The 57043-nt window shown below is 73.1% G+C and carries 55 protein-coding genes and 3 pseudogenes (1 of these 58 cut by a window edge); 37 read left to right on the forward strand and 21 right to left on the reverse strand.

The features are described from left to right. The first annotated feature begins 120 nt into the window (after positions 1-120). From AB0K60_RS18070 to AB0K60_RS18150, 17 genes are all read left to right on the forward strand, one after another. Entirely contained in the window at positions 121-1380 is a 1260-nt protein-coding gene (locus AB0K60_RS18070; RefSeq protein WP_364055542.1) for a hypothetical protein, read from the forward strand. Positions 1381-1382: 2 nt separating this feature from the next. Beyond that, entirely contained in the window at positions 1383-1742 is a 360-nt protein-coding gene (locus AB0K60_RS18075; protein WP_364055545.1) for a hypothetical protein, read from the forward strand. Between the two features lie 301 nt (positions 1743-2043). After that, positions 2044-2721 (forward strand): NifU family protein, encoded by a 678-nt coding sequence (locus tag AB0K60_RS18080; protein WP_364055548.1) that lies wholly within the window; start codon positions 2044-2046, stop codon positions 2719-2721. After that, entirely contained in the window at positions 2718-4058 is a 1341-nt protein-coding gene (locus AB0K60_RS18085; protein WP_364055551.1) for a hypothetical protein, read from the forward strand. Before AB0K60_RS18080 ends, AB0K60_RS18085 begins: the two co-directional genes overlap by 4 nt. A gap of 89 nt (positions 4059-4147) precedes the next feature. Further along, the gene (locus AB0K60_RS18090) at positions 4148-4399 is read left to right on the forward strand and encodes a hypothetical protein (protein ID WP_364055554.1); all 252 of its coding nucleotides are present in this window, start codon (positions 4148-4150) and stop codon (positions 4397-4399) included. A 29-nt stretch (positions 4400-4428) separates the two neighbouring features. After that, the gene (gene hypF, locus AB0K60_RS18095; RefSeq protein WP_364055557.1) at positions 4429-6960 is read left to right on the forward strand and encodes a carbamoyltransferase HypF; all 2532 of its coding nucleotides are present in this window, start codon (positions 4429-4431) and stop codon (positions 6958-6960) included. A gap of 2 nt (positions 6961-6962) precedes the next feature. Beyond that, positions 6963-7229 (forward strand): HypC/HybG/HupF family hydrogenase formation chaperone, encoded by a 267-nt coding sequence (locus AB0K60_RS18100; protein ID WP_364055560.1) that lies wholly within the window; start codon positions 6963-6965, stop codon positions 7227-7229. Positions 7230-7564: 335 nt separating this feature from the next. Then, positions 7565-8446, forward strand: coding sequence for a HypC/HybG/HupF family hydrogenase formation chaperone (locus tag AB0K60_RS18105; RefSeq protein ID WP_364055563.1), 882 nt, complete (start codon positions 7565-7567; stop codon positions 8444-8446). After that, the gene (locus tag AB0K60_RS18110) at positions 8443-9102 is read left to right on the forward strand and encodes an SIS domain-containing protein (protein WP_364055566.1); all 660 of its coding nucleotides are present in this window, start codon (positions 8443-8445) and stop codon (positions 9100-9102) included. The genes AB0K60_RS18105 and AB0K60_RS18110 overlap by 4 nt, the downstream gene beginning before the upstream one ends. Positions 9103-9610: 508 nt before the next feature. After that, a complete protein-coding gene (gene hypE, locus AB0K60_RS18115; protein ID WP_364055569.1) occupies positions 9611-10780 on the forward strand; it encodes a hydrogenase expression/formation protein HypE in 1170 nt (389 codons plus the stop codon). 47 nt (positions 10781-10827) lie between these two features. After that, the gene (locus AB0K60_RS18120; protein ID WP_364055572.1) at positions 10828-11100 is read left to right on the forward strand and encodes a HypC/HybG/HupF family hydrogenase formation chaperone; all 273 of its coding nucleotides are present in this window, start codon (positions 10828-10830) and stop codon (positions 11098-11100) included. Between the two features lie 116 nt (positions 11101-11216). After that, positions 11217-12350: a hydrogenase formation protein HypD gene (gene hypD, locus AB0K60_RS18125; RefSeq protein ID WP_364055575.1), complete on the forward strand. Its 1134-nt coding sequence runs from the start codon at positions 11217-11219 to the stop codon at positions 12348-12350. After that, a complete protein-coding gene (locus AB0K60_RS18130; protein WP_364055578.1) occupies positions 12347-13132 on the forward strand; it encodes a DUF6390 family protein in 786 nt (261 codons plus the stop codon). The genes hypD and AB0K60_RS18130 overlap by 4 nt, the downstream gene beginning before the upstream one ends. A gap of 498 nt (positions 13133-13630) precedes the next feature. Then, complete coding sequence (locus tag AB0K60_RS18135; protein WP_364055581.1) at positions 13631-14833, forward strand: ATP-binding protein; 1203 nt, start codon at positions 13631-13633, stop codon at positions 14831-14833. Between the two features lie 218 nt (positions 14834-15051). Next, positions 15052-16464: a hypothetical protein gene (locus AB0K60_RS18140; protein WP_364055584.1), complete on the forward strand. Its 1413-nt coding sequence runs from the start codon at positions 15052-15054 to the stop codon at positions 16462-16464. Continuing rightward, entirely contained in the window at positions 16434-17159 is a 726-nt protein-coding gene (locus tag AB0K60_RS18145; protein WP_364055587.1) for a response regulator transcription factor, read from the forward strand. Before AB0K60_RS18140 ends, AB0K60_RS18145 begins: the two co-directional genes overlap by 31 nt. 70 nt (positions 17160-17229) lie before the next feature. Then, positions 17230-17634: a hypothetical protein gene (locus AB0K60_RS18150; protein WP_364055590.1), complete on the forward strand. Its 405-nt coding sequence runs from the start codon at positions 17230-17232 to the stop codon at positions 17632-17634. A 46-nt stretch (positions 17635-17680) separates the two neighbouring features. Here AB0K60_RS18150 and rraA read toward each other — a convergent pair whose 3' ends face one another. Continuing rightward, a complete protein-coding gene (gene rraA / locus AB0K60_RS18155; RefSeq protein WP_364055593.1) occupies positions 17681-18151 on the reverse strand; it encodes a ribonuclease E activity regulator RraA in 471 nt (156 codons plus the stop codon). Between the two features lie 201 nt (positions 18152-18352). Here rraA and AB0K60_RS18160 point away from each other — a divergent pair, with 201 nt between their 5' ends. Then, positions 18353-19216: a PaaX family transcriptional regulator C-terminal domain-containing protein gene (locus AB0K60_RS18160; protein WP_364055596.1), complete on the forward strand. Its 864-nt coding sequence runs from the start codon at positions 18353-18355 to the stop codon at positions 19214-19216. A 222-nt stretch (positions 19217-19438) separates the two neighbouring features. Here AB0K60_RS18160 and AB0K60_RS18165 read toward each other — a convergent pair whose 3' ends face one another. From AB0K60_RS18165 to AB0K60_RS18180, 4 genes are all read right to left on the reverse strand, one after another. Continuing rightward, the gene (locus AB0K60_RS18165; RefSeq protein ID WP_364055599.1) at positions 19439-19897 is read right to left on the reverse strand and encodes a MaoC family dehydratase; all 459 of its coding nucleotides are present in this window, start codon (positions 19895-19897) and stop codon (positions 19439-19441) included. Positions 19898-20008: 111 nt separating this feature from the next. Continuing rightward, a complete protein-coding gene (locus AB0K60_RS18170; protein WP_364055602.1) occupies positions 20009-21673 on the reverse strand; it encodes an AMP-binding protein in 1665 nt (554 codons plus the stop codon). 4 nt (positions 21674-21677) lie between these two features. Next, entirely contained in the window at positions 21678-22613 is a 936-nt protein-coding gene (locus AB0K60_RS18175; protein ID WP_364055605.1) for an amidohydrolase family protein, read from the reverse strand. Between the two features lie 14 nt (positions 22614-22627). After that, the gene (locus tag AB0K60_RS18180) at positions 22628-23530 is read right to left on the reverse strand and encodes an SDR family oxidoreductase (RefSeq protein WP_364055608.1); all 903 of its coding nucleotides are present in this window, start codon (positions 23528-23530) and stop codon (positions 22628-22630) included. A gap of 859 nt (positions 23531-24389) precedes the next feature. Between AB0K60_RS18180 and AB0K60_RS18185 the strand changes: the two genes are divergently transcribed. After that, entirely contained in the window at positions 24390-24539 is a 150-nt protein-coding gene (locus AB0K60_RS18185; protein ID WP_364055611.1) for a hypothetical protein, read from the forward strand. A gap of 90 nt (positions 24540-24629) precedes the next feature. Here the strand turns inward: AB0K60_RS18185 and AB0K60_RS18190 are convergent, their stop codons facing one another. From AB0K60_RS18190 to AB0K60_RS18200, 3 genes are all read right to left on the reverse strand, one after another. After that, entirely contained in the window at positions 24630-25223 is a 594-nt protein-coding gene (locus AB0K60_RS18190; RefSeq protein WP_364055614.1) for a hypothetical protein, read from the reverse strand. 3 nt (positions 25224-25226) lie between these two features. Next, on the reverse strand, positions 25227-25502 hold the full coding sequence (locus tag AB0K60_RS18195) for a hypothetical protein (RefSeq protein WP_364055617.1): 276 nt from the start codon (positions 25500-25502) through the stop codon (positions 25227-25229). Positions 25503-25628: 126 nt separating this feature from the next. Continuing rightward, a complete protein-coding gene (locus tag AB0K60_RS18200; RefSeq protein WP_364055620.1) occupies positions 25629-25925 on the reverse strand; it encodes a hypothetical protein in 297 nt (98 codons plus the stop codon). A gap of 24 nt (positions 25926-25949) precedes the next feature. Between AB0K60_RS18200 and AB0K60_RS18205 the strand changes: the two genes are divergently transcribed. From AB0K60_RS18205 to AB0K60_RS18225, 5 genes are all read left to right on the forward strand, one after another. Beyond that, a complete protein-coding gene (locus tag AB0K60_RS18205) occupies positions 25950-26444 on the forward strand; it encodes an Lrp/AsnC family transcriptional regulator (protein WP_364055623.1) in 495 nt (164 codons plus the stop codon). 60 nt (positions 26445-26504) lie between these two features. Continuing rightward, a complete protein-coding gene (locus AB0K60_RS18210; RefSeq protein WP_364055626.1) occupies positions 26505-29006 on the forward strand; it encodes an ATP-binding domain-containing protein in 2502 nt (833 codons plus the stop codon). 825 nt (positions 29007-29831) lie between these two features. Further along, positions 29832-31844 carry an apolipoprotein N-acyltransferase gene (gene lnt, locus AB0K60_RS18215; RefSeq protein WP_364055629.1) on the forward strand — a complete coding sequence of 671 codons (2013 nt, stop codon included), beginning with the start codon at positions 29832-29834 and terminating at the stop codon, positions 31842-31844. Further along, complete coding sequence (locus AB0K60_RS18220; RefSeq protein ID WP_364055871.1) at positions 31844-32590, forward strand: polyprenol monophosphomannose synthase; 747 nt, start codon at positions 31844-31846, stop codon at positions 32588-32590. Before lnt ends, AB0K60_RS18220 begins: the two co-directional genes overlap by 1 nt. A 190-nt stretch (positions 32591-32780) precedes the next feature. Next, complete coding sequence (locus AB0K60_RS18225; protein ID WP_364055632.1) at positions 32781-33323, forward strand: FxsA family protein; 543 nt, start codon at positions 32781-32783, stop codon at positions 33321-33323. Positions 33324-33602: 279 nt separating this feature from the next. Here the strand turns inward: AB0K60_RS18225 and AB0K60_RS18230 are convergent, their stop codons facing one another. From AB0K60_RS18230 to AB0K60_RS18260, 7 genes are all read right to left on the reverse strand, one after another. Next, positions 33603-33947 (reverse strand): RNA polymerase-binding protein RbpA, encoded by a 345-nt coding sequence (locus tag AB0K60_RS18230; protein WP_364055635.1) that lies wholly within the window; start codon positions 33945-33947, stop codon positions 33603-33605. 131 nt (positions 33948-34078) lie between these two features. Beyond that, on the reverse strand, positions 34079-35494 hold the full coding sequence (locus AB0K60_RS18235; protein ID WP_364055638.1) for an MFS transporter: 1416 nt from the start codon (positions 35492-35494) through the stop codon (positions 34079-34081). Further along, positions 35467-36264 (reverse strand): glycerophosphodiester phosphodiesterase, encoded by a 798-nt coding sequence (locus tag AB0K60_RS18240; RefSeq protein ID WP_364055641.1) that lies wholly within the window; start codon positions 36262-36264, stop codon positions 35467-35469. Before AB0K60_RS18240 ends, AB0K60_RS18235 begins: the two co-directional genes overlap by 28 nt. 171 nt (positions 36265-36435) lie before the next feature. Beyond that, entirely contained in the window at positions 36436-37032 is a 597-nt protein-coding gene (locus AB0K60_RS18245) for a methyltransferase (RefSeq protein WP_364055645.1), read from the reverse strand. 81 nt (positions 37033-37113) lie between these two features. Next, positions 37114-38061 carry a VWA domain-containing protein gene (locus AB0K60_RS18250; protein WP_364055648.1) on the reverse strand — a complete coding sequence of 316 codons (948 nt, stop codon included), beginning with the start codon at positions 38059-38061 and terminating at the stop codon, positions 37114-37116. Further along, the gene (locus AB0K60_RS18255) at positions 38058-39020 is read right to left on the reverse strand and encodes a DUF58 domain-containing protein (RefSeq protein ID WP_364055651.1); all 963 of its coding nucleotides are present in this window, start codon (positions 39018-39020) and stop codon (positions 38058-38060) included. The genes AB0K60_RS18250 and AB0K60_RS18255 overlap by 4 nt, the downstream gene beginning before the upstream one ends. A gap of 7 nt (positions 39021-39027) precedes the next feature. Continuing rightward, complete coding sequence (locus AB0K60_RS18260; RefSeq protein WP_364055874.1) at positions 39028-40047, reverse strand: AAA family ATPase; 1020 nt, start codon at positions 40045-40047, stop codon at positions 39028-39030. A 228-nt stretch (positions 40048-40275) separates the two neighbouring features. Here AB0K60_RS18260 and AB0K60_RS18265 point away from each other — a divergent pair, with 228 nt between their 5' ends. Both AB0K60_RS18265 and AB0K60_RS18270 read left to right on the forward strand, forming a co-directional pair. After that, complete coding sequence (locus tag AB0K60_RS18265; protein WP_364055654.1) at positions 40276-41022, forward strand: hypothetical protein; 747 nt, start codon at positions 40276-40278, stop codon at positions 41020-41022. Positions 41023-41273: 251 nt separating this feature from the next. Further along, positions 41274-41432, forward strand: a complete 159-nt coding sequence (locus AB0K60_RS18270; RefSeq protein WP_364055877.1) for an ATP-binding protein — start codon at positions 41274-41276, stop codon at positions 41430-41432. Positions 41433-41453: 21 nt separating this feature from the next. Here AB0K60_RS18270 and AB0K60_RS18275 read toward each other — a convergent pair whose 3' ends face one another. Next, a complete protein-coding gene (locus AB0K60_RS18275) occupies positions 41454-41687 on the reverse strand; it encodes a hypothetical protein (protein WP_364055657.1) in 234 nt (77 codons plus the stop codon). A 312-nt stretch (positions 41688-41999) separates the two neighbouring features. On the opposite strand from AB0K60_RS18275, the gene AB0K60_RS18280 reads away from it, so the two are divergent. The 6 genes from AB0K60_RS18280 (at position 42000) to mnhG (ending at position 48826) form a co-directional block, all read left to right on the forward strand. Beyond that, a complete protein-coding gene (locus AB0K60_RS18280; RefSeq protein ID WP_364055659.1) occupies positions 42000-44921 on the forward strand; it encodes a Na+/H+ antiporter subunit A in 2922 nt (973 codons plus the stop codon). Next, positions 44918-45574 (forward strand): Na(+)/H(+) antiporter subunit C, encoded by a 657-nt coding sequence (locus AB0K60_RS18285; RefSeq protein WP_364055662.1) that lies wholly within the window; start codon positions 44918-44920, stop codon positions 45572-45574. Before AB0K60_RS18280 ends, AB0K60_RS18285 begins: the two co-directional genes overlap by 4 nt. Beyond that, positions 45571-47295 (forward strand): Na+/H+ antiporter subunit D, encoded by a 1725-nt coding sequence (locus AB0K60_RS18290; RefSeq protein ID WP_364055665.1) that lies wholly within the window; start codon positions 45571-45573, stop codon positions 47293-47295. The genes AB0K60_RS18285 and AB0K60_RS18290 overlap by 4 nt, the downstream gene beginning before the upstream one ends. A 44-nt stretch (positions 47296-47339) precedes the next feature. Continuing rightward, complete coding sequence (locus tag AB0K60_RS18295) at positions 47340-47921, forward strand: Na+/H+ antiporter subunit E (RefSeq protein WP_364055668.1); 582 nt, start codon at positions 47340-47342, stop codon at positions 47919-47921. A 190-nt stretch (positions 47922-48111) separates the two neighbouring features. After that, positions 48112-48417: a monovalent cation/H+ antiporter complex subunit F gene (locus tag AB0K60_RS18300; RefSeq protein ID WP_364055671.1), complete on the forward strand. Its 306-nt coding sequence runs from the start codon at positions 48112-48114 to the stop codon at positions 48415-48417. Beyond that, positions 48407-48826, forward strand: coding sequence for a monovalent cation/H(+) antiporter subunit G (gene mnhG, locus AB0K60_RS18305; RefSeq protein WP_364055674.1), 420 nt, complete (start codon positions 48407-48409; stop codon positions 48824-48826). The genes AB0K60_RS18300 and mnhG overlap by 11 nt, the downstream gene beginning before the upstream one ends. A gap of 221 nt (positions 48827-49047) precedes the next feature. Here mnhG and AB0K60_RS18310 read toward each other — a convergent pair whose 3' ends face one another. From AB0K60_RS18310 to AB0K60_RS18320, 3 genes are all read right to left on the reverse strand, one after another. Continuing rightward, complete coding sequence (locus AB0K60_RS18310) at positions 49048-49935, reverse strand: DUF2268 domain-containing putative Zn-dependent protease (protein WP_364055677.1); 888 nt, start codon at positions 49933-49935, stop codon at positions 49048-49050. A 96-nt stretch (positions 49936-50031) separates the two neighbouring features. Next, positions 50032-51276, reverse strand: a complete 1245-nt coding sequence (locus AB0K60_RS18315; protein WP_364055680.1) for an MFS transporter — start codon at positions 51274-51276, stop codon at positions 50032-50034. A 670-nt stretch (positions 51277-51946) separates the two neighbouring features. Further along, positions 51947-52696, reverse strand: coding sequence for a DeoR/GlpR family DNA-binding transcription regulator (locus tag AB0K60_RS18320; RefSeq protein WP_364055683.1), 750 nt, complete (start codon positions 52694-52696; stop codon positions 51947-51949). A gap of 70 nt (positions 52697-52766) precedes the next feature. Between AB0K60_RS18320 and AB0K60_RS18325 the strand changes: the two are divergent. Further along, positions 52767-53324: pseudogene (locus AB0K60_RS18325) on the forward strand (HTH domain-containing protein); the annotation flags it as partial. A 390-nt stretch (positions 53325-53714) separates the two neighbouring features. Then, positions 53715-54110 (forward strand): annotated as a pseudogene (locus AB0K60_RS18330) (WYL domain-containing protein); the annotation flags it as partial. Between the two features lie 272 nt (positions 54111-54382). On the opposite strand, the pseudogene AB0K60_RS18335 reads toward AB0K60_RS18330, so the two are convergent. Further along, positions 54383-54618, reverse strand: a pseudogene (locus tag AB0K60_RS18335) (DUF4031 domain-containing protein); the annotation flags it as partial. A 174-nt stretch (positions 54619-54792) separates the two neighbouring features. Here AB0K60_RS18335 and AB0K60_RS18340 point away from each other — a divergent pair. The 3 genes from AB0K60_RS18340 (at position 54793) to AB0K60_RS18350 (ending at position 56821) form a co-directional block, all read left to right on the forward strand. Next, entirely contained in the window at positions 54793-55368 is a 576-nt protein-coding gene (locus AB0K60_RS18340) for an Orn/Lys/Arg decarboxylase N-terminal domain-containing protein (RefSeq protein ID WP_364055686.1), read from the forward strand. A 95-nt stretch (positions 55369-55463) separates the two neighbouring features. Continuing rightward, positions 55464-56075 carry a LysE family translocator gene (locus AB0K60_RS18345; RefSeq protein ID WP_364055689.1) on the forward strand — a complete coding sequence of 204 codons (612 nt, stop codon included), beginning with the start codon at positions 55464-55466 and terminating at the stop codon, positions 56073-56075. Next, positions 56072-56821: an alpha/beta hydrolase gene (locus tag AB0K60_RS18350; RefSeq protein ID WP_364055692.1), complete on the forward strand. Its 750-nt coding sequence runs from the start codon at positions 56072-56074 to the stop codon at positions 56819-56821. Before AB0K60_RS18345 ends, AB0K60_RS18350 begins: the two co-directional genes overlap by 4 nt. A 219-nt stretch (positions 56822-57040) precedes the next feature. Here the strand turns inward: AB0K60_RS18350 and AB0K60_RS18355 are convergent, their stop codons facing one another. Further along, positions 57041-57043 carry the 3' portion of an SDR family oxidoreductase gene (locus tag AB0K60_RS18355; RefSeq protein ID WP_364055880.1) on the reverse strand. Its footprint extends 840 nt past the window's final position, so the window shows 3 of its 843 coding nt (coding positions 841-843); its start codon lies off the right edge, out of view — the gene reads right to left on this strand; the stop codon is at positions 57041-57043.

A 57043-nucleotide genomic window follows, 5' to 3' on the forward strand; every position in this document is an offset into this window, starting at 1 on the left:
GCCGAACGCGATGGGAGAGGGCGGGACAACGGCCGGGCCCGGCAGCAGAACACCTCCGGCGGACCGGGACCGCGGCCCGGCGTCGGTGGATTGCGGAACGTGATGTGAAAGGGACCTGCGATGGCTGAGCGAACCACCCCCGCGACCAACGGGAGCGGGTCGCCGCCGCCCGCCCGGCCGCAGCCGCTCGGGGCCTTTCCCCTCCCGGCGGGCTACCTGCTCGTCCCGGGCGGTGAGGACACCGAAGAGGCCCGGCGCGACCTGGTGGCCGGACGGCTGCCCGGCCGCTGGCCCGAGGCGCTGCGCGCCCACGAACTCGCGCTCGCCGGGGACGTCGCCGGCGCGCTCGCCCACCTCACCGGGGACGACCCGGTGACCAGGTACAACCGCTTCGTCATGGACCCCGAGGCGGAGGATCCGGCCCTGCTGCGGCGCGACCTCGGCGAGCCGTACGGGGTTCTGGCGGACGTGGTGGCGTTCACGGTCGGACGCGCGGCCGAGCCGCCCGAGCCAGGGGCGGCCGACGGCGAGATCGCCGCGCTGGCGCTGGCGGCGCGGGCCGGCCACGCGATGGACCAGGGCGACCCGGCACGGGCGGTCCGGCTGCTGGAGGAGGCCGTCGGGAAGGCCCCCGAGGAGGCCGCCCCGCTCGCCGGGGTGCTGCTCGCCGCCGCGGCCGGCATCCGCAAGGACGCCGAGGGACCGGGGCCCGAGGTGATCGCCATGCTGGAACGGGCGCTGCGGCTGCTCGACGGCACCGATCTGCGCGTCGGCCGGGCGGAGGCGCACCTCACCCTGGCGCTCACCCTGCACGAGTCGGCGGGAGACCGTCCCGACCTGCTGAGCCGGGCCGTGCCGCACTATCAGGCGGCGCTGCGGCTGGTCACCTCCGACGAGGCACCCGAGGTGTGGGCGGCCGCGCACGTCAACCTCGCCACCGCGTACCTGACCATGCCGATGCGCGAGGCGTCCGACCGGCTGAGGGTCGCGATCGCGGTGCGGTCGCTGCGGTCGGCGCTGAAGATCTACACCCGTGAAACCCACCCCGTCGAGTGGGCCGGCGCGCAGCTCAACCTCGCCAACGCCCTGGTCTACGCCCCCTCCGGCCACCAGGCCGACAACCTCGTCGAGGCCGTCGAACTGTACGAGGCCGTGCTGGAGGCCCGACCCCGCGAGCAGGATCCCCTTGGCCGCGCACGCGTCCTGGCCAACCAGGGCAACGCCCTGGCCCACCTCGGCATGTTCGACCACGCCAGGGCCAAGCTCGCCGAGGCGCGCTATCTGTTCGAGGAGGGCGGCGACGTGGACGCGGTGCGCACCGTACGCGACGTGCTCGACGGCATCGCCCGGCAGACCGCCCTGATCAAGGCGAGAGGCTGACCGTGGACACCTATCAGCGCCAGCAGTTCGACGCGCTGCTGCTCACCGCCGCCGACCGCCTCGCCGAGCGCGCCGTCCAGCGCTGCGGCGGCCACGCCGAGGCCCTGCAGAGGCTGCGGGAGAATCCGCACGGCGAGGGGGTCTGGCTGGGCGACTACGTGGACGCGCTGTTCGCCGAGTTCTGCCTCGACGATGTGGACGGCGCCGCCTTCGTGCTTCGCGCCCTGCGCAAACGCCAAGTGACCGTCGAGGACACGGGCAGCGTCTCCGACGTCCTGGTACGGCTCGCCAAGACGGCCTTCGCCGACCTGCTGACCGCCAAGGTCACCGAGGCGCTTGACCGGGCCGAGCGATACGGATGAGGACAACCCCATGACCACTGCAGCCCACCGACCGCTTCCGACCGTTCCACTGACCGGCGGCTCCCCATCGGACGATGCCGATTCCGTGGCCGCGGTCCAGGACGCCTCCACGTCCTCCTCGGCCGCGCCGCCCCGGGGCAGCGGTACGGTGCCTTCTTCCGGCGAAACGGCGTCTTCGGGGGTGCAAGCCGGTCAGATGGGGGGTGGGGGTGCCGCGCGTGGTCTTCCCACGTCCTCCTCGGCCGTGCCCGCCGGGGGCAGTGGCACGGTGCCTTCTTCCGGCGAAACGGCGTCTTCGCGGGTGCAAGCCGGACAGACGGGGAGCGAGGGTGCCGCGCGTGGCCTTCCCACGTCGTCCTCGGCCCCGCCCGCCGGGGAGAGCGGCGAGCGGTCCGCGCCGGGCGAGACGGACGCGTTGCGGGAGCTTGCCGGGAAGGTCGACGAGGCGGTGCGGCGCGTCGCGGAGCTGGACGGTCCCGCCCGGGAGGCCGCCGAGGAGCTCAGGCGGGCGGTGGAGGCTGTGCACCGGGCCGGGCTCGTCACGATCGTACGCCGGATGCGCGCCGACGACCGGGCCCGTGAGCTGCTGTTCGAACTGGTGGACGAGCCCGAGGTTCGCATGCTGCTGATGCTGCACGGCATCATCCGCCCCGACCCGGTCACCGAGGCCACCCGGGTCCTCGCCGGGATTCGCCCCTGGATGCGGTCGCAGAACAGCGACGCCGAGCTTGTCCGTATCGAGGACGGCGTGGCGTACATCCGGGTCGAAGGCGCGTCCCGGGGGTGCTCCAGTGCCGCGCCGGATCTGGCGGAGCGGGTGGCGACGGTCCTGACCGAACGCGTCGGCGCGATCAGCCGTGTGGAGGTGCTGCCCGCCGAGCCGACGCCGACTTTCATCCCCCTGACCGCCATCGGGCGCGGCCCAGGTGCGGATACATCCGGTGTTTCCGACAATGGAACGGGCGGGGCCACCCGATGAGCGTCGTACGGGTCTCCGTCCAGACCCCCGGACGGCCCGTCCGCGACACGGACCCGGCCGCGGCACCGGCCGACCTCACGGGCGGCTGGCGGGCGAGCACCTGGCTCGGCGCGCCCGCGCCCGGCGGGCTCGCCCTTCCCGCCGCCCACCCGACCATGTCCTGGCTGTACTCCCCGCGGGGCGTCTTCCTCGACGACCGGCATCTGGTGGTGGCCGACTCGGGCAACCACCGCGTGCTGATCTGGCATGGCGTGCCCGACCGCGACGAGCAGGCGGCCGACGTGGTCCTCGGCCAGCCCGACGGCGAGAGCGAAGGGCCGGCGGCGGGCGGGCGCGGACCCGAGCACGGCGTGCACCTGCCGACCGGCGTCCTGATCCACGACGGGCGGCTGGTGGTCGCCGACGCCTGGCACCACCGGATCCTCGTGTGGGATCAGGTGCCGTCCCGCCCCGGGCAGCCGCCGGACCTCGTGCTCGGCCAGCGCGATCTCACCGAGACGAGGCCCAACAGGGGCGGGGAGTGCTCGGCCGCCACGATGTACTGGCCCTACGGGGTGGGCGTCGTGGACGGCCGCTTCTACGTGGCCGACACCGGCAACCGGCGGGTGCTCGGCTGGGCGGACGGCATCCCCGAATCTCCCGACCGCCCCGCCGACCTGGTGCTCGGACAGCCGGGGCCGGGGCAGCGGGAGGAGAACCGCGGCGACGGCGTCGGCCCGAGCAGCTTCCGCTGGCCGCACGACATCACCGGTACGGCGGACACGCTGCTCGTCGCCGACGCGGGCGACCACCGCCTGCTCGGCTGGCGCCCCCACCCCGGCGAGGACCGCCCCGCCGACCTGGTGCTCGGCCAACCGGACTTCCACAGCGCCACCGAATTCCCGTACGCGCCGCAGCGCGCCGACCGCCTGCGCTTCCCGTACGCGGCCTCGGTCGGCCAGGCCCCGGCGGCCGGTACGGGCGACGCCCCGACACCGACCGCCGCCCCCGACGCGCCTCCCAGTGCGGCCTCCGGTGCCGCCGCCCGGGACGCCGACGCCGGGCCGGGGGCGGAGGCCGCCGCCCGCGCCCACCGGGACGGTTCGCCCGCCCCCGTACGGCTGGCCGTCGCCGACACCGCCAACAACCGGGTCCTGCTGTGGGAGAATCCGTCCGTCAACGGAGGACCGGCCGACGCGGTACTCGGCCAGCCCTCCTTCACGGCCAACGGCGAGAACCGGTGGGCCATGGTCGAACGCGACAGCCTGTGCTGGCCGTACGGGCTGTGCCTGCACGGCGACACACTCGCGGTGGCCGACTCGGGCAACAACCGCGTGGTGCTTTGGCGGCGCGGATGAATCGGACACCTGAGCGCCCGAGGGTCGCGCGTCGATGCGCTGACCAGCCACTTCGCCGGGTTAGGGTCAACAGTGCCGCGATTAGGGCAATGGCCGGGGCCAGGACCGAGACCAGGACCGAGACCGAGACCGGGACCAGGGCCGGGATCAGGGCCGAGGCCGGGATCAGGACCGGGGCCGAGGTCAGGACCAGGGCCGGGGCCAGGACCGGGATCAGGGCCAGGGCCGAGGCGGGGATTACGGACGGGCGCGAGGCCACGGCGGCGGGGTCGGCGCACGGCACGGCGATGCCGGTGATTTCCGGACATCGTGGCGATCGCGAACTGGTCGGGGGACGGTGATGAACGGGACGCGCACGTCTTCGGCGTTCATGAACAGGTCCGCCGCGCTGTGTCGGCGGCGGGTCACGGTCGAGGGCATCGTGCAGGGGGTCGGATTCCGGCCTTTCGTCTACCGGCTGGCGACCGAGTTCGGCATCGCCGGATTCGTCGGCAACGACGCTCGGGCGGTGTTCATCGAGATCCAGGGCTCGGAACGGGACGTCGAGGCGTTCCTGTGGCGACTGCGGGCGGACGCGCCGCCCCTGGCCAGGATCACCGCCGTACACGCCGAAGAGATCCCGCCGCTCCCCGGTGACCAGGGCTTCCGCATCGCCGCCAGCCGCGACGCCGAGGGCGCGCGGACGCTCGTCCCGCCGGACGTCGCCCCCTGCGACGACTGCGTCCGCGAGCTGTTCGACCCGCGCGACCGGCGCTACCGGCACCCGTTCATCACCTGCACCAACTGCGGGCCGCGCTTCTCCATCATCCGCGAGCTGCCCTACGACCGGGCCGCCACGACCATGGCCGGCTTCCCGATGTGCGATGCGTGCGCGGTCGAATACCACGACCCCGCCGACCGGCGCTTCCACGCCCAGCCGGTGTGCTGTCCCGACTGCGGCCCCCGCCTGTCGTTCATCCGCCTGCCGTACCGGCGGGACGGGAAAGCCCTCACCGACATCGGCACCGAAGTCGACACCGACGCCGCGCTGGCCGCCGCGCATCGGGCGCTGGCGGACGGGCTGGTCGTGGCGGTCAAGGGGATCGGCGGCTATCACCTGGCGTGCCTGGCCGACGACGAGCGTGCGGTCGGGGTGCTGCGCGAGCGGAAGGCGCGGGCGGGCAAGGCGTTCGCGGTGATGGCGCGGGATCTGGACGCGGCGCGGCGGCTGGCCGAGATCGGCCCGGCCGAGGAGGCCGCGCTGACCGGGCCCGCCCGGCCCATCGTCCTGCTGCGCCGTCTTGCCGACGCGCCGGTCGCCGAGCAGGTCGCGCCGGGCAACCCCCTGATCGGCGTGATGCTGCCCAACTCGCCGCTGCACCACCTGCTGTTCGCCCTGGTGCCGGGCGCCCCCGGTCCGGTGCCGGACGCCCTGGTGCTCACCAGCGCGAACATCTCCGACGAGCCGATCTGCTTCGACGACGCCGACGCCCGCACCCGCCTGCCCCGGCTCGCCGACGCGCTGCTCACCCACGACCGTCCGATCCACGTGCCGTGCGACGACTCGGTGGTACGCGTGGTGGACGACCACGAGCTGCCGATCCGCCGCTCCCGCGGCTACGCCCCGACGCCGGTACGCCTCCCCGACGCGGCCGAGCCGATCCTCGCCGTCGGCGGCGAGCTGAAGAACACCTTCTGCGTCGTCGCCGGCGAGCACGCCTTCGCCTCCGCGCACGTCGGCGACATGGGCAGCCTGGAGACCCTGACCGCCTTCGAACGCGCCACCGCCCAGCTCACCACCCTGTACGGCGTGCGCCCGGCCCACCTGGCCGCCGACACCCACCCCGGCTACCTCACCCGCGACTGGGCCGAACGCAACGCCAGGGGCCGCCCGCTCCACCTGGTCCAGCACCATCACGCGCACGCGGTGTCCCTGCTCGCCGAGCACGGCCGCCTCGGCGAGCCGTTCATCGCCGTCACCTTCGACGGCACCGGCCACGGCCTCGACGGCGCGGTCTGGGGCGGCGAGGTGCTGCTGCTGGGCCGCGACGGCCACCGCTTCACCCGGGCCGCCCACCTGCGGGCCGTACCGCTGCCGGGAGGGGACGCCGGAGTCCGCAACCCCTGCCGCATGGCGCTGTCCCACCTGCGCGCTGCGGGCATCGAGTGGACGCCCGACCTGCCACCGGTCGCCGCCTGCGAACCGGTCGAGCTGCGCGTGCTCCACGCCCAGCTCACCGGCGGTTTCGGCTGCGCCGAATGCACCAGCATGGGCCGCCTGTTCGACGCGGTCTCCTCTTTGCTGGGCGTCCGCCACCGCATCACGTACGAGGGCCAGGCGGCGATCGAACTGGAGGCGCTGGCCGCCACCGCGGGCGGCGCGGCCGTCGGCGCGTCGCAGGACAGGGCGTCCGGTGCCGCCGGTGATCCGGTCGCCGCGACGCGGACCGGCCCTGGGACCGGAACGTCGCCGCACGCGGCTGTGGCGTACGGACCGGGGGAGGAAGAGGGGCAGACCGGAGCACCAGGCGCGGCGCATCGGCCGGGCATGGTGGCGAGCCGGACGCTGCGCATCGAGGTCGGGGCGGACGGCGTGCTCGATCCCGCCCCCTTGTTCACCGGGCTGGTCGCCGGGCTGCGCGCCGGTGTGCCCGTCGCGGACCTGGCGGCGGACTTCCACCACGCGGTCGCCGACGCGGTCGCGGAGGCGGTGACGGCGATCGGCGCGGCGCGGGGCATCCGGCTCGCCGGGCTGACCGGGGGAGTGTTCCAGAACGTGCTGCTGCTGCGGGCCTGCCGGGATCGGCTGGCGGCGGAGGGCTTCGAGGTGCTGACCCACCGGGTCGTGCCCCCGAACGACGGCGGCCTCGCCCTCGGCCAGGCGGCCGTGGCGGCGCTGCGGGTGAACGCGAAGGAGGAATGACGATGTGTCTGGGAATCCCAGGAAAAATCGTCGAAGTCTGGGACGAGAGCGGGACCGTCATGGCCCACGCCGACTTCGCCGGTGAGGTGAGGAAGGTGTGCCTGGCGTACCTGCCCGACCTGAAGGTCGGCGACTACACCCTCGTCCACGCGGGCTTCGCCCTCACCCGCCTGGACGAGAAAGAGGCCCTCACCACCCTTGAGGTCATGCGCGAGTACGCCATCCTGGCGACTCCCCCCGAGCGCCAGGCCGAACGGGCGGCCTCATGAGCGCCGCAGCCCGGCGGACGCCCGCCGCGCCCCCTCTTGAAGAATCGGGCACCCATGACGGTACGGACGGCACCCTGAACGCGGCGACGGGGAGAGCACGAGGCGGCACCGCCATGAGCGCGTCAACGAACGGCAGGGAAGGTGGCGAAACCGTGGACCTACAGGTGAACGGGCCACTGAACGTGACCGGCCACGCCTCCGCCGATCACAGGACGGGCGACCCGCTGAGTGAAGGCGGTCGGGGTGATGGTGCCCTGGTCGGCGATCGGGTGGGCGACCCGCCGCGTGAAGGCGGTTGGGCTAATCGTGCCTTGGTCGGCGATCAGGCGGGAGGCGTGCCGAGTGAAGGCGGCCGGGCCGACCGTGCCCCCGCCGACGATCGGGTGGGTGACCCGCCGAGTGGAGGCGGTCGGGGTGATGGTGCCCTGGTCGGCGATCGGGTGGGCGGCCCGCTGAGTGAAGGCGGCCGGGCCGGCCGTGCCCCCGCCGACGACCGGGCGGAGGTCCTGCTGGACGAAAGCCTCGCCAAGGATCTCGCCGCCGCCGCGCTGACGCTGGCCCGCCGGTTCGCGGCGGGGGCCACGCTCTGGTGCGTCGCGCCCGCGTGGGAGCCGCACGCCCACCACGTGGCCGTGGAGTTCGTGCATCCGGTCATCGTCGGCAAGCGGGCGCTGCCCGCCGTCGCGCTCACCGGACCCGGCCTGGTGGACACGGCCCGCCTCGCCGTACGGCCGGGCGACGTGATCCTCGCCGTCGCCGCCGAATCCGACCCGGACGTGGCCTCGATCACGCGCCGCGCGCCTGCCTGGGGCGCGACCACGCTGTGGATCGGCAACGGTCCCCGGCCCCCGGCGGGCGCCGCCGACCACGTGCTCTGGCTCGACGACCCGGACCCGTTGGTGCCCGCGACCGGCCGCTTCGTGCTCCTGTACCACCTGCTGTGGGAGCTCACCCACGTCTGCTTCGAACACCCCGGCCTGCTCAGCGGTCCCGACGTGGAGTGCACCGACGAGGTGTGCATCACGTGCGGCGACGAGGGACGCCTCGCCGAGGTGATCGCCCCGCTCGGCGCGGCCGACGGCGGCACGCTGGTGCGCACCGCGAACGGCGAGGAATCCGTGGACACCCTGCTCGTCGGCCCGGTCGAGCCCGGCGACCTGCTGCTCGTCCACGCGGGCGCGGCCATCACCCGGATCCACGAGGACGGTACGCGATGAGCCAGGAGAACACCGGATTCCTGTATCCCTTCCTGGAGGCCGAGGAGCGCGACGCCGCGTCGCTGCTCGCCGACCTCGCCGAATCGGCCCGCGCCAAGGCCGCCGAGAGCGCGGCGCTGCGCCGCCGCACCCTGGCCGAATGCGCGGACCGCATCGAGACCGCCGGGGCCGAGATGGCGCGCCGGTTCGCGGCCGGGGGCCGGATGTACACCTTCGGCAACGGCGGCAGCTCCACCGACGCCGCCACCCTCGCCGCGCTGTTCTCCCACCCCCCGTACGGCAGGCCGCTCCCGGCGTGGTCCCTCGCCGCCGACCAGGCCGTGGTCACCGCCCTCGGCAACGACGTCGGCTTCGACCTGGTGTTCTCCCGCCAGCTCATCGCCCGCGCCCGGCCCGGCGACATCGCGGTGGCCCTGTCCACCAGCGGCGATTCCGCCGACCTGACCACGGCACTGGCCGAGGCCAAGCGCCGCGGGCTGTTCACGATCGGCTTCGCGGGCTACGACGGCGGCTCCTTCGCCTCCGGCGGCGACGTGGACGTCTGCTTCGTCGTCCGCTCCCAGAGCGTGCACCGCATCCAGGAGTCCCAGGCCCTGCTGGGCTACCAACTCTGGGCCGCCGTACACGACCACCTGACGGCGGGAGGATCCCGGTGACACGCGAGGGGATGCCGCAGGCCCGCGCGAGCGGCGAGAGGCGGCGGCGAGCGGGCGACAGGGGCGGTGCCCGGCGTGAGCGGTGTCACGGTGGACGGCTGGACGGCCGGGTAGGCGTAACCGGGTGCTCCGACGGTGGCGAGCGGACGACAGGCGCGGTGCCCGGAGCGAGCGATGCGAGGGCGGATGGCCGCGCGGGCATGCGCCGTGCAACGGCCGGAGGCCCGTCGGCCCGTGGCGTGACGAGAAGACGGCGGCAGGTGGCGCGGGCTCTGGGCGGCTCGCAGGGACCTGGCAGTGAACCTCGCAGGGGACGGACGGGGTGCGATGTGAGTGGTGAGAGGGCCAACGGCCGGATGGTGAGGCGGGACGTGGATTACCGGGCGGGCCGCCAGGGTGCCGAGGGTGCCTTGGGAGGCTCGCAGGGGGCCTCGCAGGGGCTCACGGGGGACGGACGGGGTGCGATGTGAGTGGTGAGAGGGCCAACGGCCGGATGGTGAGGCGGAACGTGGATTACCGGGCGGATCACCAGGGCGTCGAGGGCGCGGAGGGTGCTGCGGCGATCGTCGGCGTGAATGGAGCGGGCGGCGAGCGGCGCGGGCCGTCGTTTCGGGAGGATCAGGTGCTGGAGCGCATTGACGCGTTCCGGAGGCGCAGGCCGCGGCTGCTCGACGAGGTGGTGACGCTCGCGCACGGCGCGGGCGGCAAGGCCTCGGCGGCGCTCGTGGACGCGGTGTTCGTCGAGGCGTTCCGCAACGACGAGCTGGAACGGCGCGGCGACGGCGCGGTGCTGCCGCTGCCGTCGGGGGAGACGCTCGCGTTCAGCACCGACTCGTTCGTGGTGCACCCGCTGCGGTTCCCCGGCGGCTCCATCGGCCACCTGGCGATCCACGGGACCGTGAACGACCTGACGATGATGGGCGCCCGGCCGTCGTGGATCTCGGCGGCGTTCGTGATCGAGGAGGGTTTCCCGATCGAGGACCTGCGCGGCATCGCCGCCGACATGGCCGAGGCGGCCCGCGCCGCCGGAGTGCAGGTCGTCACCGGGGACACCAAGGTGGTCGCGTCCGGCGCGGCCGACGGCCTGTTCATCACCACCGCCGGGGTGGGCCTCGTCCCGGCGGGGCGGCGCTTGTCGGCCGACCGCGTACGGCCCGGCGACCGCGTGCTGCTGTCCGGCACGATCGGCGACCACGGCATGGCCGTGCTGCTGGCCCGCGGCGACCTCGGCATCGAGAGCGACATCACCTCCGACACCGCGCCCGTGAACGCCCTGGCCGAGGCCCTGCTGGCGGCCGCGCCGGCCACCCGCTGGCTGCGCGACCCGACCCGGGGCGGCGTCGGCACGGTCTGCAACGAGCTGGCCCAGGACACCGGCCTCGGCGTCGTCCTGGAGGAGCCCGCGCTGCCGGTCGCGCCCGACGTGCTGGGGGCCTGCGAGATGCTCGGCATCGACCCGCTGTACGTGGCCTGCGAGGGCCGGCTCCTGGCGGTCGTCGCGGCCGAGGAGGCCGACGCCGCGCTGGCCGCGCTGCGCGGCCACCCGCTGGGCGCGGGAGCCGCCGTCGTCGGGGAGATCGTCGACTCGCCCGCCGCCACCGTGGCGCTGCGCACCGACTTCGGCGGGACCCGGATCGTGGACATGCTGGTCGGCGATCCGCTGCCGCGCATCTGCTAGCCGCGCCCATCGGGCAGGGCCGTACCAGGCAGGAAAGAGAGCCTCACATGTGTTTGGGAATTCCCGGCCAGGTCGTCGAGATCGTCGACGTCGAGCAGTCGCTGGCCAAGGTCGAGGTCAGCGGCGTACGCCGGACGATCAGCGTGCGGCTGCTCGCCGACGAGGAACTGCGCACCGGCGACTGGGTGCTGGTGCACGTGGGATTCGCCATGGCGAAGATCGACGAGGAGGAGGCGGCGCTGACCCTGGCCGCCATGAAGAGACTCGGCCAGGCCTACACCGATGAGCTGGAGGCGTTCGACTCCACGTCGATCGTGTGAGCGCCCCCACCTGATCAACCACAACGACGAGAACGACGACGAGAACGACGACGAGAACACCGTCCGGGCCCGGTCCGTCGGGGCCGGCCGGTAGGCACCACGGGAAGGACACGCCGATGCGCTTCGTGGACGAGTTCCGCGACCCCGCGGCAGCGCGCGCACTGGTCGCCGCCATCACCGAGCTGGCGGGCTCGGACCACTTCAAGTTCATGGAGGTGTGCGGCGGTCACACCCATACCATCTACCGCCACGGCATCGAGCACCTGCTGCCCGAGTCGGTCGAGCTGGTGCACGGCCCCGGCTGCCCGGTGTGCGTGATCCCGATGGGCCGGGTCGACGACGCCCTGTGGCTCGCCGAGCAGCCCGACGTGATCTTCACGACGTTCGGCGACATGATGCGCGTCCCCGGCAGCCGCGGCAGCCTCCTGGAGGCCAAGGCCCGCGGCGCCGACGTGCGCTTCGTGTACTCGCCGCTGGACGCCATGCGCATCGCCGCCGACAACCCCGGCAAACACGTGGTGTTCTTCGCCGTCGGCTTCGAGACCACCGCCCCGTCCACCGCCGTCACCCTGGTCCGCGCCCGCGAGCTCGGCCTGGACAACTTCAGCGTCTTCTGCAACCACGTCACGATCGTCCCGCCGATCAAGGCCATCCTGGAGTCGCCGGACCTGCGCCTGTCCGGCTTCCTCGGCCCCGGCCACGTCTCCACCGTCGTCGGCACCCGTCCGTACCGATTCGTCCCCCAGGTGTACGGCAAGCCGCTGGTCGTGGCCGGCTTCGAGCCCCTGGACATCCTGGCCGCCGTGGCCATGCTGCTGCGGCAGATCCGCGAGGGCCGCTGCGAGGTGGAGAACCAGTACGGCCGCGTGGTCAGGGACGAGGGCAACCCGCAGGCCCTGACCCTGATGAGCCAGGTGTTCGAGCTGCGCCCGCACTTCGAGTGGCGCGGCCTCGGCTTCATCTCGCAGAGCGCGCTCAAGCTCGCCCCCGACTACGCCCGCTTCGACGCCGAGCTCCGCTTCGACATGCCGGGCGTACGCGTCGCCGACCCCAAGGCGTGCCAGTGCGGCGAGGTGCTCAAGGGCGTCATCAAGCCCTGGGAGTGCAAGGTCTTCGGCACCGCCTGCACCCCGGAGACCCCCATCGGCACCTGCATGGTCTCCCCCGAGGGCGCCTGCGCCGCCTACTACAACTACGGCCGCATGCACCGCGAGGCCGCCCAGCTCGTCGGCCGGAGCGGCGGCCGATGACCGCCCCGGGCACGGCCGAGCGCTTCGCGGGGGAGCGGCTGTTCGCCCGGTACGCCCACGCGCCCAACGACCTGGGCTACTGCGGCCCGGCCCAGTCGCGGATCCTGCTGGAGTGCGGCGCGGGCGCGGGCGACCCGGCGAAGGTGCGGGAGGTCGCGCGCGGGTTCAGCGGTGCGTGGCCGTACCTGCGAATCCTGGCCCGGCTGGCGGGGATCGAGGATCCCCTCGATCCCCGGGTCGTGGACGCCTACTGGCTCGGCGGCGGCGTCGGCGACGCGGTCGACGCCCGCGTGTTCGGCGAGGCGCTGCTCGCCGACATCGGACGTCAGGCGGGCCACTACTGGCGGCACCTCACCCCGGAGATCATCGGCGAGGCCGCGCCCAACCACTGCTTCCACGTCTTCGGCGTCTATCCCTGGTCCCGGCTGCTGGGCGAGCGCCACTACGAGCAGCCGCTGCGCGTCCTGGACAAATGCCGCATCTCCTGGGGGACGGTGCTGGAGGTGCTCCCCGGCGACCGCGTCCTGGTCAGCACCCGCCGCCTCGCCTGGGACGGCCACCGCCTGTCGCTGTCCGAGCCGAGCGCCGAGGAGTCCGCACTCGCCGCCGACGGGCACGTCTTCGTCTCCGGCGTACGGCGGGGCGAACGCGTGGCCCTGCACTGGGACCGGGTGGCCGACCGGCTCACCGAGGACCAGGCCGAGCGGCTCCGCCGTACGACCCTGGCGCAGCTCGAAGCCACCAACCGCCGCCTCGATGCAGGAGCGCGCGACCACCGGTGACCGGCGAGCATCCGGGGCGAGCGCCGAAACCCAGGGTCCCGACGCGACCGCGTCAGCGTCATGACAGGCCGGGCTGGGCTGCCCGGCCAAGAAGGCTGAGAACGCGATGTCCTCACGCGGCGACCGTCACGGCTGCGCCGGCGGGGGCTGCCCGGCCAAGAGGGCTGAGAACGCGATGTCCTCACGCGGCGACCGTCTCGCCTGCGCCGGCGGGGGCTGCCCGGCCAAAAGGGCTGAGAACGCATCCCACATGGGCGAACGTGGGCGATGACCGCCGAATGGAGGTCATGCGCGCGGGTGGCCGTCGGGTGAATGCTGATGCCATCGAGCGGGACGGGAGACAGGACCCGTGGGAGGGGCAGATGCGGGTGGTGCGCGTCACGGCACCGGAACCCGCGCCGATGGGTCCGCCTCCTGTCCCGTTCGATACCAGCAACCATGCCAGCGGTTCTAGACTGGGCGCTTTGTGTAATCTCCCGCCCGCGAACCGTACGCCCCATGGTCCCTGGTCCCCCACCCTCCGGCCCTCCCCAGGACGCCGCAGGCCCCGATCCCGCCCGCGCCGCGCAGCAACGGATGATCGTGCTGTGCGGTGCCGTCATGCGCGGAGCGGAGGGGCTGGCCGCCGCGGCCGCGGCCCTGCTCGGCGCGGTGCCGCCGGTGTCCATGGCCTGGGTCGCCCCCGCCGTCGCCATCGACCTGCTGTGGACCGCGCTTTTCATCCTGGGGATGCTCAGGTACGGCCCGCTGACCCGGCTGGTGCTCGGTGAGGTCGCCGTCACGGCCGGCTTCGGCCTTGCCCAGGGACGGCTGGTCGTGCCCGAGGCGGCCGACGGCGGCGCGAGCTGGATCGCGGTGCTGACCACCATGACGATCGTCGTCGCCGCGCTGGGGTGGAGACCCCGCGTCGCCGTGCCCGCCGGCCTCGCCGTCACCGGAGCGCACCTCGCCGGGGCGCAGCTGGCCGGCCTGGCCTCCGGAACGGCCACGGCGGCAATCCACCTGGTCCAGGTCGCGGCGATGGCGGCGCTGATGTCGCTGCTGCGCCGGTCGGCCGCCGTGGCCGACGTCGCGCTCGGCCGCCTGCGCCGGGCCTCGACCGAGGCCGCCGTGCTGCGTGCGCGCCGCGCCGACGAGCGCGCCCAGTACAGCAGGGTGCACGACACCGTGCTCAACATGCTGACCATGGTCGGCGCCGGGGGAGTGGCGGCGAGCTCCGCGATGCTGCGCCGCCAGGCCGCCGCCGACCTGGCGGAACTGGAGCGGATCGCCGCGCGGGGCGTGCCGTACCAGGACCGGAACGGCGGGAAGAACGAGGCAGCTGGCGAGTCCCCGGTCCGGCTGGACGCCCGGCTGCGGGAGATAACCGACCGCGGCGGCGTACGCGTCACGGCCGAGCTCGCCGCCCTCGTCGTCCCCGGCCCGGTCGCCGAGGCGTTCGCCGGCGCCGCCGCCGAGGCCCTCACCAACGTCGCCCGCCACGCCGGGGTCGATGCCGCCCGCCTCAGCGCGGTCCGCACCGGGGACGAGATCCGCGTCGAGATCGCCGACCGGGGAAGCGGCTTCGACCCCGCCCGCCTGCCCTCGGACAGGTACGGCCTGCGCCGCTCGATCATTGAGCGCATGGATTCGATCGGCGGCGGCGCCCGCGTCGAATCGGGTGACGGCGGCACCCTCGTCACGCTGTGGTGGCGACCGTGAGCGACGATCCGACCCGTCCGGCCCCGGACCAATCGGGTCTGCGGCGTACGGCCGCTGAACGCGCCGAATCGGCCGATGGGAACCTCGGTCACGGCGGGATGGAGCCCGTGAGCGGCGACTCGATCCGTCCGGTGCCGGAGCGGTCTGGTTTGCGGCGTACGGCCGCTGAACGCGCCGAATCGGCCGATGGGAACCTCGGTCATGCCGGGACGGAATCCGTGAGCGACGACCCCGCGATCCTGGTCGCCCGCCGGTACGCCCGGGGCGCCACCGTCGGCGCCGTTGTGGTCGCCGCCGGCTGGCACCTCGGACACGACCTGCCCATCATCCTCACCGGCTGGTCCGGCTACCTTTATCCCTGGCTCGCCGTGGCGGCCTCGTCCGGATACCTGCTCATCGGCGTCGCCGCAGCGGTCGCGCTGCTGCGTTCGGACAAGCCGATCAGGGCCGTATGGGCCTGGGCCGTCGCCGCGCTCACCGTCGTCGTCGCCACGATCGTCGCCTGCCCGCCGGACCAGGTGACCGGGCCGCTGAACTGGAGCTGGGGGTCGATCGGCTGGCTCGGCGTCATCCTGTTCTGGCGCCGCCGCCACCACGTGCGGGAGCTGTGCCTGTTCCTCGCCGCCGACGCCGCCATCGTCCTGACCGGGATGATCGCCGCCGGGTTCACCGACCGGGTCGCGCTGGCCCGGTACCTGATGGTGCTCGTCGGCATCCTCACCCTGCAGATCGGCGGCGCCGTGGGCGGCCACGCCCTGGACGCCGCCGCCCGCTGGGCCGCCGACGCCTCCGCTCGCCGCGCCGAGACCGAGGCCGCGCGCAGGAGCGCCGAACTGGTCCACGCCGACCGGCTGCGCCGCTACGAGGCCGTACGGCTCGCCGCCGCCGACCTGCTCACCGAGATCGCCAATGGCGCGGACCCGGCCGACGAGCGGTTACGGCGCGACTGCGCGGTGGGCGCGGCCCGGCTGCGCCGCCTGATGGCCGAGACCGACGACGCGCCCGAACCGCTGCTGCGGACCCTGCGCGCCCATGTGGCCGACGCCGAGCGGCGGCGGGTCCTGGTCACCATGGAGCCTCCCGTCGGCACCATCCCCGACCTGCCTCCCGAGGTCGCCGACGCCCTCGCCGACGCCCCGGCGCGGGCCTTGCGCGCGGCCAGGACCGAGGCCCGGGTCACGGTCTACGCCACCCCCCGCGAGGTGATCGTCAGCGTCGTGGCCGACACGGACGACGAGTTCGCGGACGGCGGCGGCCCAACCACAGCCACGTACGACGGGGGCACGTACGACGGGGGCACGGACGGCGGGGGCACGGACGGCGGGGGCACGGACGGCGGGGGCACGGACGGCGGGGGCACGGACGGCGGGGGCACGGACGGCGGGGGCACGGACGGCGCCGAAGCGGGGGACGCGGTCGTGAGCGGTGCGGAACTGGGCTCGGAGATTGGCACGGAGCTGGGCTTGGAGACGGGCTCGGAGACGGGCTCGGAGACGGACGCCGACATGGGCGCCGCGGACGGCGGTGTGGGCACGGACGGTGCGCCGGTGGTGGTGCGGAACGGCGTACACGTCACCTGGCAGCGGGAAGGACGATCGCTGTGGATCCAAAGCAGATGGCCGGTCGGGTGACCCTCGCCGTGGTCGAGGACCACCCGGTGACCGTGGACGGCATCCGGCTGTGGCTCGACCGCGACCCCGAGCGACGCGTCGAACTGCTGGCCAGCGGGCCCACGATCGAAGCGGTCCTGGCCGGGCCGGGTGCCGACGCCGACGTGCTCCTGCTCGACCTGGAGCTCAACGGCGTCATGGTCGTCGACCGGATCGCCGGCCTGTGCGCCGACGGCCGCCGCGTCGTCGTCTTCTCCGGCCATCGGGACCCCGAGACGGTGCTGGCCGTGCTCGAGGCGGGAGCCGCCGCCTTCATCGCCAAGCACGAGAGCGCCGACCACTGCGTGGAGACCATCGTCGCGGTCGCCACCGACCGCCCCTACGTGACCCCCACCATGGCCCACGCCCTCCTCGCCGACGCCCGCCCACAGCGCCCCCAACTGTCCGAACGCGAGCACCTCGCCCTGCTGCTGTGGTTCCAGTCGATGTCGAAGGCGTCGGTGGCCCGCCGCATGGGCATCAGCGAGGCCACCGTCCGCCAGTACATCGACCGCGCCCGCGTCAAATACGCCAAGATCGGCCGCCCGGCCCCGAGCAAGGCCGCCCTTCTCGCGCGCGCCATCGAAGACGGCCTCATCCGCCCCGACGAGGTCCGCACCTATCGGTCCTTCGCGTCCGACGACGCCGCGCCGCCCCCGCACGACGCGGAGGAGTGAACCCGCGCCCGCCGGGCCGATCACCGCCGCGATTCGCCCCCGACACGCGGCCGAAGACGTGAGCCAAGACGTGAGCCAAGACGTGAGACGGCGGCATCGGACTGCCCGTCGTCGCGTCCGGGCCACCGGAGCCGACCCGGCGGAGCCGATCTTCCGGCTGGAGGGCGGATCGGGCCGGACGAACGTGTCCTTCCCCACCGCGAGCCGCCTGACCGGCCGCCACTACGTCGTCCTCGTGGGATACCGGGGCGTGGACGGAATTGTGCGGCTCGACTGCCCCGAGGTGGAGTCGGCGCCGTGGCGGTCGGCCGACTTCGCCGGCGAGGAGTCGGCACGCCGCTACGCCGGGGCGTTCGGACAATGCGCCAGGCGGCTGACGCGCGAGGGCATCGACCTGACGGGCTACTCGCTGCTGCGGCGGGCGACGACCTGGAGGCGGCGCGGCAGGCACTGGGATACGACCGGATCAACCTGATCAGCCCCCCGCCGGGTGAGCGTGGTCCGCGGCGAGGCGCCGGGGGTCAGCCCTTGGTGACCAGGATGCCGTCGTCGTCGCTGAACAGCTCCGCGCCGGGGTGGAAGGTGACGCCGCCGAAGGCGACCGGGACGTCACGGTCGCCCGCGCCGGTCTTCGTGCTGGTACGCGGGTTGGAGCCGAGGGCCTTGATGCCGAGGTCCAGCTCGCGCAGGGCGGCCGCGTCGCGTACCGCGCCGTTGATGATCACGCCGGACCAGCCGTTGGCGACCGCCATGCCGGCGATGACGTCGCCCATCAGCGCGGTGTGCACCGAGCCGCCGCCGTCCACCACCAGGACCCGGCCCTCGCCGGGTTCGGACAGCACCGACTTCAGCAGCGCGTTGTCCTGGTGGCAGCGCACGGTGACGATCCGGCCGCTAAAGGCGCGGCGTCCGCCGTACTGGCGCAGTTGCAGGTCACAGGAGTCGAGGTCGTCGCCGCGCTCGTCGTACACATCTGCGGTCGCGAAGCTCACATCCGGCTCCTTCGGTGGCCGTTCCCGCCGTTGGTCGAATCCTAGGACGGCGCGGATCCGGCTCCCGTCCGGGGGTGCGCATGGCCGAAACGGTCCATCGGTGACGGACGGCCGGATGCCTCCGGGTGATGGCGTTGACGGCCTATATTCGGCTAATATGTGACGGCCGTCAGGAAAGCGCATAAGTTACGGGAGGCTCGGGTGGGCGACCACGGGGACGCCGAAGCCACGGGGGCCGGTCCCGCGCCGTGGCGGCGTCCGCAGGCGCTCATGCTCACCTTCTGCGCCCACTACATGCTGGGCAGAGACGAGGCGATCTACTCCGGCAGCCTCATCGAGGTGCTGCGGCGGGTGGGGATCGGCGAGCACGCGGCCCGGTCCACCCTGTCCCGGATGACCGCCCGCGGGCTGCTGGAACGCCACCGCTCGGGCAAACGCGTCTACTTCGCGCTCACCGACCAGGCCGCCGCCGTCCTTGAGGAGGGAGGGCGGCGCCTGGGCCGCGCGGTCAACCGCGACTGGGACGGCACCTGGACCCTGCTCGGCTTCTCCCTGCCCGAGACCCGTCGCGCCGAACGGCACCTGCTGCGCAGCCGGCTGACCTGGGCGGGCTTCGGCCTGCTGCAGAACGGCCTGTGGATCGCCCCGCACGCCGTCGACGTGAATCGGCTCCTGGACGGGCTCGACGTCATCGGCCACGTCAAGGCGTTCCGGGCCTCCACCCTGCGGCCCTCCCAGATCGACGACATGATCGCCGACGCGTGGGACATCCGCGAGATCGCCCGCGGCTACCGCGACTTCCTCCGCCGATGGGACGGGCCCGAGCCGCCCCCGGAAGCCGCCGACCCGCTGTCGCACCAGCTGCTGATGGCCGCCGAGTGGCTGCTGCTCATCCGGCAGGACCCCCGCCTCCCGCTGCGGCACCTGCCCGCCGACTGGCCGGCCGTACGCGCCGAGCAGCTGTTCCTGCACCGCCGCGAGACGCTGCAGCGGCAGGCACGTCCCGTCGTCGACGCCCTCCTGCACCGCCTCCCGCTGCGGCCGGGGCCCGCCCTCACCCACTGACGAAGCGGCCTCTGGACGCGCGCGGGGAAGGGGCCGCAGAGAAAGGCCCCGAGCAGGCCGCCGGCCTCTGAGCCCGCCCCACGTCACCCGGCGCGAAGGGAGCCGCAGAGAAAGGCCCCGGCCATGCTCCGCCATCCGGGTGGCGATCATGACCGGGGCCGGCACCGTCGCTGGGACGAAGCGGTCGCGTGGCACGCCCGCCCAGCCGGACGAGGGAACGGCTCAGAGGTAGTGACGCACGATGATGGAGGCGACGCAGGCCGGCTTCTCCCTGCCCTCCACCTCGAAGGTGAGCGTGAGGGCCACCTGCACGCCTCCGGGCACGTCGGTGACCTCCTCCACCTTGGCCCCGCAGCGCAGCTTGCCGCCGACCGGCACCGGGGAGGGGAACCGTACCCGGTCACACCCGTAGTTGACCCCCATGGAGAAGCCCTCGATCTTCATGATCTGCGGGAGGAACATGGGGGTGAGCGACAGCGTGAGGTAGCCGTGCGCGATCGGCCCGCCGAACGGCCCCGACTTGGCGCGCTCGGGGTCCACGTGGATCCACTGGTGGTCCCCGGTGGCGTCGGCGAAGAGATTCACCTGCTCCTGAGTGATCTCCACCCACTCGCTGTAGCCGACGTGCCGACCGGCGAGTGCCTTCACGCCTTCGACGCCGACGGCGGTGGTGGCTGCCATGAACGATCCTTTCCTAGTACGGTTCCCACCCCGGCCGCCCCTCCGGCGCGGGCGCGCAGGGGACGAGGGGACGGCCGGGGCCGGGTGAAGCGTGGACGACCTACTCCTGGCCTACTCCTGGCCTTCCGCGGCGGCCTTGCGGGCCCAGGCCAGATCGGATTTGCCGGTGAGGGTGCGCTGGATGGCGGGCACGAACACCACCTGGCGGGGCCGCTTGTAGTCGGCAAGCTCGGCGCCGACGTGCTCACGGATCTGCTCGGCGGTGAGCTGGGCCCCCGGGCGGAGCGCCACGACGGCCACGATGCGCTGCCCCCACCGCTCGTCGGGCATGCCGACCACGTTGGCGTCCTCCACGTCCGGGTGAGCGCAGATGACCTGCTCCACCTCCTCGGCGAAGACCTTCTCGCCGCCGGTGTTGATCACCCGGCTGTCCCGGCCGAGCAGGATCAGCGACCCGTCGGCCTCCAGGATCGCCATGTCGCCCGGCACCGAGTACCGCTCGCCGCGGACCATGCGGAACGTCTGGGCGCTCTTGACCGGGTCGCCCAGGTAGCCGATGTCCTCCGGGGCGGGGGCGGCGAGGTAGCCGACCTGACCGGAGCCCGGCACGACGTCCTCGCCGTCCTCGGTGATGACCCGCGCCCCCGGGAACAGCTCGAACCGCGAGCTGATCGCCCGGTCGCCGCGCTTGGTGTAGGAGATCGCGAACGGACCGCCCTCGGACGCGGCGACGCTGTCCTGCAGCACCGCGTCGCAGTGCTCAAGCAGCCGGTGCTTGACCTCCGCACTCCACGCCACGCCCACGCTCAGGATCCGGCGCAGGCTGCTCAAATCGGCGGGCCGTCCCTGCGCCGCGGCCGCCTCGAGCGCGTCCGCGAGCGGGCGGGCGAACGCGTCGCCGACCAGGCACACGTCCGTCACCCGGTACCGCGCGACCACGTCCATCAGGTCCTCGGGCCGGTACGAGCGCCCGGGCAGCAGCACCACGGTCCCGCCGCACAGCAGCGTGCCGAGCGCGCAGTACATGCCGGTGCCGTGGATGAGCGGCGGGGCCACCAGGGAGATCGGCCGCCGCGGGTGCGCCATGTTTTCGCGGGCGAACTCGGCCATGTCGGCGACGTCGGCCGGCACGTCACGGCCCAGCAGCTTGGGGCCGTTGTTCTCCGCGACGCCGATCAGCCAGCGGTGCGACGCGCGCACGCCCTTGGGGCGCCCGGTCGTGCCGCCGGTGAACAGCACCCACTCGTCGTCGCCGCCGCGCGGGATGCGCGGCATCGGCTCGGCCGTCGCCAGCGCCGCCGCGTAGTCGCCCGGCTTCAGGTCCCCCCAGCCGTCGCCGACCGGAGGCGCCGGCTCGCCGTCGGGGCCCGGCGAGGCCAGCCGCAGCAGCGCGGTCAGGCCGGGCAGCTCCCTGGCGACCCCGGCCATCCGGTCGTCGAGCGCCGAGTCGAAGATCAGGCCGGTGGCGGAGGCGTCGCCGAGGATCTCCAGAAGCTCGCGCTCCCGGTACCGGTAGTTCACGTTCACCGGTACGGCCCGCAGCTTCATCAGCGCGAAGACCGCCTCCAGGTACTCGACGCCGTTGTACAGCGCGATACCCACCCGCGCCCCCCGGCCGATCCCGGCGTCGGCGAGGTGCCGCGCCAGCCGGGCGGCGCGGTTCTCGAACTCCGTCCAGCTGTAGGTCGTGTCGCGATGCACGACCGCGGGGCTGTCCGCCGCCACGTCCGCCACGATCTCCAGGAGTGTGGCGAGGTTGTCGTCGGGGGTCGCCATCGCCTCAGCCCTCTCCGCCCAGGCCGAACAGCCGCACCGCGTTCTCCTTGAGGATGAGCGGCCGTACGTCGGGCCGTATGTCGATCTTCTCGAAGTCGGCCAGCCAGCGGTCCGGAGTGATGACGGGGAAGTCCGAACCGAACAGCACCTTGCGCTTGAGCAGCGTGTTGGCGTACTGCACCAGAGCGGGCGAGAAGTACTTCGGCGACCAGCCCGACAGGTCGATGTACACCTGCGGCTTGTGCAGGCAGACCGACAGCGCCTCCTCCTGCCACGGGAACGAGGGGTGCGCCATGATGATCGGCATGTCGGGGAAGTCGACCGCGACGTCGTCGATGTACATCGGGTTGGAGTACTTCAGCCGGATCCCGCCGCCGCCGCGCGTCCCGGCCCCCACACCGGTGTGCCCGGTGTGGAACAACGCGATGCACCCGTGCTCGGCGATCACCTCGTACAGCGGGTAGGCGTCGCGGTCGTTGGGGTAGAACTCCTGCGAGTTCGGGTGGAACTTGAATCCGCGCACGCCGTGCTCGGTGATCAGCCGCCGGGCCCAGGCCACGCCCTCGGCCCCGCGCGCGGGGTCGACGCTCGCGAAGGGGATCAGCACGTCGGGGTGCTCGGCGGCCAGCTCGGCGATCTCCTCGTTGCTCGGCTGGCGATCGTTGTCCGGGTTGCGCGCGTTGTCCACCCCGAACACCACCGCGGCCATGGTGCGGGAGCGGTAGTAGTCGGCGACGTCGTGCACGGTCGCCGGCTTGCTGTCGGACTTGAAATAGGCGGCCATGTCCTTCAGACCGTCGCTCACCGGTTTGCCGCGCGTCGAGGCGTGCACGTGCACGTGCACGTCGATCGCGGTGAGCGCCGTGACGTCCATGATCGCGGCGGGACTCGTGGCGGGGGAGGCGGACGTCCCGGAGGCGTCCAGTTCGGAGGTGCTCATAGGGGATGTTCCCGTCAGCTCTTGGGGAGGTTCATCGGCGTGGGGCGGAATTCCTGCAGGCGCGGGGTGAACACCGAGGGGAAGATCTCCGCTATCGACTCGGCGCTCCAGCCGCCTTCGCGTACGGCGCTGACCACCTCGGCGGGGTGCGACCACAGCGCGATGCGGTCGCCGCCGACGCCGATGGCCTGGCCGGTGACCCCGGCGGCCGCGTCCGAGGCGAGGTAGACGACCAGCCCGGCGGCGTCGTCCGGAGTCCCCAGGCCGGCCAGCCGCACCTCGCGCGGCACCGGGCGGCCCGCCTCGACCTCCTCGACCAGCGACCCGAGGCCGGGGATCGTGGCGACCATCCGGGTCAGCGCGGTGGGGATGATCCCGTTCACGGTGACGCCGGCCTTCTCGCACTCGACCGCCCAGGTGCGGACCAAGCCGATGATCGCCGCCTTGGCCGCGGAGTACGCGGTCTGCCCGAAGCTGGCCCGCTGGCCGGCCGGCGATCCGACGAGGATCAGCCGCCCGCCCTCGCCCTGCTCGCGGAACCGCAGGAAGGCCGCGCGCCCGCAGGTGAACGTGCCGCGCAGGTGGGTGCGCAGGACCAGGTCGAAGTCCTCGTCGGTGGCGTTGCGCAGCGTCCGGTCGCGCAGCACGCCGGCGTTGGTGACCATCACGTCGAGCCGGCCGAACTCGCCGACCGCCCGATCGACCAGCGCCTGCGCGGTCTCGGACTCGCCGACCGGGCCCACCTGGGCGACGGCCGTGCCGCCGTCCTTGACGATGTCGGCCACGGTCTCCTCGGCGACGTCCTTGTCGATGTCGTTGACGACCACCGACGCCCCGGCCGCGGCCAGCGCCTTGGCATACGCCCGCCCCAGGCCCCGTCCCGCCCCCGTGACGACGGCCACCTTGCTATCGAGCATGCGCCCCTCCACCCTTCTCTTGGCTGCCCCGGCAAAGTTAGCCACAATCATGACGGCCGTCAAGAATGTGCTGCATTACTTCCGCTTGGCGGGAAAGCCCTTACCCCGCAGGCGGAACGATGCGGCGCGCCGAGACGGGTCAAGACATGGTGGTGAGCCGCCGACGCCGGATCAGGCGCGGCGCGGGGCCGCCGGGTGAGTCGGTGCGGGGGAGGGGCATGCAGGCGGGCGCGACGGCGAGGCCCGACCCGCGCCGGGCGTCGGCCGGGCGCCCCGGCCAGGGCGCCGCTCCCGGCGGCGGGGGTCACACGGCGGCCGCGTGCCATCAGCGGCACCAGCTGTCGACGGCGGGGGCCGCGGCGAGTGGGGGTGAAGAGGTCATCCGGGGTGGAGTGCCGCGGTTGGGCTGGGCTTTCGGCCAGGCTGAGAACGGGTCGCCGGCCTATGGGCGGCGGATGAGATGCGCGCCGGTGCGGCCCAGCGCGTGCGGCCCGGCGCGTGGGGGCCGCGTGTGGGGACGGCGTGTGGGGACGGCGTGTGGGGACGGTGCGTAGGGACGGCGTGTGGGGACGGCGTGTGGGGACGGTGCGTAGGGACGGTGCGTAGGGACGGTGCGTGGAGACGGCGTGTGGGGACGGCGTGTAGCGACGGCGTGTGGGGACGGTGCGTGGGGGCCGCGGGTGCGGACGGCGTGTGGGGACGGTGTGTAGGGGCCGCGGGTGCGGACGGCGTGTGGGGACGGCGCGTGGTGGGGGGAGGGCGGCGGAACGGTCACCGTATGTTCACCGAACGGACATCTTTCCGCGTCCCTAGCCTCACCTAAAGCGGACAAAGATGGCTATAGCACCATCTTCTACCTGTGAGGTTCACCGTGCCCGCATTCCTCGGCTCGTTGCTCGCCAAGGCGGCCGTCATGCTGCTTGAAGCCCTCATCGCCGAGCTCGTCCAAGCGTTGATCAGCGGAATGTTCCGCAAGGCCGGCGCGCGCCTGGCCATGCAGATGGCCTGACGGCGCGCCGGCCGGAACTCGCGGGTGGTGGGACGGCTGGCCGACGGCGGCGAATCGGGATGGATCAGGTGGATCGCGCCGGAGCCCGGCTCACGGCCGGCCCTTGGGCTCTCCCTTCGCCTCAGTCTTCGTCCCAGCGCCGGCCCGTGCCCTGGGCTCGCTCTTGCCTTCGGCCGCGTACGGAGCCCTCGCCCCGGCGGCGGGGCCTCCCGGCGGCTCGGCGACCGTCTCGGTAGTAGGCCCGGTAGTAGTGCCGGTAGCCGGCCCAGTAGTCGGCCCGGCAGTCGGCGCAGTCGCCGGTTCGGTGGTCGGTTCGCCGGTACGCCGGGCACGCTGCCCTTCCCGGCGGACCCGCTGTCCTATCGCGGTGCCCACGCCGATGGCGACCGCGACGGGCCACTCGATGGCGCCGAGGGCGGCCATGGCGCCGAGTCCGCCGTAGTAGGCCAGACGCGTGGGCGAAGGCAGGGCGGATCGGGCCGCCCGGGCGGCGCGCTCGGCCGGTTCGGTGGGCATGTGCGGCATGCGCAAGTGAGGGCGGTGGATGTGGACGCTCATCACCGGTGTGTCGAGCGCCAGCAGGTCGCGCTCGGGCGTGGTGCGCTCGCCCTGCCGCTCCCTTTCGGCCTGGGGCCCTTCCGAGACCTTCCCGGCGGTCGCTCGCGTGGTTTCGGTCATGGTCATGGATCATTCCCCCTGCGACGATGCGGACAATTCATACAGCCTTGCCGCATGTGCAGATAAAAACCGGGATCTAACCCGATATGACGACACGTTTCCGCGCTTTTTAGCCGCACCTCGCTCCGCAGCCGCACTATCTGATCTACATTGTAAAGCTCTGTGCAGCACGTTGAGAATCGGCACGTGCGCCTGGCGCAGCACCAGCCGCCCCCGGTAGCGCACCTCGCGCAGCTCCACGCCCGAGCCCTCGCCGTGCTTGAATCCCGAGCGGCCCGGTTCCACCCTCGTGATCCTGGCAAGGGACGCCTGGATGGCCGCTTCCGCCTCGCCTTGGCCGAGATCGGGAGCAGCCCGAGGGCGTAGCGCTTGGTCCAGGGGGTTTCCACGGGGACTCCGGTCGGCTCGCCGTCAGCCGCTCCCCGGCAACGGCCATCGCGGTGCCTCCACCGGAGCGACCCAGGCGAAAACCGCCCTCCGCGCCGCCGTCGTCGGGTGGGCGTCCAGGCGTACGAACGACAGCGACATCGACGAGGCCGCCGCGCGGCCGGTTCGGGCCGCGGGACTGCCGCCGGAGGACCCGGCCGAAACCCTTGTCGGGCCGGTACGGCGGGCGGGCCATCGTGCCGACGACGTGGCGCTGCCGGTGCCGGAGGCGCGCGGCGAGGTCGCGACCATGCCGTAATCGGCGTCGGGCCGAAACACCATCGCGGCGACGATACCGTGTGACGAGTGGAGGAGATCGATCGCCGTATCGTCACGCTGCTGGCCAAGGACGGCCGCATGAGCTTTACCGACCTGGCCAGGGAGACCGGACTTTCGGTGTCGGCGGTGCACCAGCGAGTGCGGCGGCTGGAGAAGCGCGGGGTGATCCGCGGCTACGCGGCCCTGGTCGACTACGACGCGATCGGCCTGCCGCTCACCGCGTTCATCTCGATCAAGCCGATCGACCCCGCCGCGCCCGACGACGCCCCGCAGCGGCTGCAGCACCTGGCGGCGATCGAGTCGTGCCACAGCGTGGCCGGGGATGAAAGCTACATCCTCAAGGTCCGGGTCGCTTCGCCGCAGGGGCTGGAGGACCTGCTGCAGCGCATCCGCGCCGCCGCCAACGTCTCCACCCGCACGACGGTCGTGCTGAGCACTCCGTACGACTACCGCGCCCCCGACATCTCCGGCGGCGTCGGGCGGGGAAACGGCGGCGGACGCGAGGACGACGAGAAGGGGTAATCTCGACGGAAATGCTATTGTGGCTACTTATCGTTCGCCCGCGTCGCACCCATCACACCGGTGAATGACGCAACACGGCGCACAAGAACACCAAAAGGCCCGGAGAACCCCATTTTCACCAATGCTAGTGGCAGGCCAACCGCCCGTCAAACCGAGCTGGCCAAGGAGCAGCGATACGTCACCACCCTGTACGACCGGCTCGACCTGCTGCGGGAGCGAACCAAACGACAACTCGACGAGGTCCTGGCCCAGGGCGGCGGCGGCACCCACCAGAACCGCTCCGAACGCGACACCTTCGCCAACATGTACACCGACCGGCTGGCCAGGCTGTGGGCCGTGGAGAACGGGCTGTGCTTCGGCCGGCTGGACCTGGCCGCCGGAACCACGGACGCCGCGGACATCGGGGACACCACGAACACCACGAACACCGGGGACATCCGGGAGGCCGGGGACAGCGGGGACGCCGGGCGTACCGGCGGGGGCTCCGCGGACCCCAGCGAGACGAACGCGACCGTCTCGCACTACATCGGGCGGATCGGACTGACCGACGACGGCCAGCGACGGCTGCTGATCGACTGGCGGGCGCCGGTGGCCCAGCCCTTCTACCGGGCCACCCCGGCGGCCCCCATGGGCGTGCGACGCCGCCGCCACCTGCGCACCAAGGGCCGCGAGGTGATCGCGGTGGACGACGACCTGCTGGACCTGGACAACCTCACCGACGCCGACCGGGCCACCCTGAACGGCGAGGCCGCCCTGCTCGCCGCGCTGAGCGAGAAGCGCACCGGCCGCATGCGCGACATCGTCGCCACCATCCAGGCCGAGCAGGACCGCATCATCCGCGCCGACCTCAACGGCGTCCTGGTCGTCCAGGGCGGCCCCGGCACCGGCAAGACGGTCGTCGCCCTGCACCGGGCCGCCTACCTGCTCTACACCCACCGGGAGCGGCTGGAACGCCGGGGCGTGCTCATCGTCGGCCCCAACCCGACCTTCCTGCGCTACATCGAACAGGTCCTGCCGTCGCTGGGCGAGACCGACGTCCTGCTCGCCACCGTCGCCGAGCTCTACCCCGGGGTGAGCGCCACGGCGACCGAGGACGAGCGGACGGCGGCCCTCAAGGGCGAGCTCCGGATGGCCGACGTGCTGGCGGCGGCCGTACGCGAGCGGCAGCGCATGCCCCGCCACCCCATGGAGATCAAACTCGACCGCTACACCCTCCGGCTCGACCACCGCACGCTGGAGGCGGCCGGGCAGCGCGCCGCCCGCTCCCGCCGCCCGCACAACCAGGCGCGCGCGGTGGTGGTACGGCACCTGCTGAACGCGCTGGCCCGGCAGGCGGCCCGCCGGCTCGGCAAGGGCCTGATCGACGACGCCGAGCTGGAGGACCTGCGCGAGGACCTGCGCACCGAGCCCGCCGTCCGCGCCGCGCTCAACCGCGTGTGGCCCTACCTCACGCCGCAGCAACTGCTCATCGGCCTCTACACCTCCCCCGAGCGGATGGAACGGGCCGGGCTGGACGCCGGGGAGCGGGAGCTGCTGGCACGCGATCGGCCCCAGCCCGGCGAGCCGTACTGGACCGAGGCCGACGTGCCCCTGCTGGACGAGGCGGCCGAGCTGCTCGGCGACATCGACGAGGGGGTGCTGCGCGCCGCCGCCACGCAGGCCGAGGAGGAGGCCGCCGCGCTGCGCGCGGCGCGGCGCGACGCCGAGCGGCAGGAGCTCGCCTACGCCCAGGAGGTGCTCGAACTGACCGGCATGGCGGACATCCTCGACGCCGAGCGCTTCGCGGCCCGGCACCGCGGCGACGACACGTACCTCACCACCGCCGAGCGGGCCGCCGCCGACCGGCGCTGGGCGTTCGGCCACGTCATCGTGGACGAGGCGCAGGAGCTGTCGGAGATGGCCTGGCGCATGCTGATGCGCCGCTGCCCCAGCCGCTCGATGACGATCGTGGGCGACCTCGCCCAGACCGGCTCGGCCGCCGGCGCCCGCTCCTGGGGCAGCGTCCTCGACCCGTACGTGGCGGGCCGCTGGCGCGAGCGCGCGCTCACCGTCAACTACCGCACCCCCCGGCAGATCATGGCCGTCGCGGCGGACGTGCTTGCGCTCGTCGATCCCGGTCTGCGGGCCCCCGAGTCGGTGCGCGAGACCGAATCCCCGCCCTGGGCCGTCGAACTCGACGACCTGTCCGGCCTCGGCCCGATCGTCGCCGCCGAACGGGCCCCGGACGGCAGGCTCGCGGTGATCGTCCCCCGTTCCCTGGCCGCCCGGGTCGGCGCGCTCGTCACCGCCGAGGTACGCGACGCCGTCGCCGGTCCCGGGGCGGGGGCGCTCGACGCCCCCGTGGCCGTGCTCACCGTCACCGAGGCCAAGGGCCTGGAGTTCGACACCGTCCTCGTCGTCGAGCCCGGCCTCATCCTCACCGAGTCGCCCCGGGGGGCCAGCGACCTGTACGTCGCGCTGACCCGCGCCACCGACCGCCTCGGCGTCGTCCACACCGGCGGCCTCCCGCCCGCGCTCGCCCGGCTGCCCGGCCCCCGGGACGGCGGGCCGAGCCGGACGTGATCGTGACGCACGGTGACCGGCGGTCGAGTACGCCCGGACGGGCCTCGGCCGCCGCGCGATCCCGGGGGCCGCGGCGCGCGCCCGCCGCGATGTGGCGATTTCGACGGCGGTGACCCGTACGCACCGGAAAGACTTCCTTCCAGAACGTCTTTCTGTTCCCGGCCAGGCCCCCTGGAATTGTGCCCTAGCTGCGAAAACTTGTATTTCCGCTGATCGGGACACGGTTGACATCTGAGCTGAGGTCGGTAGTTTGCTGCCAGTCCAGCACGGGACTGACCGGTTGGCCGTCTTCTGACATCGTCGGACTCTGCGTCCGTGACGGAGCGTGACTCCGTCTGCACAGCCAGGCGCAGCGCTGGCGTTCCGTCGAGTCGGGGCACCCCAGCCGGATCGGGGGGTTGGACCCGGGAGGGGCCCGGATACCCAGTAGACAACGGATTCCGAGCTCGCCGCCGACGAGACGGGTCCGGTCCGAAGGGATGATCCGGGCCCTCTTCCGTCCCGCCGATCCAACCCGCACGCGGGGCTCGCCCTCGCCGAATCGGGGCATCCGGGGTGGCCGTATCACGCGAGTTCCACGCGGTAGGCGGCGTTGTGCCGGGGGATGCGCGGGATCCGGGACGCTGTGACCGCCGCTGCGGAACCTTCCGATCCCGGCGTAGGGTGCGACCAGGCGCGACATCCTTCGAGCGGACCGGGTCCGAGAGCCCGGACGCGGGGCGGGGCCTTGAGCGGATGGGCGTGGAACCGGCGGGCGCCGGAAGGCGGTAGCGTTCAGGGCTACCGGGATAACCGCTGGCGACCACAAGGAGAAAAGCCCCGCTCGTGGCAAACGACACCCTCCAGCAGACGTCCGGCCAGGTGGACGCGCCGGCCGCCGCGCCGACGCGCGCCTGGAAACGCCTGGTCACAGGCATCGCGGGCGGGCTGCTGCTCTACCTCGCCTTCCCACCGAGCGGGCTGTGGTTCCTGGCGCCGCCGGGCATCATGCTGCTGACCCTGTCCCTGTACGGCACGCGCCCCCGCCGCGCCGCCTGGCTGGGCTATGTGGGCGCGGTGGCCTTCCTGCTGCCCACGCTGGCCTGGGTCCGGCCGATCGGGGACGACGCGTGGCTGGCGCTGGTGGGGCTGGAGGCGCTGTTCTGGGCGCTCCTCGGAGCCGGGGCCGCCGTCGTGATGCGGCTGCCCGGCTGGTCGCTGTGGGTGGCCTGTCTGTGGGTGGCGCAGGAGTGGCTGCGCGGCACCGTCCCCGCCGGCGGGTTCCCGTGGGCGCGGGTGGCCTTCAGCCAGGCGGACTCGCCGTTCGTGGGATTCGCCGCGCTCGGCGGCGTGCCGCTGGTCTCGTTCCTGGTCGTGCTCTGCGGCACGCTGCTTGCGGCCGCGATCGTCCGGATCGCCCGCCCGCGCGACCCCAACCCCTTCCGGATCAACCCGTTCGGGCCTGGCGGCCCGCTCCGGCTCGGCACCCGGCCGTGGGCGCGGAACCGGTCCGCGGCCCCCGGCGCGGGCAACGCGGACGGCGGGGACACCGGTGGTGCCGTGGGCGCTCCGGACGCCACGGCGGCCCGCTCCGGCGAACCCGGCGACGACCCCACGCCGGATCCGGCCGGAGGCACGGGACTCGGCCCGGCGGCCGACTCCCCGGCCCCGGCGCCCGAAGCCGCCCTGAACGCGGTGAGCGTGCGCGAACCGGGCACCGTGCCCGCCGGTGAGGCCCCCTCGCCGCCGACGGCGGCACGCCGGCCGCGAGCCGTGACCCGTCCGATCGCGGGCACCCTCGCGGGCACCATCGCGGGAGTCGTGGCGATCCCCCTGCTGGGCCTGGCCGTGCCGCGTCCCGCCGAGGAGGGCGCGCGGACCGTGCGCGTCGGCATCGTGCAGGGCAACGTGCCGGGCCGGGGCATCAACTTCCTCGGCGACGAGCCCGCGGTCGTGCTGCGCAACCACGCGAACGTCACCCACGAGATGGCGCGGGCCGTGCGCGAGGGCAGGCTGCCGAAACCCGACCTGGTGGCCTGGCCGGAGAACTCCACCGACATCGACCCCTACCGCAGCGCGTTCGCCCGCGACACCATCCAGGCCGCGGCGCGGGACATCGGGGTGCCGGTCCTCGTCGGCGCGGTGGTGCGGACCCCCGACGGGAAGAACCGCTACACCCGCAGCCTGGTGTGGGATCCGGTCACGGGCGCGGGCGACTACTACGACAAGCAGAAACTGGTGCTGTTCGGCGAGTACATCCCGTTCCGGGACGTCCTGCAGCGGTTCATCGGCCGTCTCCGCCTGGCGGGCGTGTCGGCGCTCCCCGGCACGAAGGACGGCGACCTCGTCATGGGCCCGGTGACGATCGGCGCGATCAACTGCTACGAGGTCGCGTACGACTCGGTGGTGCGCGGCACGGTCCGCGCCGGGGGCACGCCGCTGATCGTGCAGACCAACAACGCCACGTACGCGCTGACCGGCCTGCCCGCCCAGCAGCTCGCCATGTCGCGGCTGCGGGCGGTGGAGCACGACCGCGCCGTGATCGCCGCGGCCACGACCGGGATCTCGGCCTACATCGACCCCGACGGGCGGGTGCGCTGGCAGACCCGGGAACTGGTCGCCGACAGCACCGTCGTCGAGGTTCCGGTGCGTACGGGGGAGACGATCGCGACGCGCGTTGGCGCGCTACCGGAGTGGATGCTGATATTGGTGGGTACGGGCGTTTTGGGAGCTGCGCTCCTCGGAGGGCGGCGGGCGAGCCGGGCACGGAGGGAAGACGCTATGACCGGCGACAGGCGAGACGAGGCGGGGACCACCCGGCCCGTCCGGTCGACGCGGATCGGCGCCGAGGACCGATGATGGAGCCGACCCTGGGACGTGTGCTGATCGTCGTCCCCACCTACAACGAGCGCGGGAATCTGCCGATGATCACCGGCAGGCTGCGGGCCGCGCTGCCCGAGGCCGACATCCTGATCGCCGACGACAACAGCCCGGACGGCACCGGCGAGGCCGCCGACGCGATCGCCGCCGAGGATCCGCAGGTCCACGTGCTGCACCGGCCCGGCAAGCAGGGGCTCGGCGCGGCGTACATCGCCGGCTTCCGCTGGGGCCTGTCGCACGGCTACGACGTCCTGGTCCAGATCGACGCCGACGGCTCCCACCAGCCCGAGGAGCTGCCCCGCCTGCTGGAGGCCCTGTCGCAGGGCGCGGACCTGGCCATCGGCTCCCGCTACGTCGTCGGCGGCGAGGTGGTCAACTGGCCGTGGTCACGCGAGTTCCTGTCCCGCGGCGGCAACATCTACACCCGGATCATGCTCGGCCTGCCCATCCGCGACGCCACCGCGGGCTTCCGCGCCTACCGCGCCGCCACCCTGGAGAAGATCGGCCTCGACGACGTCCAGTCCCAGGGCTACTGCTTCCAGGTCGACCTCACCCTGCGCACGATCCGCAACGGCCTGCGCGTCCGCGAGGTCCCGATCACCTTCGTCGAACGCACCGTCGGCGCCAGCAAGATGAACCGCGCCATCATGGCCGAGGCCCTGTGGCGCATCGCCGCCTGGGGCGTCACCGGTCTTCCCGCCCGTTTCCGGCGAAACCGCCACTGACGCGTACGAAAACCCCGGTGGGTGGAACTCCGGCGGCCGGTCCGGCGTTGCACGGGTGTGGGGGAAACAGACGCGGGGCGGTTCCACCGCGCTCGACGGGCTCGACGGGCTCGACGGGTTCGGCGGGGAACACGGGGCCGCGGCCACCGGTTCCCTGTACTGACGGTTTACTCGGGGTGATGATGGAGCCATGCTGCGTCCGCTGCTGTTCATAGCCTTTCTGGTCGTACCGGTCGCGGAGATCTGGCTGCTGATCCAGATCGGCGAGGTCATCGGCGGGTGGCAGACCGTCGGCCTGCTGATCATCGACAGCCTGCTCGGTGCGTGGCTGGTGCGCCGCGAGGGACGCCGCGCCTGGCGCGCCCTGCAGGACGCGGTGGCCGGGGGCCGCATGCCCGAACGCGAGCTGTTCGACGGCGCCCTGGTGGTCGCGGGCGGCACCCTGCTGCTCACCCCGGGCTTCCTCTCCGACGCGCTGGGTTTCTTCCTCATCCTGCCGTTCACCCGGCCGATCGCCCGCCGCCTGGTGTCCTGGTTCTTCGCCCGCCGCGTCCGGGCGCTGGCCGCCCGGTCCCCGTACGCGCCGCTGTTCACCATGGACCCCGGCACCGCGCCGGGCCAGAGCGCCGGGCAGCCGCGGGGCCGCGTGGTGTACGGCGAGGTGATCCGCGACGACGCCGGCGGCGAGCCCGGCGGCTCGGCGTACCCGGCCAAGCCCAATCAGGTGGGCTGAGGGCGGCGACCGCCGGGGATCGCGCGAGCACGATCACGGGGCACGATCACGGGCCACGATCATAGGCCGGGCCCCGCCGCGTCCGTGCGCGCCGCGCCACGGCATGAGAAGGCACGAAGAAGGCGAAGAAGGCACGGCATGAGAAAACCCCCGACCCGGTGGCGGGCCGAGGGTTCGGGCCGTGCGTCGCGGTGTCAGGTCCCCCCGAAGGCCTATCGTGCGAGTCCGGCCGCCTTGCGCCGGGCCGTCGGACAACGGCCCGGCCGGCCGGTCGGGAACTCAGGCGCTCTTGCGCCGCTGCGCCCGGAGGATCGCGAGGCGCTCGTTGAGCACCTCCTCCAGATCCTCGATGCTCCGCCGCTCCAGCAGCATGTCCCAGTGGGTGCGCGGCGGCTTCACCTTCTTCTGCTGCGGCTGCTCGGCGTCCACCCGAAGAGCCACCGCGCCGCAGTTGCGGCACTCCCAGGTCGCCGGGATCTCCGCCTCGGCGGCCAGAGGCACGCTGAACTTGTGGCCCTTCGGGCAGGTGTAGGACACCTCCTGGCGCGGAGCCAGATCGGTGTTGCGGTCGTTCTCGTAGCTGGTCGCCCCGAGCCGGGTACCGCGAAGTGCACGCTCGCCCATGTTTCAATGCCTCCTGAGGGCCCCAGATGTGAGGGGTTTATCTCCCACGGCTTACAACGCTTGGTACCGTGGATGGATTCCCACCCAAGAGGTGATCCAATCGCGCTTTTTGGCGCGGTACGACACGAGCTTCAGATGTGCTGCGGGACCTCGTTGCCGGCCTTCTCGATCGCCCGGGGCAGATTCGTCAGCACGAGCAGCACGAACCCCAGCACGAAGAAGACGATCAGCGACAGGATCGCGGTCCGGTAGCTGTCGGTGAGCTGCAGCGCCAGCGTCAGCGCGAGCGATCCGAGGAACGCCGATCCCTTGTCGCTGATCTCGAACAGGCTGAAGTACTCGGCCTCCTTGCCCGCCGGGATCACCAGCGAGAACAGCGACCGCGACAACGCCTGGGTGCCGCCGAGCACGATCGCGATCACGAAGGCCATGGCGTAGAACTGCCACGCGGACCCGGCCTGGAGGAAGTACCCGACGGCCACGACCGCCACCCATATGACCAGGCTGCCGAGCACGGTGCGCTTGGTGCCGAAGACGAACGCCAGCCGTCCCAGCAGCAGCGCCCCGCCGAAGGCCACGAACTGCACCATGAGGATCGCGCTGATCTGCACGGTGGTGCCGAGCAGCAGCTCGTGCGCGGCGTAGGTGGCCGAGAACGCGATGACGGTCTCCACTCCGTCGTTGTAGACGAGGAAGGCGACCAGGAACATCAGGCTGCGCGGATAGCGTCGCAGCTCCAGCGCGGTGCGGCCGAGCTGCCGCAGGCTGCCGCCGATCGCGCGCGCCAACGTCGGCTCCGGCGGGGCCGCCGCCTCTCCGCCCTGCCCGCCCGGCTCCGACGCGCCCCGGACGACCGGCCGGTTGCGCAGCCGCAGCATCGGGATGATGGTGAACCCGGCCCACCACAGCCCCGCCGAGGCCAGGCAGATCCGCACGGCCAGCCCCTCGTCCAGCCCCAGCGCGTCCCGCCCCAGATACAGCCCCAGGTTGATCGCGAGCAGCAGGCCGCCGCCGAGGTAGCCGAACGCCCAGCCGCGCGAGGACACCTCGTCCCGCGTCTCGGCCGAGGAGATCTGCGGCAGGAAGGAGTTGTAGACGACGACGGCCGCGCCGTAGGAGACGTTCGCCACCAGGAACAGCACCCCGCCCAGCAGGTACGCGTCGCCGGAGACGAAGTAGAACCCCAGCGTGGCGAACGCGCCCAGGTACGCGAACAGCGCCAGCAGCTCCCGTTTGCGCCCGGTATGGTCGGCGATCGCCGCCGCCACCGGCATGATCACGATCTGGAAGAACACCGAGATCGTCACGATGCCGCTGAAGTACGCCTTGGGCAGCAGGTCCAGGCCGAGGAACGTGACGACCCCGTCCGGCCCGGCCGCGTTCTCGGCGACCGTGGTCAGGTAGGGGCCGAGGAAGACCGTGATGACCGTGGCGTAGAAGGCGGAGTTCGCCCAGTCGTACCAGTACCAGCCGCGCTGCTCGCGCATGAGGGCCGGGTCGACCCCGGACTTGGCCACCTTCATGCCGCAGCCCGCCCGGGGTGCCACTGGCCGCGCGCCTCCAGCACGTCGCGCAGGCCGGTGATGTTGTCGGTCATGATGCCGTCCACCCCCATGTCGAGCAGTTCGTCCATCCGCGCCGGATCGTCGACGGTCCACACGTGCACCTGCATGCCGACCGCGTGCGCCGTGCGGACCAGGGACCGGGTGGTCACCTTCAGCCCGCGGAACCCCATCGGCACCTGCGCGCAGGCCGCGCCGGAGCGGGCCAGCCCGGTGAGCAGCCGCCCGTAGCCGGCGCTCAGCGACGCCGTGCGCAGCGCCGCGACCCCGCGCGGGCCCAGGGAGAAGGCCACCTCGCGCCCGACGGCCCGCCGCGCCGCCGTCAGCCGCGCCTCGGAGAACGAGGTCAGGCACACCCGGTCGTAGGCGTTGGTCCGCTCGATCGCCTCGGCCAGCGGCCAGATCGCCGGGGCCTCCTTGACGTCGATGTTGAACCGGATGTCGGGCCAGGCGCCCAGCAGGTCCTCCAGGAGCGGGATCTCCGCCACGCCGCCGATGCGGGCCCGCCGTACCTCCCGGTAGGGCAGCTCGGCGATGCGCCCCCGCCGGTCGGTCACGCGGTCGAGGGTGTGGTCGTGGAAGGCGATCAGCACGCCGTCGGCGGTGGCGTGCGCGTCGGTCTCCAGGTAGCGGTAGCCCAGTTCCACGGCGCGGGCGAAGGCGGCATGGGTGTTCTCGTGGTTCTCGGCGGCGCCTCCGCGGTGCGCGAAGGCGAGCGGGCCGGGGTGATCCAGGAACGCGAATCGACGATGCACGCCCGAGAGTATGCCGTTTGCGGTGCGCGAAGGGCAGTTTGCCGGGGTGAACGTTGCGTCACGGTTGCGGTGCCCGTCCCTTCTGCCCGTCCCTTCCGCCCGTCCGTTCCGTCCGTCCGTTGTGCCCGTGGTCTGTCACCGCCGTACGGGCGTCCCGGCACGGCCGGGGGGTCAGGCGCGGGACTCGACCCGCAGGACCCGGTAGCCCGAGCGGGAGGCCAGGCGCGTGGCGGGATGGCCCTGTTCGTTCAGCCAGCGCTGCAGCGAGTCCGAGCCGAGGTGTCTTTGCACCACCAGGTGGGCGACGCCGCCGGGGGCGAGGCGACCCAGCCAGGTGGTCAGCATCTCGTGCAGCGCGGCCTTGCCGATGCGGATCGCGGGGTTGGACCAGATCGCCGCGAACCGCACGTCCGGCGGCATCTCGTCCACATGCACCGACCTTACTTTGTCAAGGCGGGCGGTCGCGGCGTTCCGCGCGCACAGCTCCACCGCGCGCCGGTTGACGTCGACGGCCCACACCGTCGCCTCCGGGGCGCGTGTGGCCATGGTGAGGGCGATGGGGCCGTACCCGCAGCCGAGATCGAGCAGATCCCCCCGCTGCGGCGGCTCGGGGACGGTCTCCAGCAGCACGCGCGTGCCCGGATCGAGCCGGCCGGGGGAGAACACGCCGCTGTCGGTCTCCAGCCGCAGGTGCACATCGGGCAGGACCAGCTCGACGGTGCCCGGCCGCTTCCGCGTCCGGGGCCGTTCCTCGAAGTAATGCGCCACCCGCAGAGGTATATCTCATCCCCGCGCGCTCCGATGCCGTGCGTACGGGGCGGGCGCACGGGCGGGCGCACGGGCGGGCGGTCAGGGGAAGCGGGAGCCCAGGGCCATGGCGGTGCCCGCGAGCAGGACTCCGGCGATCACCGCGGCGATGACGAAGCGCTGGGTGACCTCCTGGTGGACGACGCGGTAGCCGAGCGAGGTGCCGATCTGGCTGTACACGTCGCGCAGCTCCGAGCCGGACTCGGCGGTGTAGGCGCGTCCGCCGGTGCCGTCCGACAGCGACTGCAGGGTGGCCTTGTTCACCGGCACGTTGACCGGCCGGCCGTCGATGTCCACGGTGCCGTCGGGCGTGCCGTACGCGATCGTGGAGACCGGGATGCGCACCGCCAGGGCCGCCTCGATCGCGTCGTTGACCGAGCGGCCGGAGGTGTTGTCGCCGTCGGACAGCAGCACGATCGCCGACGGCGGCGGGTCGGTGACGGCCCGCTGGTCGAACGAGCGGATCGCCTCGATCGAGTTGAACACCGCCTCGCCGATCGCGGTGCCCGGCCGGGTGGTGAGGTTCTGGATCGCCGTGGTCACCGCCAGGTGGTCGGTGGTGGGGGAGACCACCACGGCCGCCGACCGGGCGAACGACACCAGGCCGACGTTGAACCGCTCGGGCAGGTCCTTGACGAACTGCTCGGCGGCCTGGCGGGCGGCGACCAGCCGGGTGGGGGCGACGTCCTGGGCCTCCATCGACAGCGAGATGTCCACCGCGATCATGATGGTGGCCCGGTCGCGCGGCACCCGCACCGCGTCGGCCGGGCGCGCCGCCGCGAAGATCAGCAACCCCATCATGATCAGGAACAGCGCGGGCGCCAGGTGCCGGCGCCAGCCCGGCCGCGACGGGGCCACGATCGACAGCAGCGCCAGGTTGGTGAAGCGCACCGCGTAGCGCTTGCGGGCGAACTGGAGCGCGACGTACGCGGCGGCCAGCACCCCCAGCACGACGTACAGCCACAGCCATCCCGCGGATAGGAAGATCACGTGCTTGGCCTCCCTGCCTGTCCGGCCGTCGGCGTCCGGCGCATCAGATGCGCGGTCCGCCGCTGCCGGAGCACAAACTGGGCGATGTCGTAAATCCAGTCTCGATCGGTACGCAGCACCAGGTGGGCCACTCCGCACCGGCGCAACGCCACCCGGGTCGACTCCCGCTGGGTCAGCGCGGCCTCCCGGAACGCCTCGCGAACCTTGCGGGTCAGGTAGACCTCGGCCGTCCGCCCCGTCTCCGGATCGGTGAAGGTCACCAGCCCCACGTCGGGCAGCTCAAGCTCGCGCGGATCGACCACCTCGATCGCCAGCACCTGGTGACGGGCCGCCAGCCGCCGCATCGGCCGCTCCCAGGGCCGCTCGGCGCCCGGATCGCGGGGATCGACCGGGTCGAGGAAGTCGGAGACCACCACCCGCATGCCCCGCTTGCGCCGCGCCCGCGACAGCAGCTCGATGCCCTCGGCCAGGCCCATGCCCTCATCCGCCCCCGGCTCGCCGCGGGGGGCCGCCACCAGCGTCTGCAGCAGCGCGTACAGACCGGGACGACCCGGCCGGGCCGGGAAGCGGTGCACCTTCCCGCCGTGCATCACATACGCCCCGAACCGGTCGCCGATGCGGCTGGACAGGAACCCGATCGCGCCCACCCCGGCGATCACCAGGTCGCGCTTGTCCATGTCGGCGGTGCCGAAGTCCATGCTCGCCGACAGATCGGCCAGCGCCCACGTCTCCAGCTCCCGGTCGGCGATCAGGTCGCGCACGTGCGGCACGGTGGTGCGGGCGGTGACCGCCCAGTCCATGCGCCGCACGTCGTCCTCTCCCGGCACGTACACGCGCGAGTCGCCGTTCTCGCTGCCCGGGCCGGGCAGCAGCCCCTCGTGGGTGCCCTGCAGCAGCCCGTCCAGGCGGCGTACCACGGTCAGCTCCAGCCGCCGCAGCGCGTGCTCGGGTGAGGTCATCGGCGGCTCACCTCGGGCCCTGGTTCCACACCACCAGCGGCGGCGGCACGGCCACCAGGATCTGGCGCACCACCTCCTCGGCGTCGACGCCGTCGGCGAGGGCGTCGAAGGTGAGCATGAGCCGGTGCGCCATCACGTCGACCGCGACGTCGCGGACGTCGTCGGGCAGCAGATAGTCGCGCCCGCGCAGCAGCGCCAGCGCGCGCCCGGCCGCGACCAGGCCGAGGGTGGCGCGCGGGCTGGTGCCGATCTCGATGACCTCCTCCAGGTCGCGCAGGCCGTACTCGGCGGGGGAGCGGGTCGCCATCACCAGGCGGACCACGTAGTCGGCGACGAGCTGGTGCACCGAGACCTGCTCGGCGGCCTGCTGCAGCGCCAGCAGCCGGGGCGGGTCGAGCACGGGGGAGGGCGTCGGCGGGGTGACGCTCATCCGGTGCAGGATCTCCAGCTCCTCCTGCGCGGAGGGGTGGTGCACCTTCACCCGGAACAGGAACCGGTCGCGCTGCACCTCCGGCAGCGGGTAGACGCCCTCGGACTCGATCGGGTTCTGCGTCGCGAGCACCACGAACGGCTTGGGCAGCGGGTGGGTACGGCCCGCCAGCGTCACCTGCCGCTCGGCCATCACCTCCAGCAGCGCCGACTGCACCTTCGCCGGGGCGCGGTTGATCTCGTCGGCGAGCAGGAAGTTGACGAACACCGGGCCGAGCTCGATGTCGAAGCTCTCGGAGGAGGGGTGGTAGACGCGGGTGCCGACGATGTCGCTCGGCACCAGGTCGGGGGTGAACTGGACGCGGGCGAAGCTGCCCCCGACGACGGTCGCCAGGGTGGAGGCGGCCAGCGTCTTGGCCACCCCGGGCACGCCCTCAAGCAGGCAGTGGCCGCGGGCCAGCAGCGCCACCAGCAGCCGCTCGACCATGTGGTCCTGGCCGACGATGACCCGGCGTACCTCGGCGAGGGCACGCCTGAGCAGGCCCGCGTCGGCGGCGACCGCGACCTGGTCCCCGGGCCTGGACGGCTCGGCCCGCATCGCGGCGGGACCCGGGACGGGCTTGTCGGAAGTGTCGGATCCGGAGGTGTCGGGGCCGTCGGGTCTCGGCTGGGCCCCCGTGACGCCGTCGTCGGCGCCTCCCGGGACCGGTTCATCGGCAACGGTCATGAGTGACATTCCATCAAAGTCGCGGCGAACTCGCACGGCCCGGCGGCGCCCTCCCCCGGGCAGAGGACCCTTACCCGGCCCGTGTGCTTTCATGGCTAAGTGCCCAGTCCGCTGCAGTACGGTGATCCCCCGCAGTTGGGGCCCTTCGTCATCCAGGCCCGGCTGCAGACGATGCCGGCCGGATTCGTGTACCTGGGGCAGGCCCAGGACGGCAGGGCGGTGTCGATCGCCGTGCTGACCCGGGGGGCCGCGCTCGACGCCGCCGCCCGCGACCGGTTCGTCGGCGCGATCAAGGAGGCGTCGGCGGGCGGCGTACGCGGCTGGGTGGCGCGGGCCAGGGGCCGCTCCGCGCTCGCCGCCCCGGACGCGCCGCCGATCCTCGACTCCGACGTGGGCCGCGCGCCGTGGGTGGCCGTGCCGTACCGGCCGGGCGGGCCGGGGGCCGAGCGCTACCTGGAGCCGGTGTACGTGACCGGCACGTTCATCGGCGAGGCGCACGGGCCGGACTTCGTGCCGTACTGGATGGGCGACCGCGCCCCCGCCGTGCCCGCCCCGGCCGGGCCGGGCCTGCCGGCGACCGAGCCGCGCCGCTCGGTGGTGCTGGCGAGCGTGGTCCTGGCCCTGCTGGTGCTCATCCTCATCCTGCTCGCCTGGCTGCTGCTGGTCAGGAACGAGGAGGCCGCCTCGCCGACGCGCCCCCTGCCGGCCACGGTCTTCATCCCGACGCCGCCGCCGGTGCCCACCACCGAGCCGCCGGTACGGCCGTCACCGTCCCCGTCGCCGGGGGACACCGGCCGTGGCACGCCGGGCCCGGAGGACGGCCAGGATCCCAGCGGCGCGATCTAGCGCGGATGTCGGGGGGTTTCCCGGCGTGCCTGCGCCGGTGATCGCCGAGCGGGTCGGCTGGGAGCGGTCGATGACGGTGCTTGACCAGCGGATCCGCGAGCTGCGCAGCTGGGCACGCTCAGGATCCCAGCGGTGCGATCTAGCGCGGTGCCGTGGGGGTATCCCGGCGTGCGCGCGCCGGTGATTGCCGAGCGGGTCGGCTGGGAGCGGTCGATGACGGTGCTTGACCAGCGGATCCGCGAGCTGCGCAGCTGGGCACGCTGGACTTCATCGCCACGCGGGAGAACGTGGTGTTCTTGGGCCCGCCGGGGGCGGGCAGGACATACCTGTCGATTGGGTTGGGCATCCGCGCCTGCCCCGCGGGCGTTCACCGGGCCGGGCATCCGGCCGGGGCCGCGTGGCGCCGGTAACGGGAGACGCCGACGACGGCGTCACAGGCCCAGCCCGGGCCCGGCCGGCCGCACCCGGGACGCCGCCGCTGCGGCGTACTGAAAGACCGTTCCCGGTGGAGTGAGGCGGCCCGGCGTCAGGTGCTCGGCGGCGTAGGCGTTCACGACCGTAAGCCCGTCGTCGATCGAGGAGCCCGGCGTGATGCCGGACCAGCGGCCGGGCAGCGCCTGACTGATCCGCTCACCGCGCCGGGTGGCGGCGACCTGCCCGGGCACGCCGTCCGCTCCGGGTCTCTCCGGACGAGGCCGTGTGGACGGACCGGTGGAACAGGCGCGGGCCGTGCCCATTCTCTGTTTGATCTACATCGTAAAGGGGGTCGGTTGCCGTCAATCCACGTCCTGCCGCAGAACCAAGCCACGGAACCGACCAGAGAAACAGCCCGCCAATCGCGACACCGGACATCGAAGATCGGTCGCGCATGATCGTTGATTTCCGGGGGAGCAGGTCGATGTGACTCCTTGTCCCCCGCAGTGTCCCGGATGCGCCTCCCCGGGCGGCGTGTGCCCGATTCGGGCCGGGGAGCCCGGGTGACGACACCGACCATGATGACCGGCGCGGACGCGACGTCGGCGCTCATCGTCCTCCACGCGATCGCGGCTGCGGCGGCCCCGGCGCTGGTACGCCGGTGGGGCAGGCGGGCCCTGTACGCGCTGGCGGCGGCCCCCGCCGCGTCGGGCGCATGGGCGGTGGCGATCACCGCCGGGGTCCGAGAGGGCGGCGTGGTGAGCGGGACGTACCCGTGGGCGGCGCCGCTCGGCCTGGAGATCGCCGTCCGGGTCGATGCGCTCGGATGGCTGATGGCGCTGCTCGTGGGATGGGTCGGCGCGCTGGTTCTGATCTACAGCGCCCGCTACTTCACCTCCGGCGAGGAAGGGCTCGGCCGGTTCGCCGGCGTGTTCGTCGCCTTCGCGGGGGCCATGTTCGGCCTGGTCGTCTCCGACAACCTGCTCGTGCTGTACGTGTTCTGGGAGCTGACGACCGTCTGCTCGTACCTGCTGATCGGTCACGACCCCGAACGGCGGGCGAGCCGGCGCGCGGCGATGCGGGCCCTGCTGGTCACCACGGCGGGCGGGCTGGCGATGCTCGGCGGGTTCGTCATGCTCGGCGCGCACGCCGGCTCCTACCGCTGGTCGGCGATCGCCGAGGCGCCGCCGCCGGGCGGACCCTATCTGACGGTCGCGCTGGCCCTGGTCCTGCTCGGGGCGCTGAGCAAGTCGGCGATCTTCCCTTTCGGGTTCTGGCTGCCGGGGGCCATGGCCGCGCCCACCCCGGTCAGCGCCTACCTGCACGCGGCGGCGATGGTGAAGGCCGGGGTGTTTTTGGCGGCGCTGATGACGCCCGCGTTCGCGGCTGTGCCGGTGTGGCGGGGGACGCTGCTCGCGGCCGGCGCGGTCACCGTGCTGCTCGGCGGATGGGCGGCGCTGCGTCAGCACGATCTGAAGCTGCTGCTGGCGTACGGCACCGTCAGCCAGCTCGGCCTGCTCATGGCGGTGTTCGGCGGCGGCACGCGGGACGCGGCGCTGGCGGGAGCGGCGATGCTGCTGGCCCACGCGTTGTTCAAGGCCCCGCTCTTCCTGGTCGTCGGCGTCGTCGACCGGGTCGCGGGCACCCGCGACGCGCGGGAGCTCAGCGGGCTGGGGCGGCGCGCGCCGTGGCTCGCCGCGATCGCGGGGGTGGCGGCGGCGTCGATGGCAGGGGTGCCGCCGACGGCCGGTTTCGTCGGCAAGGAGGCGGTGTTCGAGGCGCTGCTGCGCGGTTCGGCCGCCGACCGTGTCGTGCTGGGCTGCCTGGTGCTCGGGACCGTGCTCACCGTGGCGTACACGCTGCGCCTGCTGTGGGGGGCGTTCGCCGTCAAGAACGGCGTGGCGGACGCCGAGCCGCGCCGGGCCGGGTGGGCGTTCCTGGCGGCCCCTGCGGTCCTGGCCGTGGCCGGGCTCGCGGCGGGGGTCGCCGCCCCGGCGGTCGGCGGGATGCTGGCCGGGTACGCCGACACCGTGCCGCCCCGGGCCGCGGAGGCCGTAGAGACCGGCGAGACAGGGGAGGCCGCCTACCACCTGGCGGTGTGGCACGGGTTCATCCCCGCGCTGGGGCTGTCCGCGCTGGCGCTGGCGGGCGGGGCCGGGCTGTTCGTCCTCGGACGCCGCGCCGTCCGTGTCGCCCGCCTGGGCCGCCTGCGTCTGCCGTTCGACGGGACCGCCGTGTACGACGCGCTGGTGCGCGGGGTGGGCCGCGTCGCGGTGGAGCTCACCGGGGCCACCCAGCGCGGCTCGCTGCCGTTCTACCTCGGGACCATCCTCGTCGTGCTGGTGGCGCTGCCCGGCGGCGTGATGCTGGCGGGCGAGCCGTGGCGGACGGCGGCGCGGCCCTGGGACGGCCCGCTGCAGCCGCTCGCCGCCGTGATGGTGATCGCGGCGGCGATCTTCGCGGCCCGGGCGACGGTCCGGTTCACCGCGATGATCCTGGTCGGGGTGTCCGGGTACGGCATCGCGGTGCTGTTCGTGCTGCACGGGGCGCCCGATCTGGCGTTGACGCAGTTCCTGGTGGAGACGGTCACCATGGTGATGTTCGCGCTGGTGCTGCGCCGCCTGCCGGTGCGGTTCTCCGAACGGCCCTGGCCCTGGGCGCGGCGCGTGCGGCCGGCGATCGGCGTCGCCGTGGGCGTCGCCGCCGCCGGGATGGCCTACGCCGCGGCGTCGGCGCGGCAGGCGGCGCCGGTCTCGGTGGCCTACCCGGGCCCGGCGGTGTCGTTCGGCGGGGGCGACAACATCGTCAATGTCACCCTCGTGGACATCCGGGCCTGGGACACGATGGGGGAGATCTCGGTGCTGGTGGGGGCGGCCACCGGCGTGGCGAGCCTGATCTTCCGCCGGGCCGCGGCGTTGCGGCGCCGTACGGCCGGGCCGGCGCGGCCGTACGGGCCCGAGCCGGGGCAGTGGCTGATGGCGGGCGCGAGCCCCGAGGCACGGCGGCAGTCGATCGTCCTGCAGGTGATCACCCGGCTGCTGTTTCACACCATCGTGCTGTTCTCGGCGTACCTGCTCTTCTCCGGACACGACGCGCCGGGCGGCGGGTTCGCGGCCGGGCTGGTCGCCGGGCTCGCGCTGGCCGTGCGCTATCTGGCCGGCGGGCGGGCCGAGCTGAACGTCGCCGTGCCGGTCGGGTCGGGCGTCGTCCTCGGCGCGGGGCTGCTCGTCGCGGTGGGCACCGCGGTGGCGGCGATGCCGCTCGGCGGGCAGGTGCTGCAAAGCGCCATGCTCGATGTCCACCTGCCCGTGCTCGGGCACGTCCACCTGGTCACCTCGACGTTCTTCGACATCGGGGTGTACCTCGTCGTCGTCGGGCTGGTGCTGGACATCCTGCGCAGTCTGGGGGCCGAGGTGGACCGCCAGGCCGACGACGATCCGGATCCCGGGAACCCCGTGGACGCCGACGACAAGGAGCCCGTGTGACGCCCAATCTCGTGTACGTCGTCACGGTCGGCGTGCTGTTCGCCACCGGGGTGACGCTGCTGCTGGAACGCAGCCTGACGCGCGTGCTGATGGGGGTGATCCTGCTCGGCAACGGCGCGAACCTGCTGATTCTGTCCGGCGGGCGGCTCGGCGGGCCGCCGATCGTCGGGGTGACGCCGCAGGGCGGGATGAGCGATCCGCTGCCGCAGGCGATGATCCTCACCGCGATCGTGATCACGCTGGGCATGAGCGCGTTCCTGCTGGCGATGGCCTATCGGAGCTGGCAGTTGGTCGGTCACGACGAGGTGCGGGACGACGTCGAGGACCGCCGGATCGTGGCGCTCGCGGAGCGGGACCGGGGGCTCGACGGCGATGAGGGCGGCGACACCGATGACACCGGCGCTGTCGCGGGTGGTGACGCCGGGGACATCCGTGCGGGGCATGGGGGCCGCGGAGGCGATGACGGGAATGGCGGCGCCGGAGGTACCGGGCGTGCCGAGACCGGTGGCGGCGCAGACTCGGGCAGCGCCGCACGCGGTGACCAAGGCGCCAGCGGCGAGACCGGCACCGATACCGGTGACGAAGCGGGTGATGACAGCGCCGGCGGGGATGGCGGGCGGCGGGGCCGTGGCGACGGGCCGGGGGCGGGATGACGAACCTGGTTCCGCTGCCGGTGGTGATGCCGCTGTTGGGGGCGGCGATGACGCTGCTGCTGGGACGCCGCCCCCGGCTGCAGCGGGCGGTCAGCGTCGTGGTGCTCGGTGGTGTCCTGCTGGCCGCCGTCGCGCTGCTGGTGCTGACCGCGCGGGGCGGGCCGCTGGTCGTCGAGGTGGGCGGGTGGGCGGCGCCGCTGGGGATCGTGCTGGTCGCCGACCGGCTCGCCGCGCTCATGCTGGTGGTCTCCGCCGCCGTCACCCTGGCCGTGCTGGCGTACTCCATCGGGCAGGGCATGGCCGACGGGCAGGAGGAGGCGCCGCTGTCGGTCTACCATCCGACGTACCTGGTGCTTTCCGCCGGTGTGGCCAACGCGTTTCTGGCGGGCGACCTGTTCAACCTCTACGTGGGGTTCGAGATCCTGCTCGTGGCCAGCTACGTGCTGCTCACCATGGGCGGCACCGAGACGCGCGTCCTGCTGGGCACGACGTACGTCGTGGTCAGCCTGCTGTCCTCGCTGATCTTCCTGACCGGCCTCGGCCTGGTCTACGCGGCGGCCGGGACGCTCAATCTGGCCCAGCTCGCCGGGCGGCTCGACGCCCTGCCGGACGATGTGCGGCTGATGCTGCAGGGGATGCTGCTGCTCGCCTTCGGCATCAAGGCGGCCGTCTTCCCGCTGTCGGCCTGGCTGCCCGACAGCTACCCCACCGCCCCGGCCCCGGTGACCGCGGTCTTCGCGGGGCTGCTCACCAAGGTCGGCGTGTACGCGATCATCCGCTCCGAGACCCTGCTGTTCCCCGGCGGCCCCGCCGCGGGCCTGCTGCTGGTGCTGGCGCTGCTGACCATGCTGGTCGGGATCCTCGGCGCGGTCGCGCAGTCCGACATCAAGCGGTTGTTGTCGTTCACCCTGGTCAGCCACATCGGGTACATGCTGTTCGGGGTGGGGCTGACCACTCGGCTCGGGCTGTCCGCGGCGATCTTCTACGTGGTGCACCACATCATGATCCAGACGACGCTCTTCCTCGCCGCCGGGCTTGTGGAACGGCGCGGCGGAACGACCGCGATGGACCGGCTGGGCGGGCTGGCCCGGATCTCGCCGCTGCTCGGGGTGCTGTTCCTGGTCCCCGCGCTCAATCTCGCCGGCATCCCGCCGTTCTCCGGTTTCCTGGGCAAGGTGGGGCTGATTCGGGCCGGGATCGCCGAGGGCGGTCCGCTGGCCTGGGCGCTGGTCGGCGGGGGGCTGCTGACCAGCCTGCTCACCCTGTACGCGGTCGCGCGCGTGTGGGACCGGGCTTTCTGGCGGGCGCCGCATGTCGAGATGCCCGGCCCGGACGACACGATGCACACCGTGCGGGCACGGGAAGAGCACACCGTGCGGGCACGGGAAGAGCACGCCGTGCGGGCACGGGAAGAGCACGCCGTGCGGGCACGGGAAGAGCACGCCGTGCGGGCACGGGAGGAGCCCACCGCGCGGTCGGGGGAGGAGCTCACCGCGCGGTCGCGGGAGGGGCGCGAGCCGTACCCGGTGGCGGACGTCGCCGAGCACTCCGGCGCGATGCTGCCCCGGCTCATGGTCGGGTCCACCGTCGCGCTGCTGGTCCTCGGCGTGGGGCTCACCGTGGTGGCGGGCCCGCTGTTCGAGCTGAGCGGCTCGGCCGCCGCCGACCTGATCGATCGCGTCCCGTACGTGCGGGCCGTCTACCCGGAGGGTGTCCCGTGAGTCGTTACCGCCCCTCGCCGGGGCCGGAGGAGCCGTGTCCCGGGTTGACCCGGCGTGACGTGCGGCGGAATCAGGTGATCGCGATCACGGTGCTGATCGTCGTCTGGTGCCTGCTGTGGGGGTCGTTCTCCTGGGCGAACGTCATCGGGGGCCTGGTTCTGGCCGTGGTCGTCATCGTCGTGTTCCCGCTGCCGCCGGTGACGTTCGCCGGGCGCGTTCATCCGCTGGGGCTGGCGCGGTTCGTCGCGCGGTTCCTGCTCGATCTCGTGGTCTCCAGCGTGCAGGTCGCCTGGCTGGCGTTCCGGTTCGGGCACACGCCGCGCGGCGCGGTCATCGCCGTGCCGCTGCGCGTGCGCTCCGACCTCAATCTCACCCTCACCGGCGTGGCCCTGTCGCTGGTGCCCGGCAGTCTCATCGTCGAGGCGGACCGCGCCGCCGGGGTTCTCTACGTTCACGTTCTGGGCGTACGCGACCACGACGAGGCCGAGCGGTTCCGCCGGGACGTGCTTGAGCTGGAGGCGCGCGTCGTGGGCGCGATCGGCTCGGCCGCCGAGCTGGCGGCCGTCGCGGGGCAGGGGGCGGCCGGTCCCGTTCCGCCCGCCGACAGGGAGGGCCCGCCCTCATGACACTCCCTGTGTCAGCCTCAAGCGGCGAGTGGCTCGTTGAGGGCTGTTGCGGCGCCGTGTTTGGCGCGGTCGTAGGGGACGCCGTCGAGCGGCGACCGGACCAGCGACCGGACCAGACCGTCACCCCGGCTCCCGCCGAGTCCCTTCACCAAGCACCGTGGTGGTGCCTGCGAGAAAGAGGGTGCCCCTAGTGACCGTCGTCGCCGTGGTCGTCGCCGCGATGTTCGCCGTCGCCGGCGTGCTGGCCCTGATCCGGATCATCCGCGGCCCGTCCGTCCTCGACCGGGTCGTGGCGACCGACGTCGTGTTGGCCGTCGTCGTCGCGGCCGTCGCCGCCGAGGCCGCCTACACCCGCGACGCCACCGCGCTGCCCGTGCTCGTCGTGCTGTCCATCCTCGGTTTCACCGGCTCGGTGAGCGTCTCCCGGTTCGCCACCCGGGGCCGTCGGCAGGAGGCGCCGCGAACACCCCCGGAAGGACGCCGTGATGGGCCTTGACGTGATCCTCGACGTCGCCGCCGCGGTCTGTCTGGCCGGTGGCGCGCTGCTCAGCGTGTCGGCCGGGGTCGCGCTGCTTCGCTTCCCCGACCTGTTGTCGCGCATGCACGCGGCGACCAAGCCCCAGGTGCTCGGTTTGCTGCTGGTCCTGCTCGGCTGCGCGTTGCGGCTGCGTACGGCGGTGGACATCACCACGCTGGTGCTGATCGCGGTGTTCCAGCTGGCCACCTCCCCGGTGGCGGCGCACATGATCGGCCGTGCCGGGTACCGGGACCGGCGCATGCGCGCCGATTTGCTGGTCGTCGACGAGTTGGCGGCGAACGCCGATCGCGTCGGCCGCCAGGACGAGGAACCGTACGCGGGGTCCGGGCCAGGGGAACAGCGGTCGCGGCGACCGCGCGGGCAATGATCGTGGCCGCCGGTGCCGGCGATGAGCCGCTACCGGAGGGGCGGCCGTGGCAGCCGCGGTCAGGCCCTCGCCGATCGCCGGGATGAGGCCGAAGGCTTGACCTCGTGGACGGCTCCGCATGGCGACCTTCGACGGAATCTACATTGTAAAGGCGGACGGTTGAGACAACACACCCGCCTGTACACCCGACAAACAAACCGACAACCACCGACCCGATGTCCTCACGCGGCGACCGTCACGCCCGCGTTGGCGAGGATCTCCGTGGTGGGCAGGATGGTGCTCTCGGCGGCCGTGAGTCCGGTGGCGGCGAGGTGGGCATCGACGATGCGCAGGCCGACGGCGTAGCCGGCCATGTCGGGGATGCCGACCGGTGTCTGGCCCATCCGCTCGGCGGTGGCGTCGCCCAGAACGTACGGGGTGAGGTTGTGCATGCCCTGGAGGCCCACCGCGGCGGTGATCTTGGCGTAGGCGTCGTCGAGGGCCTGGCCGGAGACCGCGCGGGTGTAGACGCCCAGGGCTCCGGGGCCGCCCAATTCGCGTACGAACGCCTCGGCGAGCCCCTCGGAGATCACATGCTCGCCGACGGTGACCGTGGCGGGGTTCCACTCGACGTTGGCGTGGCGGATGTAGTGGTGCATCTCGTGCACGGCGCAGTGGGCGATCTGCTGCAGGTTCTCCGGGGTGGGCCAGGCGACCACGAACAGCACCGGTGAGCCGCCGGACATGCCGTAGTAGCCGCCGATGCGCTTCATCAGGTGCTCGTCGTCGGGGTTGCCAAGGACGAGCACGGCGCGTACCGGCACGTCATGGTGCCGGATGCCGGGCACGGCCGCCTTCTGGAGCCGCCACGCCGCCTCCAGCGCCTCGCGCATGCGCCCCCACACGCCGGCGTCGGTCATCATGCGCAGTGCGGGCAGGTAGCGGGGGTCCTCGCGGTCCACCCGGAAGCCTCCGGCCTGGTGATGCATCTGCACCAGATCCATGTTCAGCCTGGCGGCGGTGGAGTCGAAGGCGTTCAGCAGCCTGGTCAGCGCTTCGGGGCGCTCGGGCAGGGGGAGCGTCAGCAGTTCGGCCATGGCCGTGGCGGTGTCGTCAACGATGATGTCCATGGCTGCGACGCTAAGGTCTCACGTTACGTGAGGCTCAAGCGCTTTTAACGCGGTTTTACGCGGCGCGCCGGGACCAACCGTGCCCGCGGGCGCGGATCAGGTGGAGGGTGGGCCGGGCGTGCGCAGGGCGGTGGCGGCCAGGGCGACGAACAGGGCCAGAACGGCCGGGATCGCCAGGGCCCGGGGCAGGCCGAGCAGTTCGGCGGCGCCGCCGATGAGCACCGGCCCGCTGAGGAAGCCCACGTAACCGAGGCTGGCGACGCGGGCGAGCCCTTCCCCGGAGCGGCGCGGGTCGCGGTTGGCGGCGGCGGAGAACACCTGCGGCACGATGCACGACAGGCCCGCGCCGAAGCAGCCGAACCCGGCGATCGCCGCAAGCGGGTGCCCGATCAGCAGCGCGACGAGGAGTCCGGCCCCGGCGAGCAGACCGCACCCGCGCACCAGCGGCACCGAGCCGAAGCGGCCCGCGAGCCGGTCGCCGACCAGGCGTCCGGCGGTCATCATCACCGAGAAGGCCGCGTACGGCGCCGCCGCCAGGCCCGGCGACCCGCCCAGGTCCTCGCGCAGGTACACCGACCCCCAGTCGGCGGCGGCCCCCTCGCCGACCAGGCAGCAGAAGGCGAGCACACCGAGGAACAGCACGCCGGGGATCGGCACCCGCCGCAAGCGCCGCCCCGTCGCCGTGGACCCTGCGCCGGACCTTATGTCGGAACCCGTGCCGGAGGCTGCGGCAGAGGCCGCGGCGGGGGCGGCAGAGGTGGCAGGGGTGGCGGGCAGGGCCCAGCGGGCCGACAGCGCGGCCATGACGGTCAACACGGCCCCGACGGCGATGAAGGTGACGACAGGGGTCACGCCGACCTGGGCGAACAGCCCGCCGAGGGCGGCCCCGGCGAAGCCGCCGATGCTGAACACGGCGTGGAAGGCAGACAGGATGGGCCTGCCGTACTCGCGTTCCACCTCGACGGCGTTGGCGTTCATGGACACGTCGAGCGCGCCGTGCACGAATCCAAAGCAGAACAGGGCGGCGGTGAGCAGGGGCAGGTTGGGTGCGAGGGCGGGCAGGACAAGCACGGTGCCCTGCGCGAGCGCGGCCGGGATCATGACCCGATGGCTGCCGTGCCGGTCGATGAGCCGTCCCACAAGTTGCATTCCGGCGATGGCACCGGCGGCGATGCCCAGCAGGCCGAAGCTCAACTCGCCGTCGCCGAGCGCGAGCCGCTCCTTGATCGCCGGGATGCGTGCCGTCCAGGCGCCGATGGCGATCCCCGACAGCAGGAACAGGCCGTGCACGGCGAGCCGGGCGCGCTGGAGACGGGCCCGATCGGGGGCCGTTGTGGTCATGGTGTCCTCTTCGCGTTGGGGGCGGGTGGGAAGCCGGTTTGAAAGTGCTTGTGGGGCGGACGGGGAAGACGCCGGGACCTTGGGGCGCGTCGGGGCCGTCTGAGGGGCCGTCTGAGGGGCTGTCTGAGGGGCCGCATCCCCATTCGGCCGGAATGGCCGTGCCATGTGCCTGCCGAGCTGTGTGCCTTAGCTGTTCTTTACCGTTCGCCTCTTTACCGTTCGCCGTTGTGTCCGCGATCGTCGCGTGCCCGCCCTCGCCTTCGCGCAGGAGAGCCGATGGCGCGATATCCCTTGGCCGAGATTCCGATGGGGACGTCGGTGATCGAGGGAGCGGGTGGACGATGCCGCAGCTGCTGGGCGCCTGGATTTCAGGTTCGGTGGGTCGGTGGCGCGCAGGGCGCCGGTGGATGGGGTCGGGTGGACGACGGGCTGGCACCGCCGCGCGTTTGAATCGCCGGTGCGGGTGGGTCGGTGGCGCGGAAGGGTGGGTGGGGGTGGACGAAGGCTGCGGCGGATGCTGCACCGCCTGAAGTGCTGACACCGGGGGCCGGAGCCGGAAGGAGGTCCTCCGCTGGACCGCTCTCGCGGTTTTCGCCGTGTTCTGCCGTCGACAGTGCGTATGTCGGCCCACGCCGCCGCCGGCCGGGATGCGGCTGTGGCTTCCTGCGGTTCAGACGATGCGGACGCTGACGCCCGCGGCGGTGAGGGCGTCATGTTCCTCTCGGGGGATGCCCTGGTCGGTGACGACGATGTCGAGGCGGTCCAGGGGGCAGACCGCGCCGAACGCGGTGCGGGTGAACTTGCCGGAGTCGGCCGCGGCCACCACCCGCCGGGCGGAGGCCATGGCGGCCTGTTTGACGGCGACGTCCTCCAGGTCGTGCGCGGTCAGGCCGTGCGCCGCCGACAGGCCGCAGCAGCCGATCACCGCGGTGTCGAAGCGCAGCGACCTGATGGACTTCTCGGTGAGCGGCCCGGCGAAGTTGAGCTCGCCGGGCCGTACCTCGCCTCCGGGCAGCACCAGCCGGATCCGGGTCGCGGTGCTGAGTTCCTGTGCGGCGTGCAGGGACAGCGGAAGCACGGTCAGCCGCCGGTCGCGGATGGCCCGGGCGGTCTCCAGCGCCGTGGTGCCGCCGTCGAGCAGCACCGCCTCGCCGTCGGCGATCAGCCCCGCGACCTCGGCGGCGATGCGGCGTTTCTCCTCGACGGCCTCGTGCTCGCGTACGCCGAAGGGGGGTTCCTCGCCGCGCAGCAGCAGGCTGAGCGCGCCGCCCCGGATGCGGCGCACGACGCCCTGGCGGGCCAGGTCGTCCAGGTCGCGCCGGATCGTCATCTCCGACACGCCGTGTTCGGCGGCGAGTTCGGCCACCGACACCGTGTCGGAGACGCGCAGGGCGTCCATGATGGCACGCAATCGATCCATGTGTTCATATGAACATATCAAGTGTGCGAAAGCAAGTCGCCGGGGTGCATGACCAAGGGAGAATGAAGGCATGCGCGCGAGCAGGTTGCTCTCCCTCCTGCTGCTGCTCCAGACCAGGGGGCGGATGACGGCCGGAGAGCTGGCGGAGGAGCTGGAGGTGTCGGTCCGCACCGTGTACCGCGATGTCGAGGCGCTGTCATCGGCCGGGGTGCCGGTGTACGCCGACCGCGGCCCGGCGGGCGGATACCGGCTGCTCGACGGCTTCCGCACCCGCCTCAACGGGCTGACCGCCGACGAGGCCGCCTCGCTGTTCCTGGCCGGCCTGCCCGGACCGGCCGCCGAACTCGGCCTCGGCGAGATCGCCGCCGCGGCCGAGCTGAAACTGCTGGCGGCGCTCCCGCCCGAGCCCCGCTCCCAGGCCCGCCGCATGCGCGAGCGCTTCCACCTCGACGTCCCCGGCTGGTATCACGACGCCGCCGAGTCCCGTTTCCTCGCCGAGGTCGCCGACGCGGTCTGGGACCAGCGCCCGCTGCGCATGACCTACCAGCGCTGGGGCCAGACCGTCGTCGAACGGCTCGTCCACCCCCATGGATTGGTCCTCAAGGCGGGCACGTGGTACCTGGTCGCCCGCGCCTGCCCCGTCCCACCTGCGCCGGCCTCCCACGCCCACGCTGACGCCCACGCCCACGCTGACGCCCATGCCGAGGCCCATGCCGAGGCCGTACGGCCGGGCGCGACGGCAGCCCGGCTCGACCGGGCGCGGCGGGACCAGATCCCGTCGGCGTCGTCCGATCCGCCCGCCGCTGACGGTCCTACGGCCGACGGTCGCCCGGCCGGACGGCGGACATCCGGGCAACGGACGGTCCCGCACGCCAGACACCCGGAATCGTCGGGCGTCGACCCGGCGCACTCGGGCGGAGCGAATCCGGGCGGCGGGAAGTCGTCGCCCCGGCCGCCGCATCCGGACACGACCGGCGGCGGCACGCTGGAGGACTCCGGACAGCCGGGCGACATGCGCACCTACCGGGTGGGACGAATCCGCTCGGTTGAGGTCCTCGACGGCACGTTCGAGCGCGTCGAGGGCTTCGACCTGGCGGCGTACTGGCAGAACTGGTCCGCCGACTTCCTGGACCGCATGTACCGGGAGGAGGCGGTGATACGCATCGCCCAGGACGGCGTCCCGCTGCTCAGAGTGACCATGGGCGTCGCGATCACCGACGCGGCGCTGGCCGAGGCGGGGCCGCCGGACGCCGACGGCTGGATCCGCGTCCGCCTCTCGGTGGAGTCCCTGCGCCACGCCTGCTGGCAGCTCATGCGCCTGGGCGCCTCGGTCGAGGTCCTGGAGCCGCCCGAACTCCGCGCCATGATGATCCAGGCGGTCGCCGACCTGTCCACGCTGTACTTACGCCGGTAACCGCGCACCCCCGGCGCGGCCCAGGCGTGAACAGCGCGCCGGGAGGCGGGCCGCCACGGCTGGTGACGTACGACCATCACGCCGCGACCGCCTGGTCCTCGACGACGGCGGCACGGACTCCTCATGAGCAGGCGCGGCGGTGCCCTGAGCGCCCCGGGGGACGCCGCCGCGCCGCAGGGGCCGTACGGGAGCGAGGCGGGGCGCGTAGGCTCCTGGGTGGAGGGGGTGGCAAGAGCCGCTAGGACTGCTGGATCCCAGGCCCGGTGCCTGCCCGCGGTGAGCCGTATCACCAGCACGCGTGAGGTCTCCGGCTCGGCCCCCAGCAGGACGGCACGGTCGTACACCGTCTCGGGAACGTCATAGTGATCGCGGTGGAACGCCCGCTCCGGCGCTCCGAGCCGCGCCGCGAACCCGCGTGCAGTTCCTCCAGCGAGACGTCACTCACCAGATGCGACCACACCAACCCCCGAGGCCCGGGCCAGTCGGGCGGGTCGATCAGCACGGCCATGCCCGCGCTCCCTTCGCGTCGGAGCCGCGCCGCGCGGTGTCCGGCCCGGCGACCCCAGACCGGGTCGGGCCTTCACCTCCGATTACCAATGGTCGCCACTCAAGTACATGTTGTTACCATGGGGTGGTGTTCGCGGGACCATCCCGCCCCCTTCCCCCGATCGTATGGCAGCGCATGGAGCGAACGGTTCTGGCCGCCGTCACCGAACGTCCCGACGCCGACTCGGCGCTGGCCGAGCAACTGCGGCGCGTGTGCGCGGAGATGGGCGATCTCGGGCTTCAGGTGCGCTGGACCCACCGGGCCGAGGACGCCCTGGCGGTCGTGGGGTCGGACGCCTCGCTGACGGCGCTGCTGGCCGCCTGGGACGCGCCCGGGGCCGAGGAACTGCTGCGGGCGGTGCGGGGGAGGTTCCGCGGCCTGCCGGTCTTCCTGATGACACGCGAGCAGGAGCTCCCGCTGTGGGTGTACGAGGTCATCCAGGGCTACCAGGCGATGATCCGGGCCCGCACCGAGCGGGTCCCGCTGGCCGAGCTGCCGGGCCGGGTCGCCGCGGCCACGGTGGTCGTCACCCCACCGGGAATCCCCATGCTGATGCCCGGCGAAGCGGCCGGCCCGGCCGACGGTCCCCTGGTGACGTATCTGCGGGCCCTAGAGGACTTCGATCGGGTTTTTCCCGATCTGGCCACCGACATTCACGGCGCTCACCGTGACGGCGAGGGCCGCTACTGGGTGGAGGTCCTCAGGAGCTGAAGCGCGGGGGCGCCGTGGTCGATAACGGATTGCCGTGGCGGGCGGTGGCGGGGGACGATTCGCGGATGCATCTACTCTTCTTTGCGGGATCGTGCGTGCTGCTGGCGATGGTCCCGGGTGTCAGCACTGCGGTGATCCTGCGGGAGACGCTGCGGGCGGGTAAGGCGCACGGTGTGGCGGCGACGCTGGGCAACGAGACGGGGCTGCTGCTGTGGGCGCTCGCCGCGGTGTTCGGGCTGTCGGCTCTGCTCCTGGCGTCGCAGGTGGCCTACGACGTGATGCGTGTCGTCGGCGCGGTCGTGCTGGTGGTGATCGGGGTGCAGTCGCTGTGGCAGGCCCGGCGGGGCCGCGCCGAGGCGCCTTCGGAGCAGCCGGAGGCGGGCGGGACCCCGGACGGGAGGCGGGGCGGGAGGCGGCGCTCGTATCTGGTGGGGGCCGCCACGGTCCTGGCCAATCCCAAGGCGGCGGTGTTCGCGATCTCCTTCCTGCCGCAGTTCGTGCCCGCCGGGGCGAATGCGCCGCTGACGCTGGCGATGCTCGCGATGATCTGGGTGGTGATGGACACCCTGTGGTACCTGGTCCTGGTCTGGTTCATCGGCCGGGTGCGGCCGGTGTTCCACCGCCCCGCCGTACGGCGCCGCATGGAGCAGATCTCCGGCGGCGTGCTGATCGCGTTCGGCGTGAAGCTGGCGACGGAGACGCGGTGACCTTCCTGCGATATGACGACGCCGGCGCGGGCGAGGCGGTGCTGCTGTTGCACTCCAGCGCCGCCGACGCGCGGATGTGGGATCCGCTGTGGCCTGCCCTCACCGCTCGCTTCCGGGTGATCCGCCCGGATTTCCGGGGGTACGGGGGCACGCCGTACGCCGCCGACAGGCCCTACTCCGACTGCGGGGACGTGGCCGAGCTGCTGGAGGAGCTGGGGCTGGAGCGGGTCGCGGTCGTCGGCGCCTCCTACGGCGGCCGGGTGGCGCTGGAGCTGGCCTCCGCCCGCCCGGACGCGGTGTCGCGGCTGGTGCTGCTGGCCGCGCCCTGCGACCTGCCCGCCACGCCCGAGATGGAGGCGTTCGGCGCGGAGGAGGAGCGTCTGGTCATGGCGGGGGACCTGGCCGGCGCGGCGGAGCTCAACGCCCGGACCTGGCTCGGCCCCGACGCGACCCCCGAGGTCCGGGCGTTCCTGGCCGAGATGCAGCGCCAGGCGTACACGCTGCAGCTGGCCGCCGACCCCGAGCCGGAGCTGCGCGAGCACGACGTCGACCTGGACCGGCTGACCATGCCGGTTCTGGTCGCCTTCGGCGCTCATGACATGGGCTACTTCGGCGACACCGCGCGTCATCTGGCCGCCCGTCTGCCACGGGCCACGCTGGCCGAGCTGGAGTGGGCCGGTCACCTGCCCAGCCTGGAACGTCCCGAGGAGATCACCCGGCTGATCATCGGGTTCCTGACCGGCTGAGGTGCGGGGGCGCGTCCTCGCGCAGGCATGGCGGGGGCGCCCGGCCCGGGGTCGGCCGCCGGGTCATGGTGCCGGGTCATGGCGGCGGGTTATGGCGGCGGGCACGGCCCCGGAGGGGGATGGCGCGGGTCGGTCCCGGCCGGGGGCGGCCGCGAAAACCCGGTGGGCGGGTACGCACCTTCGCCGACCGAAGTCGATGACGATCCGGGCCGCGCGGGCTCA

The organism is Thermopolyspora sp. NPDC052614, assembly GCF_040678635.1.
GTDB lineage: Bacteria > Actinomycetota > Actinomycetes > Streptosporangiales > Streptosporangiaceae > Thermopolyspora.

Coding starts and splice junctions, on each gene's coding strand:
- AB0K60_RS18070 (WP_364055542.1), top strand. CDS start 121: ATGGCTGAGCGAACCACCCCCGCGACCAACGGGAGCGGGTCGCCGCCG.
- AB0K60_RS18085 (WP_364055551.1), top strand. CDS start 2,718: ATGAGCGTCGTACGGGTCTCCGTCCAGACCCCCGGACGGCCCGTCCGC.
- AB0K60_RS18090 (WP_364055554.1), top strand. CDS start 4,148: ATGGCCGGGGCCAGGACCGAGACCAGGACCGAGACCGAGACCGGGACC.
- hypF (WP_364055557.1), top strand. CDS start 4,429: ATGAACAGGTCCGCCGCGCTGTGTCGGCGGCGGGTCACGGTCGAGGGC.
- AB0K60_RS18100 (WP_364055560.1), top strand. CDS start 6,963: ATGTGTCTGGGAATCCCAGGAAAAATCGTCGAAGTCTGGGACGAGAGC.
- AB0K60_RS18110 (WP_364055566.1), top strand. CDS start 8,443: ATGAGCCAGGAGAACACCGGATTCCTGTATCCCTTCCTGGAGGCCGAG.
- AB0K60_RS18120 (WP_364055572.1), top strand. CDS start 10,828: ATGTGTTTGGGAATTCCCGGCCAGGTCGTCGAGATCGTCGACGTCGAG.
- hypD (WP_364055575.1), top strand. CDS start 11,217: ATGCGCTTCGTGGACGAGTTCCGCGACCCCGCGGCAGCGCGCGCACTG.
- AB0K60_RS18130 (WP_364055578.1), top strand. CDS start 12,347: ATGACCGCCCCGGGCACGGCCGAGCGCTTCGCGGGGGAGCGGCTGTTC.
- AB0K60_RS18135 (WP_364055581.1), top strand. CDS start 13,631: ATGGTCCCTGGTCCCCCACCCTCCGGCCCTCCCCAGGACGCCGCAGGC.
- AB0K60_RS18165 (WP_364055599.1), bottom strand. CDS start 19,897: ATGGCAGCCACCACCGCCGTCGGCGTCGAAGGCGTGAAGGCACTCGCC.
- AB0K60_RS18170 (WP_364055602.1), bottom strand. CDS start 21,673: ATGGCGACCCCCGACGACAACCTCGCCACACTCCTGGAGATCGTGGCG.
- AB0K60_RS18175 (WP_364055605.1), bottom strand. CDS start 22,613: ATGAGCACCTCCGAACTGGACGCCTCCGGGACGTCCGCCTCCCCCGCC.
- AB0K60_RS18180 (WP_364055608.1), bottom strand. CDS start 23,530: ATGCTCGATAGCAAGGTGGCCGTCGTCACGGGGGCGGGACGGGGCCTG.
- AB0K60_RS18190 (WP_364055614.1), bottom strand. CDS start 25,223: ATGACCATGACCGAAACCACGCGAGCGACCGCCGGGAAGGTCTCGGAA.
- AB0K60_RS18200 (WP_364055620.1), bottom strand. CDS start 25,925: ATGGTGTTTCGGCCCGACGCCGATTACGGCATGGTCGCGACCTCGCCG.
- AB0K60_RS18220 (WP_364055871.1), top strand. CDS start 31,844: ATGGAGCCGACCCTGGGACGTGTGCTGATCGTCGTCCCCACCTACAAC.
- AB0K60_RS18225 (WP_364055632.1), top strand. CDS start 32,781: ATGCTGCGTCCGCTGCTGTTCATAGCCTTTCTGGTCGTACCGGTCGCG.
- AB0K60_RS18230 (WP_364055635.1), bottom strand. CDS start 33,947: ATGGGCGAGCGTGCACTTCGCGGTACCCGGCTCGGGGCGACCAGCTAC.
- AB0K60_RS18255 (WP_364055651.1), bottom strand. CDS start 39,020: ATGACCTCACCCGAGCACGCGCTGCGGCGGCTGGAGCTGACCGTGGTA.
- AB0K60_RS18260 (WP_364055874.1), bottom strand. CDS start 40,047: ATGCGGGCCGAGCCGTCCAGGCCCGGGGACCAGGTCGCGGTCGCCGCC.
- AB0K60_RS18290 (WP_364055665.1), top strand. CDS start 45,571: ATGACGAACCTGGTTCCGCTGCCGGTGGTGATGCCGCTGTTGGGGGCG.
- mnhG (WP_364055674.1), top strand. CDS start 48,407: ATGGGCCTTGACGTGATCCTCGACGTCGCCGCCGCGGTCTGTCTGGCC.
- AB0K60_RS18310 (WP_364055677.1), bottom strand. CDS start 49,935: ATGGACATCATCGTTGACGACACCGCCACGGCCATGGCCGAACTGCTG.
- AB0K60_RS18315 (WP_364055680.1), bottom strand. CDS start 51,276: ATGACCACAACGGCCCCCGATCGGGCCCGTCTCCAGCGCGCCCGGCTC.
- AB0K60_RS18320 (WP_364055683.1), bottom strand. CDS start 52,696: ATGGATCGATTGCGTGCCATCATGGACGCCCTGCGCGTCTCCGACACG.
- AB0K60_RS18340 (WP_364055686.1), top strand. CDS start 54,793: ATGGAGCGAACGGTTCTGGCCGCCGTCACCGAACGTCCCGACGCCGAC.